The sequence below is a fragment of the Streptococcus caecimuris genome (genome assembly GCF_943193075.1).
Classification (GTDB): Bacteria; Bacillota; Bacilli; order Lactobacillales; family Streptococcaceae; genus Streptococcus; species Streptococcus caecimuris.
On sequence record NZ_CALPCT010000015.1, the window covers coordinates 1 to 57,671 of the forward strand.

50 protein-coding genes, 2 pseudogenes and 1 other annotated feature (1 of these 53 running past the window's edge) are annotated in these 57,671 nt (G+C 39.7%); of the genes and pseudogenes, 46 read left to right on the top strand and 6 right to left on the bottom strand.

The annotated features are described in order from the left end of the window. Positions 1-82: 82 nt before the first annotated feature. Genes pepT through NFR56_RS06935 form a run of 3 tightly spaced genes read right to left on the bottom strand, consistent with a single transcriptional unit; the run spans position 83 to position 2,879 of the window. Positions 83-1,303 (bottom strand): peptidase T, encoded by a 1,221-nt coding sequence (pepT, locus tag NFR56_RS06925; protein ID WP_251458284.1) that lies wholly within the window; start codon positions 1,301-1,303, stop codon positions 83-85. A 2-nt stretch (positions 1,304-1,305) separates the two neighbouring features. Then, positions 1,306-2,127, bottom strand: a complete 822-nt coding sequence (locus tag NFR56_RS06930) for a Cof-type HAD-IIB family hydrolase (protein ID WP_251458287.1) — start codon at positions 2,125-2,127, stop codon at positions 1,306-1,308. Further along, complete coding sequence (locus tag NFR56_RS06935; protein WP_024056088.1) at positions 2,124-2,879, bottom strand: LexA family transcriptional regulator; 756 nt, start codon at positions 2,877-2,879, stop codon at positions 2,124-2,126. The genes NFR56_RS06930 and NFR56_RS06935 overlap by 4 nt, the downstream gene beginning before the upstream one ends. A gap of 195 nt (positions 2,880-3,074) precedes the next feature. Here NFR56_RS06935 and NFR56_RS06940 point away from each other — a divergent pair, with 195 nt between their 5' ends. The 31 genes from NFR56_RS06940 to rplL all read left to right on the top strand — a co-directional run bounded on the left by NFR56_RS06940 (position 3,075) and on the right by rplL (position 40,104). Continuing rightward, positions 3,075-3,512: a GNAT family N-acetyltransferase gene (locus tag NFR56_RS06940; protein ID WP_251458290.1), complete on the top strand. Its 438-nt coding sequence runs from the start codon at positions 3,075-3,077 to the stop codon at positions 3,510-3,512. A 66-nt stretch (positions 3,513-3,578) separates the two neighbouring features. Next, on the top strand, positions 3,579-5,405 hold the full coding sequence (lepA, locus tag NFR56_RS06945; RefSeq protein WP_009731117.1) for a translation elongation factor 4: 1,827 nt from the start codon (positions 3,579-3,581) through the stop codon (positions 5,403-5,405). A gap of 308 nt (positions 5,406-5,713) precedes the next feature. Continuing rightward, positions 5,714-6,358: a hypothetical protein gene (locus tag NFR56_RS06950; RefSeq protein WP_251458292.1), complete on the top strand. Its 645-nt coding sequence runs from the start codon at positions 5,714-5,716 to the stop codon at positions 6,356-6,358. Between the two features lie 113 nt (positions 6,359-6,471). Beyond that, a complete protein-coding gene (locus tag NFR56_RS06955) occupies positions 6,472-7,116 on the top strand; it encodes a hypothetical protein (RefSeq protein ID WP_251458295.1) in 645 nt (214 codons plus the stop codon). 84 nt (positions 7,117-7,200) lie between these two features. Continuing rightward, positions 7,201-7,695 carry a YkgJ family cysteine cluster protein gene (locus NFR56_RS06960; protein ID WP_003001664.1) on the top strand — a complete coding sequence of 165 codons (495 nt, stop codon included), beginning with the start codon at positions 7,201-7,203 and terminating at the stop codon, positions 7,693-7,695. 162 nt (positions 7,696-7,857) lie between these two features. Next, positions 7,858-8,844: a hypothetical protein gene (locus NFR56_RS06965; protein ID WP_251458298.1), complete on the top strand. Its 987-nt coding sequence runs from the start codon at positions 7,858-7,860 to the stop codon at positions 8,842-8,844. A gap of 80 nt (positions 8,845-8,924) precedes the next feature. Further along, positions 8,925-9,614, top strand: coding sequence for a pyrimidine 5'-nucleotidase PynA (pynA, locus tag NFR56_RS06970; protein WP_251458303.1), 690 nt, complete (start codon positions 8,925-8,927; stop codon positions 9,612-9,614). 123 nt (positions 9,615-9,737) lie between these two features. Further along, a complete protein-coding gene (gene rpsP, locus NFR56_RS06975) occupies positions 9,738-10,010 on the top strand; it encodes a 30S ribosomal protein S16 (protein WP_003007475.1) in 273 nt (90 codons plus the stop codon). A gap of 20 nt (positions 10,011-10,030) precedes the next feature. Next, positions 10,031-10,270, top strand: coding sequence for an RNA-binding protein KphA (kphA, locus tag NFR56_RS06980; protein ID WP_003001620.1), 240 nt, complete (start codon positions 10,031-10,033; stop codon positions 10,268-10,270). 107 nt (positions 10,271-10,377) lie between these two features. Further along, positions 10,378-10,896 carry a ribosome maturation factor RimM gene (gene rimM, locus NFR56_RS06985; RefSeq protein WP_251458306.1) on the top strand — a complete coding sequence of 173 codons (519 nt, stop codon included), beginning with the start codon at positions 10,378-10,380 and terminating at the stop codon, positions 10,894-10,896. Further along, a complete protein-coding gene (gene trmD / locus NFR56_RS06990; protein ID WP_003007469.1) occupies positions 10,886-11,602 on the top strand; it encodes a tRNA (guanosine(37)-N1)-methyltransferase TrmD in 717 nt (238 codons plus the stop codon). The genes rimM and trmD overlap by 11 nt, the downstream gene beginning before the upstream one ends. A 138-nt stretch (positions 11,603-11,740) precedes the next feature. Beyond that, positions 11,741-14,062 (top strand): CAP domain-containing protein, encoded by a 2,322-nt coding sequence (locus tag NFR56_RS06995; RefSeq protein ID WP_251458309.1) that lies wholly within the window; start codon positions 11,741-11,743, stop codon positions 14,060-14,062. Positions 14,063-14,291: 229 nt separating this feature from the next. Beyond that, entirely contained in the window at positions 14,292-15,035 is a 744-nt protein-coding gene (locus NFR56_RS07000; RefSeq protein WP_003001800.1) for a DeoR/GlpR family DNA-binding transcription regulator, read from the top strand. Beyond that, on the top strand, positions 15,032-15,943 hold the full coding sequence (gene pfkB / locus NFR56_RS07005; RefSeq protein ID WP_251458312.1) for a 1-phosphofructokinase: 912 nt from the start codon (positions 15,032-15,034) through the stop codon (positions 15,941-15,943). The genes NFR56_RS07000 and pfkB overlap by 4 nt, the downstream gene beginning before the upstream one ends. Then, a complete protein-coding gene (locus NFR56_RS07010; protein WP_251458315.1) occupies positions 15,940-17,907 on the top strand; it encodes a PTS fructose transporter subunit IIABC in 1,968 nt (655 codons plus the stop codon). Before pfkB ends, NFR56_RS07010 begins: the two co-directional genes overlap by 4 nt. Positions 17,908-18,038: 131 nt before the next feature. Beyond that, entirely contained in the window at positions 18,039-18,413 is a 375-nt protein-coding gene (locus NFR56_RS07015) for a DUF1149 family protein (protein WP_003001888.1), read from the top strand. 3 nt (positions 18,414-18,416) lie between these two features. Further along, the gene (locus NFR56_RS07020) at positions 18,417-19,265 is read left to right on the top strand and encodes a DegV family protein (RefSeq protein ID WP_251458318.1); all 849 of its coding nucleotides are present in this window, start codon (positions 18,417-18,419) and stop codon (positions 19,263-19,265) included. A 10-nt stretch (positions 19,266-19,275) separates the two neighbouring features. Next, a complete protein-coding gene (dapB, locus tag NFR56_RS07025; RefSeq protein ID WP_251458321.1) occupies positions 19,276-20,043 on the top strand; it encodes a 4-hydroxy-tetrahydrodipicolinate reductase in 768 nt (255 codons plus the stop codon). Then, positions 20,040-21,251 (top strand): CCA tRNA nucleotidyltransferase, encoded by a 1,212-nt coding sequence (locus NFR56_RS07030; protein ID WP_251458324.1) that lies wholly within the window; start codon positions 20,040-20,042, stop codon positions 21,249-21,251. Before dapB ends, NFR56_RS07030 begins: the two co-directional genes overlap by 4 nt. Then, on the top strand, positions 21,248-23,116 hold the full coding sequence (locus NFR56_RS07035; RefSeq protein WP_251458327.1) for an ABC-F family ATP-binding cassette domain-containing protein: 1,869 nt from the start codon (positions 21,248-21,250) through the stop codon (positions 23,114-23,116). The genes NFR56_RS07030 and NFR56_RS07035 overlap by 4 nt, the downstream gene beginning before the upstream one ends. Before the next feature lie 9 nt (positions 23,117-23,125). After that, positions 23,126-23,644 carry a hypothetical protein gene (locus tag NFR56_RS07040; RefSeq protein ID WP_251458330.1) on the top strand — a complete coding sequence of 173 codons (519 nt, stop codon included), beginning with the start codon at positions 23,126-23,128 and terminating at the stop codon, positions 23,642-23,644. Positions 23,645-23,730: 86 nt separating this feature from the next. Next, complete coding sequence (locus tag NFR56_RS07045) at positions 23,731-24,690, top strand: ROK family glucokinase (RefSeq protein WP_045759490.1); 960 nt, start codon at positions 23,731-23,733, stop codon at positions 24,688-24,690. Between the two features lie 89 nt (positions 24,691-24,779). Further along, positions 24,780-25,619 carry a thymidylate synthase gene (locus NFR56_RS07050; RefSeq protein WP_251458332.1) on the top strand — a complete coding sequence of 280 codons (840 nt, stop codon included), beginning with the start codon at positions 24,780-24,782 and terminating at the stop codon, positions 25,617-25,619. A gap of 203 nt (positions 25,620-25,822) precedes the next feature. Then, the gene (locus NFR56_RS07055; protein WP_251458335.1) at positions 25,823-34,393 is read left to right on the top strand and encodes a CshA/CshB family fibrillar adhesin-related protein; all 8,571 of its coding nucleotides are present in this window, start codon (positions 25,823-25,825) and stop codon (positions 34,391-34,393) included. A gap of 146 nt (positions 34,394-34,539) precedes the next feature. Further along, the gene (locus tag NFR56_RS07060) at positions 34,540-35,049 is read left to right on the top strand and encodes a dihydrofolate reductase (RefSeq protein ID WP_251458338.1); all 510 of its coding nucleotides are present in this window, start codon (positions 34,540-34,542) and stop codon (positions 35,047-35,049) included. Positions 35,050-35,257: 208 nt separating this feature from the next. Then, a complete protein-coding gene (gene clpX, locus NFR56_RS07065; RefSeq protein ID WP_003001797.1) occupies positions 35,258-36,490 on the top strand; it encodes an ATP-dependent Clp protease ATP-binding subunit ClpX in 1,233 nt (410 codons plus the stop codon). Positions 36,491-36,501: 11 nt separating this feature from the next. Continuing rightward, on the top strand, positions 36,502-37,104 hold the full coding sequence (gene yihA / locus NFR56_RS07070; RefSeq protein WP_251458341.1) for a ribosome biogenesis GTP-binding protein YihA/YsxC: 603 nt from the start codon (positions 36,502-36,504) through the stop codon (positions 37,102-37,104). Between the two features lie 148 nt (positions 37,105-37,252). Next, the gene (locus tag NFR56_RS07075) at positions 37,253-37,957 is read left to right on the top strand and encodes a glucosaminidase domain-containing protein (RefSeq protein WP_251458344.1); all 705 of its coding nucleotides are present in this window, start codon (positions 37,253-37,255) and stop codon (positions 37,955-37,957) included. Between the two features lie 171 nt (positions 37,958-38,128). Then, the gene (locus tag NFR56_RS07080) at positions 38,129-38,926 is read left to right on the top strand and encodes a formate/nitrite transporter family protein (RefSeq protein ID WP_251458347.1); all 798 of its coding nucleotides are present in this window, start codon (positions 38,129-38,131) and stop codon (positions 38,924-38,926) included. Positions 38,927-38,987: 61 nt separating this feature from the next. Further along, positions 38,988-39,122, top strand: a sequence feature (ribosomal protein L10 leader region). Between the two features lie 38 nt (positions 39,123-39,160). Beyond that, entirely contained in the window at positions 39,161-39,661 is a 501-nt protein-coding gene (rplJ, locus tag NFR56_RS07085; RefSeq protein ID WP_003001722.1) for a 50S ribosomal protein L10, read from the top strand. A 74-nt stretch (positions 39,662-39,735) separates the two neighbouring features. Beyond that, entirely contained in the window at positions 39,736-40,104 is a 369-nt protein-coding gene (rplL, locus tag NFR56_RS07090; protein WP_003001622.1) for a 50S ribosomal protein L7/L12, read from the top strand. 204 nt (positions 40,105-40,308) lie between these two features. Here rplL and NFR56_RS07095 read toward each other — a convergent pair whose 3' ends face one another. Next, the gene (locus tag NFR56_RS07095; protein WP_003004863.1) at positions 40,309-40,608 is read right to left on the bottom strand and encodes a hypothetical protein; all 300 of its coding nucleotides are present in this window, start codon (positions 40,606-40,608) and stop codon (positions 40,309-40,311) included. A 150-nt stretch (positions 40,609-40,758) separates the two neighbouring features. Continuing rightward, on the bottom strand, positions 40,759-41,724 hold the full coding sequence (locus tag NFR56_RS07100) for a site-specific integrase (RefSeq protein ID WP_003004844.1): 966 nt from the start codon (positions 41,722-41,724) through the stop codon (positions 40,759-40,761). Between the two features lie 782 nt (positions 41,725-42,506). Here NFR56_RS07100 and NFR56_RS07105 point away from each other — a divergent pair. Beyond that, positions 42,507-42,926: a hypothetical protein gene (locus NFR56_RS07105; protein ID WP_049504228.1), complete on the top strand. Its 420-nt coding sequence runs from the start codon at positions 42,507-42,509 to the stop codon at positions 42,924-42,926. Positions 42,927-42,995: 69 nt separating this feature from the next. Here the strand turns inward: NFR56_RS07105 and NFR56_RS07110 are convergent, their stop codons facing one another. Further along, entirely contained in the window at positions 42,996-43,322 is a 327-nt protein-coding gene (locus tag NFR56_RS07110) for a helix-turn-helix domain-containing protein (RefSeq protein WP_013903620.1), read from the bottom strand. A gap of 160 nt (positions 43,323-43,482) precedes the next feature. Here NFR56_RS07110 and NFR56_RS07115 point away from each other — a divergent pair, with 160 nt between their 5' ends. From NFR56_RS07115 to NFR56_RS07170, 14 genes and pseudogenes are all read left to right on the top strand, one after another. Beyond that, complete coding sequence (locus NFR56_RS07115) at positions 43,483-46,332, top strand: SEC10/PgrA surface exclusion domain-containing protein (RefSeq protein WP_251458351.1); 2,850 nt, start codon at positions 43,483-43,485, stop codon at positions 46,330-46,332. A 36-nt stretch (positions 46,333-46,368) separates the two neighbouring features. Beyond that, complete coding sequence (locus tag NFR56_RS07120) at positions 46,369-47,322, top strand: LPXTG cell wall anchor domain-containing protein (RefSeq protein WP_251458365.1); 954 nt, start codon at positions 46,369-46,371, stop codon at positions 47,320-47,322. Positions 47,323-47,463: 141 nt separating this feature from the next. Next, entirely contained in the window at positions 47,464-47,835 is a 372-nt protein-coding gene (locus NFR56_RS07125; protein WP_003004846.1) for a hypothetical protein, read from the top strand. Between the two features lie 207 nt (positions 47,836-48,042). Continuing rightward, positions 48,043-48,979 (top strand): annotated as a pseudogene (locus tag NFR56_RS07130) (IS30 family transposase). Positions 48,980-49,448: 469 nt separating this feature from the next. Continuing rightward, positions 49,449-50,309 (top strand): Rgg/GadR/MutR family transcriptional regulator, encoded by an 861-nt coding sequence (locus NFR56_RS07135; protein ID WP_023919397.1) that lies wholly within the window; start codon positions 49,449-49,451, stop codon positions 50,307-50,309. Between the two features lie 78 nt (positions 50,310-50,387). After that, complete coding sequence (gene gggA, locus NFR56_RS09900; protein WP_023919395.1) at positions 50,388-50,495, top strand: streptosactin; 108 nt, start codon at positions 50,388-50,390, stop codon at positions 50,493-50,495. A gap of 57 nt (positions 50,496-50,552) precedes the next feature. After that, positions 50,553-51,752 (top strand): streptosactin maturase GggB, encoded by a 1,200-nt coding sequence (gggB, locus tag NFR56_RS07140; protein ID WP_023919393.1) that lies wholly within the window; start codon positions 50,553-50,555, stop codon positions 51,750-51,752. Beyond that, positions 51,745-53,286, top strand: a complete 1,542-nt coding sequence (gene gggC / locus NFR56_RS07145) for a streptosactin export ABC transporter GggC (RefSeq protein ID WP_023919391.1) — start codon at positions 51,745-51,747, stop codon at positions 53,284-53,286. Before gggB ends, gggC begins: the two co-directional genes overlap by 8 nt. 176 nt (positions 53,287-53,462) lie before the next feature. Next, positions 53,463-53,614, top strand: a pseudogene (locus tag NFR56_RS09890) (IS630 family transposase); the annotation flags it as partial. Between the two features lie 92 nt (positions 53,615-53,706). Further along, positions 53,707-54,579: a helix-turn-helix domain-containing protein gene (locus NFR56_RS07150; RefSeq protein WP_251458368.1), complete on the top strand. Its 873-nt coding sequence runs from the start codon at positions 53,707-53,709 to the stop codon at positions 54,577-54,579. Positions 54,580-54,782: 203 nt separating this feature from the next. Further along, positions 54,783-54,920, top strand: coding sequence for a hypothetical protein (locus NFR56_RS07155; RefSeq protein ID WP_155167719.1), 138 nt, complete (start codon positions 54,783-54,785; stop codon positions 54,918-54,920). A gap of 145 nt (positions 54,921-55,065) precedes the next feature. After that, positions 55,066-55,359, top strand: a complete 294-nt coding sequence (locus tag NFR56_RS07160) for a hypothetical protein (RefSeq protein ID WP_023919386.1) — start codon at positions 55,066-55,068, stop codon at positions 55,357-55,359. Between the two features lie 6 nt (positions 55,360-55,365). Next, positions 55,366-57,567: a bacteriocin-associated integral membrane family protein gene (locus NFR56_RS07165; protein ID WP_251458371.1), complete on the top strand. Its 2,202-nt coding sequence runs from the start codon at positions 55,366-55,368 to the stop codon at positions 57,565-57,567. Between the two features lie 4 nt (positions 57,568-57,571). Next, a protein-coding gene (locus NFR56_RS07170) for an ABC transporter ATP-binding protein (protein WP_049492958.1) crosses the window boundary here: on the top strand, positions 57,572-57,671 show its 5' end (the start). It continues 557 nt past the right edge of the window; the window shows 100 of its 657 coding nt (coding positions 1-100); the start codon lies at positions 57,572-57,574; the stop codon falls past the right edge of the window.

The window sequence follows — 57,671 nt, forward strand, 5'->3', positions numbered from 1 at the left end:
GCCCACTCAACCACTGCGTCTTGCTCGACAATCCAAAAATAATTGAGAGGCTAGGACTTTTGTCCCAGCCTCTTTTTGTTTCTTATTTTTTGGTCACAATACCGATAATGGTATCAACTGCTCGTTCCATGGTTTGGAGACTTACGTATTCAAAGCGACCATGCATGTTTTCGCCACCGGCAAAGATATTTGGTGTTGGAATCCCCATAAAGGAAATTTTAGATCCATCTGTACCACCACGGATCGGTTCAATGATTGGAGTGATTCCAAGATCTTCCATGACTTCCTTAGCAAAAGTAATCGGCGTCATATCTTTTTCAATCACTTGCTTCATGTTGTAATACTGATCTTTGAGGGTGAGGAGAATGCGTTCGCTACCGAGCTCCGCATTCATCTGATCGGCAATAGATTTCATGAGATCTTTGCGTTTCTCGAAGCTTTCAGTTTCAAAGTCCCGAATGATGTAGCTGGCACTTGCTTCCTCTACAGTTCCATCGATGTTCATCAAGTGGTAGAAGCCTTCATAGCCTTCGGTTAATTCTGGACGTGCTCCTTCAGGGAGTTTGTTATGGAAATCAATGGCCAATTGAAGAGCGTTGATCATTTGACCTTTGGCTGTACCTGGGTGGACATTGCGTCCTTTGAAGGTAATTTCAGCTCCAGCTGCTGAGAAGGTTTCGTATTGAAGCTCTCCGAGAGGACCCCCATCGACAGTATAGGCAAAGTCTACGTCAAAATCTTCTGCATCAAATTGATCGGCCCCAACACCGATTTCTTCATCTGGACCAAAGCCAACACGGATTTCTCCGTGTTTGATTTCAGGATGAGCTGTCAGGTATTCAATAGCTGTCATGATTTCAGCGATACCTGACTTATCGTCTGCACCCAGAAGAGTAGTACCGTCCGTTGTGATCAAGGTTTGTCCCTTGTAGTTATTCAAATGAGCAAAATCGGCTGGATCGAGTGTGAAACCAGAGTCACCAAGGGCAATGACATCCCCATCATAATTCTCAACGATTTGTGGATTGACATTTTCGGCATTGAAGTCAGCGGTATCCATGTGAGAGATAAATCCAATCTTGCGTGTAAAGCTTGGATCATTAGCTGGAAGTGTTCCAATAGCATAGCCGTTTGGTAAATAGTAGACGTTTTGAAGCCCCACGCGTTTCATCTCAGGGATCAAGATGTTTGTTGCAAAATCAACCTGTGATTGGGTACTTGGGGTGGTTGTAGAGTTTTCGTCTGAACGTGTGTTAACCTTTACATAGGTAATAAAACGGTCCAACAAATTTGCGTATTTCATGATCATTCTCCTTTTTCAGTTTCAATTAATTTGTGAATAGCATGTGCCACGCCATCTTCATCATTGGTCAGGGTGATGAAGTCTGCGATTTCCTTGACAGCAGCATTGCCATTTCCCATAGCAACGCTGTAACCAGCAAAACGTAGCATTTCAAGGTCATTATTGGCATCTCCAAGAGCCATGACCTGGTCTCTCCTGTAACCTAATGTTTGACTTAATGCTTGAAGAGCAGAAGCCTTGCTCGCGCCTTTTGGCAGGATTTCAAACAGGATATCCTGTGAACGAACAGTGTTAAAATCGGCCTCTAATGCAGCCTCGTTCTGAGCTTGGAAGTCATCAATAGCAGAAGGATCTCCTACATACATGGCTTGAAAAATAGGAACAAGGTTGGGCAGATCTTCTTCTGAGACAGGTGTCGGTTTAGAATTAACAATGCCCGCATCCATCGTGACAAGTTCACTGGCTTCAGGTGCGACCACTAGGTAGTGATCCATGTCAAATAAGGTTAGCTGGACGTCTGTATCTTCCGTCAAAACATGCAACCGGTGCATGTCCTCAAGGCTCAATTCTTCCTTACCAATGATTTCCCAATTCTGAGTCGACAAGGTTGTACACCCGTTATTGATAATCATATAGTAGTTGCCATCCGGAAGACCAATCTCTTCAAAGATGGGCCGTACACCTGCTAAGGGGCGCCCAGTACAGATCACAATATCATAACCGGCTTCATGGGCCCGGTGGAGAGCTTCAATATTGCCTTTAGAGAGAGTCTTATCCTCATGCAAAAGAGTTCCGTCCAAGTCAATCGCAATTAATTTAATCATTTGATTTCCTCCAAATCAAGAGGAACAAAGCCATCAATCACTTTTCCAATCACCCCAGGTTCCTCATCTAGTGGAATGATTTGATCACTATATTTCTTATTGAGGGAAACCAGTCGAATACCGTTGGCCTCACGAAATACTCGTTTGATCAACGTTTGCCCATCAAAATCAATGGCATAAATAGCCCCTGCCTGATCATAATAGGTTTGCTTGATTAACACAACGGCCCCTTTTACGTATTTAGGCTCGAGGGAATCCGTATGAATCCAAAAAGCCAAATCGTAAGGAATCTTTTGATCAAACCAGACGATATCAGCTTGTTTCTGATTTTGGTAAGCTGCAAAAGAATCATAGACAGAATAAGAGTGGTATTGCTTTTCAATTTTCTGTCTTTCTTTCTGATGGGTCAAGAGACTCTTTCCATAAGAAAGAAGATTTTCTTGATTTCCTTCATCGAGCTTTTTATACAATCGTTCGATCTCTGAATCAATGACCACAAAATCATTGCGCAAACGAGGGTCAATTTCAGCAACTGCTACCTGGAAAAAGGCTGCAATCTTCTCTAAATTTTCAGGAACGGGAAGAGAAGTTCCTTTTACATATCCAGTCAGGGTACTTGCAGGGATTCCAGTAATACGAGATAATTCGATCTGTTTTTTTCCTTGTTCTTTCAGTAATTCTCTGATTTTTTCCGATATAATCCGTAATGCCTCTTTGTCTTGAGGGCTTGCTTTTCCACGACCTCTAGCCAACGTACTCACCTCCTTGTATTTACCCTTACTATTATAATGAATTAAATCGAAAAAGTAAATAGAAATCCCTGAGAAATGCGAAAAAAGATGAATTTGATCTAAATCGGATTTTCATTTTAAATTTTATCAGATATTCCTTTACTTTTTGAGGAAAAAGATCTAAGATAAAACCAAAGAGTTCATGGAGGTGGAGATATGATTCGTACTGTTCAAGTCAAAGATGCAGTTCAAATTAGAGATTTATGTCACCAAGCATTGGGGTATAATTCGACCCTTGAGAAAGTGGCAGCTCAGATTGAAAAATTCAATCTGCCAGATTCGGATCATTTTTGCTTTGTTTATGAAGAGGACCAAACAGGAAATATTCTTGGTTATGTGGAAGCGGAAGTTTATGAAAGCCTCTATAGTGACTCTGGTCTAAATGTTTTGGGACTTGCGGTTTTTCCAACTGCACAAGGACGTGGGATCGGTCGCCAATTGATGGAGCGAGTAGAAGATCTTGCCAAAAGCAAGCATTATGCTTTTATCCGTTTAAATTCTGCCTCTCATCGAAAAGAAGCTCATGTCTTTTACGAACGAATAGGCTATGAGGGTAATAAAACGCAGAAGCGATTTTTGAAAATAATGAATTAAGATAGGCAAAGGCCTATCTTTTTTGTTATAATGAAGAGTACGATTAATTTTACTAGGAAGATGATTATGCCAAATTTTGAAGAATTAAAAAAACGACAAGAGAAGATTCGGAACTTCTCGATCATCGCCCATATTGACCATGGAAAGTCAACCTTGGCCGATCGAATTTTAGAAAAAACCGAAACCGTGTCTAGTCGGGAGATGCAAGCCCAACTCCTAGATAGTATGGACTTGGAACGGGAACGTGGGATTACCATCAAGCTTAATGCCATCGAGTTGAACTACACGGCTAAAGATGGGGAAACCTATATCTTCCACTTGATTGACACACCAGGACACGTGGACTTTACCTATGAGGTTTCGCGGTCGCTCGCTGCCTGTGAGGGTGCCATTCTCGTAGTGGATGCCGCTCAAGGGATTGAAGCCCAGACTCTAGCCAATGTTTACTTAGCGCTGGACAATGATTTGGAAATCCTGCCAGTTATCAATAAAATCGACTTGCCGGCTGCAGATCCAGAACGGGTGCGCACAGAAGTAGAAGATGTCATCGGGTTGGATGCTAGTGAAGCTGTCCTAGCCTCTGCCAAAGCTGGTATTGGGATTGAAGAGATTTTGGAGCAGATCGTTGAGAAAGTTCCAGCTCCGACTGGGGATGTTGAAGCGCCTCTTCAAGCCTTGATCTTTGACTCTGTATATGATGCCTATCGTGGGGTGATTCTTCAGGTCCGAGTGGTCAATGGAATGGTTAAACCAGGCGATAAGATCCAACTCATGAGCAATGGTAAGACCTTTGATGTCACAGAAGTTGGGATCTTTACTCCTAAAGCAGTTGGACGTGATTTCCTTGCGACTGGAGACGTTGGATATATTGCGGCCTCTATCAAGACCGTTGCGGATACCCGTGTCGGGGATACGGTGACCCTAGCGACCAATCCAGCAAGTGAGCCACTACATGGATACAAGCAAATGAATCCAATGGTCTTTGCTGGTCTTTACCCGATTGAATCCAACAAATACAATGATCTTCGTGAAGCTTTAGAAAAATTGCAATTGAATGACGCCAGTCTTCAATTTGAACCGGAAACATCTCAAGCCCTCGGTTTTGGTTTCCGTTGTGGTTTCTTGGGTCTCCTTCATATGGACGTTATCCAAGAGCGTTTGGAACGTGAGTTCAACATTGACTTGATCATGACAGCACCGTCTGTTATCTACAAGGTCAATTTGACAGATGGAGAAGCACTGGATGTCTCCAACCCTTCTGAGTTCCCAGATCCAACTAAGATCGCTTCGATCGAAGAACCGTATGTCAAAGCCCAAATCATGGTGCCACAAGAGTTTGTCGGGGCTGTCATGGAATTAGCCCAACGGAAACGCGGTGATTTTGTGACCATGGATTACATCGATGAAAATCGGGTGAATGTCATCTATCAAATCCCACTAGCGGAAATTGTCTTTGATTTCTTTGATAAATTGAAATCCTCTACTCGTGGCTATGCAAGCTTTGATTACGAGTTGTCTGAATACCGTCCTTCTAAATTGGTTAAAATGGATATCCTTCTCAATGGCGATACCGTCGATGCCCTCAGCTTTATCGTTCACAAGGACTTTGCCTATGAACGTGGTAAGTTGATTGTTGAGAAACTCAAGAAGATTATCCCTCGTCAACAGTTTGAAGTGCCTATCCAAGCAGCGATCGGTCATAAGATCGTAGCCCGTACAGATATCAAGGCCCTTCGGAAGAACGTCTTGGCCAAGTGTTATGGTGGGGATGTCTCACGGAAACGCAAGCTTCTTGAAAAACAAAAAGCCGGTAAGAAACGGATGAAAGCCATCGGTTCGGTAGAAGTGCCACAGGAAGCCTTCTTATCCGTATTGTCAATGGATGAAGAATAACAATTAGAGAGTGGGACAGAAATAGGTAATTCGTTAGAATTCGATTTCGTCGTCCCACCTCCGCACAGTTGAGTAGGGCTGTAAAAGCTGATGAAATCAGCGTAGTAGAGCCCACTCAACCACTGCGTCTTGCTCGACAATCCAAAAACAATTAAAAGGCTAGGACTTTTGTCCCAGCCTTTTGTTTTAGGTTTAAAAGAAATGAACTGAATTTGAAAGGTTCGATCAGATGTGATACGTATCCTATTTTAAAATACCCGCATTCATGATAGACTAGAGGAAAGAAAACGTTCACAAGGAGGTTGAGCATGAAACACAAATTACTAGTCGCATCCCTTACGATTTTTTCTGCCTGCACACTAATGGCCTGTAGTCACACCACTAAAAAAGAAACAGCAGCTTCTTCTACAAAAGAAAGTAGCAGCAAAGTCGATAAGAAAACAAGTAGTTCTTCGTCAAAGGATACTGCTTCTACAAAGAAAAGTACTACCAATCAAGAAACCAAGCGGATTGGAAATGCAGATTATGGATACATCAATATTCCAAGTAAATGGATCAAATTTACGGACCTTAGTGGTGTTGAGGCTGTCCAATATACTGATGGGAGTGGCTATAATATTGTTACCCTGAACAGTTTTACCAAAGAAAAAGCCAAAGTTCCCGCTGATATTGAATTTAATGCTGAATTTCTGGCCAAGAAACTAGCCGTTATGTGGGAAGACAATCAGGATGTTGGGAAGATGACGGGAGCGCGGACTAAAGTCGCAGGTCTGGATGCCTACCAGCTTCAAATTGTCATGAAATCTGGTCAATACCTGATTACTTGGATCTTCCAGAAGGGTGAAAAAGTTTATACCATTTCTTTTGAAGGAGATGCAGAAACCTTGAAAACCTTTATCCCATACATCGAAAACACTTGGAGCCTAGACGGAACAGGCGCTGTGACCGATTAATGAAGAGAGGCTAGAATCATTTCTAGTCTCTTTATGCTATAGAAATCGCACTTTCAAATCCTAGAAAATCATGGTAGACTAGAGGAAAGTAAATACATCATTGAGGAGAGAATATGAAAAATAAGTTCCTACTCGCGTCTGTTACGTTTTTGTCTGTTGTAAGCCTTTCTGCTTGTACTAGTCCAAAGAAAGCGTCTAGTAAATCATCAGCAGCATCTAGTTCCACGAATGTGGTGAAAGAGACAACAAATTCAAGTAGTAATGTAGAGAAAAAAATTCCAGATAGTGATAAGGGGAATGTGAAAACGAAACGAATTGGTTCGGCAGATTATGGCTATGTCAATATCCCGAGTGACTGGAAAAAGAATGACACTATCCAAGTTGGGGATAATATTCAGTACACAGATAAAAACGCCTTCAATATTATTGTTTTAAATGCTGCCACTAGAGAAAAAGCAAATGTCCCTGAAGGAGTGGAATTTAATGCAGAACTAATAGCTCAAAGATTGGAGAGTAAGTGGAATGATTATAAAATTGTTGAGAAAATGACAAAATCTACGACGACTGTTGGGGGAAATGAATCGCTTAAAATACATATATTTCTCAAGTCAGGCCTGCAGGTTGCTGGTTGGGTATTCCAAAAAGATGACAAGGTTTATTTGATTGTTGTTGAAGGATTTGCGAAAACAATAACTCAATTTACTCCTTATGTCGAAAACACTTGGAGCCTAGATGGAACAGGCACTGTGACGGATTAGTCATGTGAGATAGATCGCAAGATCTATCTTTTTTCACGTTCTTTGTGGTATAATGCTTCTATTGTTTAGAAGAGGAAATAGAGGATGACACAGGAAATTGATATTGAAAAATACCATCAGTTAGCTCTCCAAAAGCAAAAGGAGCACCGCAAGGTATTGGCGAATCTCAAGAAGAAACCACCTAAGAATTTAGATAAAATAGCGCAAGAAATTCACGATGAAGTTTTCCAAGAAATCGACTGTACGGCTTGTGCCAATTGCTGTAAAACCTTAGGGCCCGATTTTAAGGAAGCCGATATCACGCGGATTGCCAAGTATTTCAAGATGAAGCTTCCTGCCTTTGAGGCAGAATTTCTTCAAGTTGACGAAGATGGGGACAAGGTTTTTAAATCCATGCCTTGCCCTTTCCTTGGAGGCGACAATCTCTGCTCCATCTATGATGTGCGTCCGAAAGCCTGTCGAGAATTCCCTCATACAGATCGTAAGAAGATTTATCAGATCAACCATCTGACCATCAAGAATACCCTCACTTGCCCAGCGGCTTATTTATTTGTAGAAAAATTGAAGGATCGTTTGTAATTGTATGTTTGTAATTGTTTTTTGAAAAAATTTTTGAGAGATAATTAATTTCTATTTTGTAGAATTAATTTTTATAATTCAATATGATCAATAATATAACTAATTAGAATTTTATTAGATATAGATTTTTAAAAAATGTCCAATAATGGAAAAGGAAGTTAAATGAATCTGAAAGATAAGTATAATAATATATTTAGAATTAATGATGATGATTACAATAAAGCAAAATGTTATTATGATAAATATTTAAAAATTTTTGATGAAATTCTTAAAGATAACAAGTCCTTCAAGGAAAATTTAAGGCTTGAAATCGAATGTTCAAATCCTTGGATGACGGCTGGCTATACAAGGGATGAATATCATTTTAATTCTTTAGCGCAATCTGATAGTAATATCTTAGGTGAATTATTGATAGAGAATATAGAAAAATTATTAGAATATGATTCTAATTCTAAAGAAATAATACAATCTAGATTTAAAGATTATGAACAAGCGTTTGATGGCAATTTTATTAACCCTAAGGTTATAATTCTTGGGATTAATCCTAAAATGTCTGATAAACATTCCCCTTATGGATTAGATATATCAGTGTATAAGAAACCATTTGACAACAGAAGGGGTATTCTAAAAAATGATTACTATTTTGGTAATCAAGGTTTGTTCTATGCAAATATGAAACAAGATAAAGATTTAAGAAATATTCATTATAATATAATATTTAATAAGGGTGAGGTTACACCAGTTGCCCTTTGGGAATTTTTCCCTTATGCCTCTGAAAACGAGACTGAGTGGCAAAAAGGATATAAAATGACAAAAGCTTTGAAGGATTATTTTCAATTAAAAAAGATTTTGCCAAGTCAAATTTGGATGGTTTGTTTGTTAACCTATGTCATAAGGAATTCAACAAAATTAAGAATTTTTTTAAGGAAAAATAATAGACATTTTAGAGAAGAATTTTTGAATAAATACTTTGAATTATTGGGGTTAAAAACCAATGATCACATCGATGTTCTAACTAAAAGAAGTCCTGCTTCAAAATATTTATCTCGTGGAAATGTTAAACCTTATTATGATGAGAAATTGAGAATACAAATTAATTCAGTTGAAGGATTTTTTGAAGATTTATGGGGAATTACAAGAGATAATTAATAATTTTTATTAAATTTTGTAACTAACTTAATTATTTATCTGTATTCCAAATATTTTAAAGAATATAATGGGGAACTATAATGGCATATACATTTTTACTTTTTGATTTGGACCATACCTTGTTGGACTTTGAATCTGCTGAAGAAACAGCCTTGACGCAGATGTTAGAAGACATGAATTTTCCAGATGTACAGGCCTTTAAGGATTACTACAAACCCATGAACCAAGGGCTCTGGAAGGATTTGGAGCAAAAGAAGTTGACCAAGCAAGAGCTAGTGGATAGTCGGTTTGCGATTGGGTTTGCCCACTTTGGGATTACGGTTGATGGGGCTGAGATAGCTCTTCGCTATCAAGATTACATTAGTCTTCAAGGGCAGTCTTTCCCAGGTGCGGAGGACTTACTGGCCCGACTTGAAAAAGCGGGTTACCAGCTCTATGGTGCAACGAATGGAGTGACCGCCATTCAAGAAGGACGCTTGGCTCATTCTACAATTGCTTCTTATTTCAAAGAGGTCTTTATCTCTGAGCAGCTTCATACTCAGAAACCAGAACCTGCATTTTTTGACAAAGTTGGCCAACTGATTCCAGGTTTTAGCAAGGAAGAGACCCTTATGATCGGAGATTCCTTGACGGCGGATATCGCAGGAGGAAATGCTTCGGGGATTGATACCGTCTGGTATAATCCTGATCATAAGGAAAATACCAGCCAGGTAGTGCCGACTTATACCGTTAGCAACTATCAAGAAATCGCCGATTTACTGATAAAATAAAAAATTTTAAATACTGTCAAGTTTTTTTCTTGACAGCTCTATAAAATGTGTTATAATAGATCATGTGCTAAATAGCTTGTCTATTTCACCGAAAATTAAAATATAGAAAAGAGACTTATAAAAATGGCAGTTAAAATTCGTTTGACTCGTATGGGTTCTAAGAAAAAACCTTACTACCGTATCAACGTAGCAGATTCACGTTCACCACGTGATGGACGTTTCATCGAAACAGTTGGAACTTACAATCCACTTGTTGAAGAAAACCAAGTAACTTTGAAAGAAGACCGCGTTCTTGCATGGTTGGCTGATGGAGCTCAACCTTCAGATACAGTTCGCAACATCCTTTCAAAAGCTGGTGTGATGAAGAAATTCCACGATTCTAAATTCTCAAAATAATTTTTTAAGTAGGTTGATGTATGGATACGATTGAAAATCTCATTATTGCAATTGTGAAACCCTTGATTTCACAACCGGATGCTTTAACCATCAAGATCGAAGATACTCCTGAATTCTTGGAGTACCACCTTGACCTTGATCCTAGCGATGTTGGTCGTGTAATCGGTCGAAAAGGTCGCACCATTTCTGCGATAAGAACGATTGTCTACTCTGTCCCAACTGAAGATAAAAAAGTAAGAATCGTTATTGACGAAAAATAAAAAGGCGGGATTTTGTCCCGTTTTTTTGTTGGAGCACTCAGGGAGCAACGTTGAGAATTGTTGCTGAACGTGATAAAATAGAGTGAATAAACTACACTGGAGAAATCATGAATTACTTTAATGTTGGGAAAATTGTCAATACCCAAGGCTTACAAGGAGAAATGCGGGTCTTGTCTGTGACAGACTTTGCGGAAGAACGTTTTAAAAAAGGAGCTGAGTTGGCTCTCTTTGATGAGAAGGATCGTTTTGTCCAAACGGTGACCATTGCCAGTCATCGCAAGCACAAGAACTTCGACATCATCAAGTTTAAGGATATGTACCATATCAATGCTATCGAAAAATTCAAGGGCTTTAGCCTCAAGGTTGCAGAAGATGACTTGACGGATTTGGAGGATGGCGAGTTTTATTACCATGAGATCATCGGCCTTGATGTTTACGAAAATGACCAGCTAATCGGTCAGATCAAGGAAATCCTGCAACCAGGTGCCAATGATGTCTGGGTCGTGAAACGCAAAGGTAAACGAGACCTTCTCTTGCCTTATATCCCACCAGTGGTGCTCAATATCGATATCCCAGGAAACCGGGTGGATGTAGACATCTTAGAAGGGTTAGACGATGAAGATTGATATTTTAACCCTCTTTCCAGAGATGTTTTCTCCCCTTGAGCATTCCATCGTCGGAAAGGCCCGTGAAAAGGGACTTCTCGAGATCAACTACCATAATTTCCGTGAAAACGCGGAAAAGGCGCGCCATGTGGATGATGAACCCTATGGTGGCGGGCAAGGCATGCTTCTACGCGCTCAACCGATTTTTGATGCCTTTGATGCGATTGAGAAAAAGAATCCGCGCGTGATCCTGCTGGATCCTGCTGGTCGGACCTTCGACCAAGCCTACGCAGAAGAGTTGGCTCAGGAAGAAGAATTGATTTTTATCTGTGGTCACTATGAGGGCTACGACGAGCGGATCAAGACCTTGGTGACGGATGAGATTTCTCTTGGCGATTATGTCCTGACGGGTGGCGAACTAGCGGCCATGACCATGATTGATGCGACGGTACGCTTGATTCCAGAAGTGATCGGGAAAGAGTCCAGTCACCAGGATGACAGTTTCTCCTCTGGTCTCTTAGAGTATCCTCAATACACACGGCCTTATGAATACAGAGGAATGACGGTTCCCGATGTTCTCATGAGTGGTCACCATGAAAATATTCGTCAGTGGCGCCTCTATCAGAGTTTGAAAAAGACCTTAGAACGTCGGCCAGACTTGCTAGAAAACTATGAGTTAACAGCAGAAGAAGAGAAGATGTTGGAACAAATTAAACAAGAAGACTAACAGCGTCAGCTGTTTTTCTTTTGCCTCAAAAATTTATGAAAAAAACTTTTTAAACCTACTAGTTATTGGTAACAAAATGTGGTATGCTAAGGGGTAGAGAAACTTCAAGAAAATGATTAAGTTTTGGGGGTGAGTTTAATGGGAAAGAAATTAGGAAAATCGGTTTTCACGACAGGGATTGCTGCAACAACAGTCCTATCTGGTATGTTTCATCACAAAGCAAATGCCGAAGAGGTCAAGCAAAATGAAAATCCAGAAACCAACAGCACGGAAGTAGTCGAGAAACCAATTACAGTTGATGAGTTGAAGCAAATCACAGCTCAAAAAGGCCAAGTGGTGAAAGATGTCCACTACCAAGAGCAAAAAGTGATCGATGCTCAAACGGAAGTCAAGGCTGCTGGACAAGAACTGGAAGAAAAGAAAGCAGAAGTGACGGATGCGGAAAACCTGATCGCAACGACTTCGGATGCCCAAGTTCAGAATGCAGAAAATGACGTCAAGGTGGCTCAAGCCTATGTGACCATCGAAGAAAATAAGGTTCGAGAAGCAGAAGCTGCACATGACCAAGTCGTAGAGGCTGTTCGTCAACAGGAAAATCAAGTTACTGCTCAGGAATCTTTGGTCGATGTAGCTCAAAATGAATTGAACCAAGCCAAAGCACCGATTTCAAATGATGAGAATGTGCTCAACCAGGCTTTGTTGGAGCAAAGCCAAGTCGAGCAAAGTATCCGAGAATCTCAGAATTACCTTGCGACCTTGCAAGCGAGTCAGCAAACCGGTTCAGATACAGTGGCTCAAATTGAGAACGATATTCAACTGGCTCAAACACGTCTGACAGATTTAAAATCGGTCATCGCCACCAAGGAAGCAGAACTGGCAGCCTTAGAACAAGCAGCGGCCAATAGCCCAGTTCAGTTGAGTCAAGCGACTTATGAAGGTTATTTGCAACACTTAGCTGACAATGGCAATGAAGCTGCAGCAAGCGCCTTAGCCCTCTACAAGCGTGGTCGGGAAGAAGACGGCTTAACAGTTGGAGAGTCTGGATCTTTGCAAGCCAACCTCCGAGCACTTGAAATTGCGGATGCTATTAATAGCTATCGTCGCAACGCCGGCTTGCCTGAATTGGAGCTGGATCCTTATTCCCTTCCTGCCAGCCAAGTACAGTTAGAATACTTCAAGAAAGCTAACTGGCATATGTTTAAGTATTTGCCAAACGAGAACATCGCTTATGGCTTCTCACCTGCTGGTGCGGTTGACTTTTGGTACAATGAAAAAGCGGCTTATCAAGAAGTTGCGGCTCAATATGGTCTACCAACTGACGAAACTCAAATCGATGCCAACGATATCTATATGAAGATTGGTGCTGAGGCCTTTGCTAAGGTTGGTCACTATCTCCAAATGGTAGACAACAAAGCGACAGCTTTATCAGTCGCTTATGACCCTAGCAATGCTATGTCAGAAGCAGCTTTCTTACACCGCCCTGTCAATTCAGCAGTGTCAACCAGTGCACTCGCTTACCAATTGCGTCAGGGAGCTGGGGCCACGACGACAAGATCAGATGTGAAAGCCAAATCTGATGAAGTCGCTAATCTCAAGCTGGACAAGGCCAATCAAGAGTCTCAAATCATTATCTTGCAAGGCAAATTAGAAGATGCCCGCCATGCCAATTCAAATGTGACAGTAGAGATGGCCAATGTCCAAAAGACCATCCAAAATTACAAGATTCTTCTTGTCAGTAAGGACCATGCGGTTGAAAAGGCGAAGGCGACTCTTGATGTATCTCGAGGTCGGATTGAAGCAGCTATCCAGCCAAAAGAAGCAGCCCTTCAAAAAGCCAAAGATTTGTTAGCGGCTGCGCGTGAGAAATTAGATCGTTTAAAAGCAGAAGAAGCAGAAAAAGCCCAAGTCGTTCAAGAAGCGCATGAGGGCTTGAAGGCAGCTCAAGAGCGCCTAGTTGCTGCTGAAAAACGTCTTTCTGACTTTAAAAATGCTCCAGAATTATTGGTCAAAGCCCAATCTGTTTTATCAGCTGCGGTGGCTAATTTAGAGAATAAAAAAGAAAAATTGGAAGCAGAATTCACAACCCTGCAATCTTATCAAAGTGTCGTGGAACTGTTGAATTCCCAATATGAAGATCTAGCGTCACGAATGGATCCAGCTATTTTAGAAGCTGCAGATATGCCAATGGATATCCGCTCAAGCAATCCAACAACTTTCCCGGATAGACCAACGGTTCTTCCAACAAATACCAATAGTCCACAAGTGCAAGCACCAACAGCTACTTCAGCTCCAAAACAAGAAGCCAAAGTAGAAGAAATCAAACCCAAAAAAGAAAACAGCCAAGCTGTGGCAAGTACAGATTCTTCCAAATATGCAGTAGCAACAACAGGTGTTGCCGTTGGTCTACTTGCTGGATTGTTTGGTTTTAAGAAAAAGAAACATTCTTCAAAAAATGATTAAGACATACTGAGAATAGAGTGGATGTTTAGACACTTTATTGCTTAAACTCTTCAAAGAAGATTGATGAAGGTGGGAAGAGAACTCGCTAAACAAAATGAGTTCTTTCCTGCTCTTTTTTTGTACACTTTTAGAATGTTTGAAAGAAAATGACAGAAAATGATAAAAAGTGTTGACATTTTCTGGAGATGGAGTATAATAGTCCTTGTAATCGATTGCAAAAGGAGGAGAAATGCTTAAGTCTGAACGAAAACAATTCATCCTCGAGAAGGTATTGAAGGAAAAATTTGTTTCCTTAGAAACCCTTGTACAAGAGCTGGGGACGTCTGAATCAACGGTTCGACGTGACTTGGATGAATTAGAAGCTGAAAGTAAACTTCGCCGGGTTCACGGCGGTGCGGAAAGCCTGCATTTTCTTCAAGAGGAAGAAAGCAATAAAGAAAAATCTATCAAAAACATTCAAGTTAAGTCAAAAATCGCGGTAAAAGCGGCGGAATTGATCAAAGATCATGACGTGATCTTTATCGATGCCGGTACGACCAATGAACTTTTGGTACAAGAAATTGTCAATCCGACGGTAACCGTGGTGACTAACTCGATTCACCATGCGACCAAGTTGGTCGAGCGAAATGTTCCGACGGTCATCATCGGTGGGAAGGTAAAATCTTCTACAGATGCTAGTATCGGAGGGATTGCGCTCAATCAGATCGGTCAGTTGAATTTTGACAAGGCCTTTCTTGGAATGAATGGAATCGATGATGAATTTTACAGCACTCCAGACCTGGAAGAAGGATCTGTCAAGCGTGCGATTATCGAAAATGCAAAAAAAACCTATATCCTAGCGGATGATTCAAAAATTGGAGTGACATCCTTTGTCAAAGTGGCTCCGATCAAGCGAGCCATGATTATCACCAATCAATGTGAACCGCAACGATTAAAGGTTTTAAAAGAAAAAACGGAGGTTATAGAGGTTTGATTTATACAGTAACACTGAATCCAGCCATTGACTACATTGTCCGTCTCGATCATGTAGAGACCGGGGCGGTCAATCGGATGGCTTCGGAAGATAAATTTGCCGGTGGTAAGGGAATCAATGTCAGTCGTGTCTTGAAGCGTCTTGATATTGAGAACACAGCGACTGGATTTATCGGTGGTTTCACAGGACGCTTCATCGAAGACGTACTGACTAGCGAAGCCATTTCAACCAACTTTGTGACAGTGGATCAGGATACCCGGATCAATGTCAAGATCAAAGCTGATCAAGAAACAGAGATCAACGGGAACGGTCCAGAAGTGACAGAAGCGCAGTTGCAAGAATTACTCAGCATCCTATCAAGCTTAACAGCAGATGATGTGGTGGTCTTTGCAGGGTCTGCCCCATCTTCACTTGGAAATGCTGTTTACAAACAATTGATCGCAGCAAGTCGTGCGACAGGTGCACAAGTCGTTTGCGACTTTGAAGGGCAAACTTTGATTGATTCCTTGGAATTCAATCCCCAATTGGTTAAACCAAACAACCATGAGTTGGGAGATATTTTTGGCGTGACCTTGACGGAATTGCCAGAAATCGAACGCTATGCCAAAGAAATCTTGGCCAAAGGAGCACAAAACGTCATTATTTCCATGGCAGGTGATGGTGCTCTCCTTGTCAGTCCAAGCGGTACTTACTTCGCAAAACCAATCAAAGGGCAAGTGAAGAATTCTGTTGGGGCTGGGGATTCCATGGTAGCAGGCTTCACAGGGAAGCTCGCAACGACGGGAGACGTCATCGAAGCCTTCAAATGGGGCGTGGCTTGTGGCACAGCGACCACCTTCTCAGATGATTTGGCGACAGCGGACTATATTAAAGAAACTTATGAAAAAGTAGAGGTAGAAAAACTATGAAAATTCAAGACGTTTTAAATAAAAACGTGATGTTGTTTGATCTTCAAGCAACAGATAAAGAAGGCGTGATCAATGAGATGATCCAATCGCTCGTTGACAATGGTGTGGTGACAGATTTTGAAACTTTCAAAGCTGGGATTATGAACCGTGAAGCACAAACTTCAACTGGTTTGGGTGACGGAATTGCTATGCCGCACAGCAAAAATGAAGCTGTCAAAGAAGCAACGGTCTTGTTTGCAAAATCAAACAAAGGTGTTGACTACGCCTCACTTGATGGCCAACCGACTGATTTGTTCTTCATGATCGCAGCTCCAGAAGGAGCAAACGATACTCACTTGGCAGCCCTTGCTGAATTGTCTAAGTACTTGATGAAACCAGGCTTTGCAGACAAACTTCGCCAAGCAAGCACACCTGAGCAAGTGATCGCAGCCTTTGATGCGGAAGAGCAAGTAGCTGCAGCAGAAGAAGCGAAAAAAGCAGAAGCAGTCAAAGAAGCAGCTTCATCTGACAAACCACTCATCGTTGCTGTTACAGCATGTACAACTGGTATCGCTCACACTTACATGGCAGAAGAAGCCCTCATCAAAAAAGGGGAAGAAATGGGTGTTACGGTTCGCGTTGAAACCAACGGTGCATCCGGTGTCGGCAACCGCTTGACAGCTGAAGAAATCGCCAAAGCTGAGGGAGTCATCATTGCAGCAGATAAAGCGGTTGAAACAGCTCGTTTCGATGGCAAAAAATTGATTTCTAAACCAGTCGCAGCCGGTATCCGTCAAACAGAAGAATTGATCCAAACCATCTTGGATGGCAAAGCAGATGTCTTCCACGCAGAAAATGCGGCAGAAGCAAGCGCTAGTCAAGAAAAATTGAGCTTAGGTGGAGCCTTCTACAAACACCTGATGAGTGGAGTTTCTCAAATGCTTCCATTCGTTATCGGTGGTGGGATCTTGATCGCCCTTGCCTTCTTGATCGACCAAATCCTTGGGGTGCCTCAAGATCAATTGTCTCAACTTGGTTCATACCATGAATTAGCAGCTCAATTTAAAACAATCGGTGGTGCAGCCTTTGGCTTCATGCTTCCAGTACTTGCAGGTTACATCGGATTCTCCATCGCTGAAAAACCTGGTTTTGTAGCAGGGTTTATCGCTGGATCTATTGCTAGCTCAGGGTCAGCATTTGGAAATATCGCCTACGGTGCTGCTAAAGGTGAATTACCAGCAGCCGTATCATCAGGTTTCCTTGGAGCTTTGGTAGGTGGTTTCCTTGCAGGTGGAATTGTTCTCTTACTTCGCAAAGCCCTTGCAGGTCTTCCACGTTCACTCGATGGTATCCGCTCTATCCTTCTCTTACCATTACTTGGTGTTGGTTTGACAGGATTCTTGATGTTCCTCATCAATATTCCAATGGCTGCTATCAATACTGGTCTTAACAACTTCCTTTCAAGCTTGTCAGGTAGCTCAGCTGTCCTTCTTGGACTTCTCGTCGGCGGTATGATGGCTGTCGATATGGGTGGACCAGTTAACAAAGCCGCTTATGTCTTCGCTACAGGTACACTTGCTGAATCTGTTGCTTCAGGTGGTTCTATTGTTATGGCAGCTGTTATGGCAGCTGGTATGGTTCCTCCATTGGCAGTATTCGTAGCAACTGTATTGTTTAAAGATAAATTCACACAAGAAGAACGCGATTCAGGTTTGACAAACATTGTTATGGGTCTTTCCTTCATCACAGAAGGTGCCATTCCTTTCGGTGCAGCTGACCCAGCTCGTGCCATCCCTAGCTTCATTGCAGGTTCAGCATTGACAGGTGCTCTTGTTGGTCTTGCAGGCTTGAAACTCATGGCTCCTCACGGAGGAATCTTCGTTATCGCCCTTACTTCAAATCCACTTCTTTACATCTTGTTTGTATTGATCGGTGCTATCGTAAGTGGTATTTTGTTCGGATTGCTTCGCAAACCTAAAAACTAAACATACCTAAAAGGTTGGGAATGCCCAACCTTTTCTTTTTGTACAAGTGAAAAAATCACCTCATTCGGCGTTGGTAACTTGAGCTGAATTATGATATAATAAGCCTATCGCATATTTTTAGGAGAATAAAAATGGATATTCAACGTGAAAAAGAATTTGTCAGCCAATACCACTATGATGCTCGTAATTTTGAGTGGGAAAAAGAAAATGGCATCCCTGAAACAAAAGTAGATGTAAACTTTCAATTGATCAATCGTGATCAAGAACAAAACACGACTTCCTTGATTGTCATCTTGAGCTACATGATCGTTTTTGACGGTTTTGTGATCAGTGGAACCATCACTCAAATCAACCACTTGTTTGGTCGTTATGTCAATGAACCAAGCGAATTCAGCAAAGACGAAGTGGAAGAATTGGCTCGCCCTTGCTTGAATATGCTCAACCGTTTGACTTATGAAGTCACAGAAATTGCCCTCGATTTACCGGGTATTAATTTGGAGTTTTAATCAATGAAATTAGCAGTGATCACGGATTCGTCTGCCTATTTAACGCAAGACGTGCTCCATCACGACGACTTATTTATTTTAGAGATCCCGATCTATATCGATGGGGAGTCTTATGTTGAAGGGAAGAACCTGACACACGATGAGTTCTACCAAAAGATGGCTGCGTCTAAGGAATTGCCAAAGACTAGCCAGCCGAGTGTGGCAGAGTTAGAAGAAGTCTTATCTGGTTTGACAGCTAAGGGCTATACGCATGCTATCGGTCTTTTCTTGTCATCTGGTATTTCTGGTTTCTACCAAAATATCCAATATTTGAAGGACGAATTCGAAGGCTTGACCGTCGAATTTCCGGATTCAAAAATCACCAGTTTTCCTCTAGGGATGATGACAGAAGACTGCTTGAAATGGGCTGGTGAAGGTCGTTTGTTTGATGAGATTGTGGCCAATGTCCAACACCAGATTGATGGGACCACTGCCTATATTATGGTCGATGATTTGAATCACTTGGTCAAGGGGGGACGCCTGTCAAATGGCGCTGCCATCATTGGCAATCTCTTGAGTATCAAGCCAATCCTTCACTTTAATGACCAAGGTGTCATCGAAGTTTTTGAAAAAGTCCGTACGGAAAAGAAAGCCATGAAACGCTTGGTGGAAATCGTTGATGAAGGACTCACCGGAGGGCATTACCAAGTCTTTATCATCCATGCTAATGTACCTGAAAAAGCCGAAGCGCTTCGTCAGATGTTGGTGGCTGAAGGGGTAGAGGGAGAAATTCCTTTTGCCACCTTTGGAGGCGTGATTGGGACGCACTTAGGTGACCATAGCTTAGCAGTTGGGTATATCCCTATCGTTTAAGGAGAATTCTATGTCCATTAAAGTCATTATTGCAGGTTTCAAGGGGAAAATGGGGCAGGCAGCCTACCAGATGGTTTCTGAAGATCCTGAGCTAGAACTAGCTGGCTTGATCGATCCATTTACTGTTGAGACAGAGGTTGCAGGGGTCCCCGTCTTTAACCGCAAAGAAGATGTCGTAGGTCTTGAAGCAGATGTTTGGGTGGACTTTACTATGCCAAAGGTTGCTTACGAGAATACTCGCTTTGCAATTGAAAATGGCTTTGCGCCTGTTGTAGGGACAACTGGCTTTACGCCTGAGCAGATTCAGGATTTGACAGAGCTTTCGCGTGAAAAGGATTTGGGGGGCTTGATTGCTCCGAACTTTGCTATTGGAGCTGTGCTCTTGATGCAATTTGCAGCGCAAGCTGCCAAGTATTTCCCAAATGTGGAAATCATCGAACTGCACCATGATAAGAAGAAAGATGCACCGAGTGGAACAGCGATTAAGACCGCTGAGTTGATCTCGGAGAAGCGCGAGAAGATTCAGCAAGGTGCAGCAGATGAAGAAGAGTTGATGCCTGGAGCAAGAGGGGCAGATTTTGAAGGGATGCGCATCCATTCGGTTCGATTGCCTGGCCTAGTCGCTCACCAAGAGGTGATTTTTGGTAGCCAAGGCGAAGGGTTGACTCTCCGTCATGATTCCTATGATCGTGTTTCCTTCATGACAGGAGTAAATCTAGGGATTAAAGAAGTTGTCAAGCGTCATGAGCTTGTTTATGGTTTGGAACACTTACTATGAGATTAGAAAAGATGCCTTCTGAGTTTCAGGAGGCTTTACCAATATTAGAGAAGATTAAAGCAGCTGGTTTTGAGGCCTATTTTGTGGGGGGATCTGTCCGTGATGCCCTCTTGGATCGTCCAATTCACGATGTCGATATCGCTTCTTCCTCATACCCAGAAGAGACCAAGGCGATTTTTGATCGCACAGTAGATGTCGGTATCGAACATGGGACCGTCTTGGTCCTTGAAAATGGTCAAGAATATGAAATTACGACCTTCCGGACAGAGGATGTCTATGTAGATTATCGCCGTCCAAGCTCCGTGTCTTTTGTGCGCTCGCTAGAAGAAGACCTCAAGCGTCGTGATTTTACGGTTAATGCCTTTGCCTTAAATGAAAAAGGAGAAATTGTTGACCTCTTTCATGGACTAGAAGATTTAGAAAATAAGGTCCTTCGGGCCGTTGGCCTTCCTCACGAACGGTTTAACGAAGATGCGCTCCGGATCATGCGAGGTTTTCGTTTTCAAGCCAGTCTCGGATTTGAATTAGAAGAGGCAACCTTTGATGCTATGAAGGAGTGTGCTCCATTACTAGAGAAGATTTCCGTAGAGCGCACCTTCATCGAGTTTGATAAGCTCTTGCTTTCCCCATACTGGAGACAGGGCTTGGAAGCTATGCTGGCCAGTGGAGCCTATCACTATCTGCCAGAGATGAAGGATCGCAAAGTAGCGATCGAGCGGTTGTTTGACATAGAGCTGGAATATACCTTTTCAACTTCTGAGCAAGCCTGGGCTGCTTTGGTCTTAGCACTAGAGATTCAAGATATTCCAAAATTCTTTAAGAAATGGAAGACTTCTAGAGACTTTGCCAAGACGGTGGAGCAGATCGTAGAGATTCTAAAGCTCCGAGAAAATGGAAGCCTAGACAAGCGTGCCTGCTACAAGTATGAGAAGCATTTGTTGCTAGTTGCAGAAGAGCTCCGGGAAGCGTATGCCTTGAGTGTGGATTATTTGGCCATCGAGCGTGTTTATGATAGCTTGACCATTCATGATAAGCATGAAGTGGTGGTCAATGGCGGTATGTTGATCAAAGACTACGGCTTTCAACCAGGTCCAGCCTTGGGAGAGATTTTGACAAAGATCGAATATGCCATTGTCGATGGGGAACTGGCCAATGAAAAAGAAGCCATCATTGCCTATATCCAGCAAGCAAAAGAGGAGGAAAAATGAGCGATTTTATTGTCGATAAATTAACCAAATCTGTCGGAGATAAGACCGTCTTTCGTGAGATTTCCTTTATCATTCACGACTTGGATCGGATCGGATTGATCGGGGTCAATGGGACTGGAAAAACCACTCTGTTAGATGTGTTGTCAGGTCGCTCTGGCTTTGATGGAGATGTGAGTCCTTTTTCTGCCAAGAGTGATTATACGATTGGTTATTTGACTCAGGAACCAGACTTTGATGATCAAAAGACGGTTCTGGATACAGTATTATCTAGTGATTTGCGTGAAATGCAGCTGATTCGTGATTATGAATTCTTGATGGCGGATTACCGAGAAGAGAACCAAGCACGTCTTGAAAAGGTCATGGCGGAGATGGATTCACTCAATGCTTGGGAAATCGAGAGTCAGGTTAAGACAGTCCTATCAAAGCTTGGAATTGAAGATTTGAACGCCACAGTTGGAGATCTATCTGGAGGCTTACGTCGTCGGGTGCAACTGGCACAGGTTTTGCTGTCTCACCACGACCTGCTCTTACTAGATGAGCCGACCAACCACCTAGACATTGATACCATCGAATGGTTGACCAATTTCTTGAAGAACTCTAAGAAAACCGTGCTCTTCATTACCCACGATCGCTATTTCTTGGATAATATCTCGACAAGGATCTTTGAGTTGGATCGGGCTGGTTTGATTGAGTATCAAGGTAATTACCAGGATTATGTCCGCTTAAAGGCTGAGCAAGATGAGCGTGATGCGGCCCTTCTTCATAAGAAGCAACAACTCTATAAGCAGGAGTTGACCTGGATGCGACGTCAACCCCAGGCGCGTGCGACCAAGCAACAGGCACGGATCAATCGTTTCCATGATCTCAAACAAGACTTGTCTGGTCAAAGCAATCAGATGGATTTGGAGATGAACTTTGAGACCAGCCGAATCGGAAAGAAAGTCATTGAGTTTAAGGATGTGAGTTTTGCTTTTGAAAACAAGCCGATTTTACAGGACTTTAACCTCTTGGTGCAAAACAAGGATCGTATCGGAATCGTTGGAGATAATGGCGTCGGAAAATCAACCCTGCTCAATTTGATCGCTGAGCGCCTCCAGCCTCAGAGCGGGCAAGTCATCATCGGTGAAACTGTGCGCGTTGCTTATTTCTCTCAACAGATCGATGGGTTGGATGAGAGCAAGCGCGTGATTAATTTCTTGCAAGAAGTTTCCGAGGAAGTGAAGACGACCGTTGGAACGACATCAATTGCTGATCTCTTGGAGCAATTCCTCTTCCCACGTTCTATGCACGGAACCCTGATCGAAAAACTCTCTGGTGGGGAGAAGAAGCGGCTCTTTCTCTTGAAACTCTTGATTGAAAAACCTAATGTGCTTCTCCTCGATGAGCCGACCAATGACTTGGATATCGCTACCTTGACGGTTTTGGAAAACTTCCTTCAAAACTTTGGAGGTCCCGTCATTACCGTTAGCCACGACCGCTATTTCCTAGACAAAGTCGCAAGCAAGATCCTGGCTTTTGAAAACGGGGGAATTCGTGAGTTCTTTGGCAATTATACGGATTATTTAGATGAAAAAGCCTTTGAAGCAGCTCAAACAACGGCCAGTCACAAGGTTGAAAAAGAGAAACCTGTCAAGCCAAAAGAAGAGAAGAAGCGCATGAGCTACATGGAGAAGCAAGAGTGGGCGAGCATTGAAGCAGATATCGAAGCCATTGAAAGTCGAATCGCAGAGATTGAAGTGGAGATGAATGAAAACGGCTCTGACTTTGGCAAATTGTCAGCCCTTCAAAAGGAATTGGATCAGGAAAATGAGCGATTGCTTGAGAAGTACGATCGTTATGAATACCTGAGCGAATTAGATGAATAAGGAGGCCCTATGAATCAATTGAACCGGATATCCCTTGGGATTTCAGCCACTATTTTTACCATTATCGGTATCGTCTTGTTTATCAATCCAATTGAGCACATCGGCTCATTTAGCTGGTTGATTTCCTGTGGCTTCTTTTTAATTTCCTTTTCGCGTTTTTCACGCTATTACCGATTGCGTCAAGCTGGTATCGTTCAGCAGCAACAACTCTTTCACAGTATGGTCGCTTTGGTTTTTGCGGTCTACTTACTGCTCTATGGCTACAAGACCTTGCCGATTGTCTTTCCAGTCACTTTAGGAATTTGGCTGATCTATCGTTCGATTTTAAACTTCCGAAAAGCTAATTTCTACTCGAGAAAGGTTGAGGAACTGTCCAAGCGTTATATTTTCTTTGCCTTGCTACAGCTCTTCATCGGCTTATTCTTAATCGTTAGTCCGCTCTCGATTAGCGTCTTTCTATTAAATATTATTGGTTTGATTTTCCTCATTTTAGGATTTCAATCCTTTAGTCTCTTGTTAAAAAGTTAAGAAAAGTTACGTGCAAACCTTTGCGTTTAATAAAAAGTCTGATATAATAGATCTGTAAGTGTTTACAAGTTTGAAAGGAGTAACAGATGTCTAAAAAAATTATTGGGATTGACCTTGGGGGAACTTCAATTAAGTTTGCCATCCTCACTTTGGATGGGGAAGTTCAAGAAAAATGGTCTATTAAAACAAATATCTTGGATGAAGGTAGCCATATCGTAGATGATATGATCGAATCCATCGCGCATCGTTTGAAGATGCTTGGGCTTGATGCTTCTGAGTTCCAAGGAATTGGAATGGGTTCACCTGGTGTCGTTGACCGTGAAAAAGGTACAGTTATCGGTGCCTACAACTTGAACTGGAAGACTCTTCAACCAGTCAAAGAAAAGATCGAAAGTGCCCTTCATATTCCATTCTTTATCGATAATGATGCCAACGTTGCTGCTTTGGGTGAACGTTGGAAAGGGGCTGGTGAAAACCAACCAGATGTTGTCTTCATGACACTTGGTACAGGTGTCGGCGGTGGGATCGTCGCTGAAGGTCGTCTCTTGCACGGGGTGCGTGGAGCTGCTGGGGAACTTGGTCACATCACGGTTGACTTTGATGATCCAATCCAATGTACCTGTGGTAAAAAAGGCTGTCTTGAAACGGTTGCGTCAGCAACAGGGATCGTCAACTTGACTCGTCGTTATGCAGATGAGTACGAAGGGGACTCTCAATTGAAAGTCTTGATCGACAATGGTGAAGAAGTGACAGCTAAAACGGTCTTTGATCTAGCAAAAGAGGGTGACGCTCTTGCTTTGATCGTTTATAAGAACTTCTCACGTTACCTTGGACTTGCTGCAGCCAATATTGGTTCAACCTTGAACCCGTCTAAGATCGTTATCGGTGGTGGGGTATCTGCTGCTGGAGACTTCCTCTTGGATGGTGTGCGCAAGGTCTTTGAAGAAAACTCATTCCCACAAGTACGTGAATCTACTCAATTGGCGCTTGCTACTTTGGGAAATGACGCAGGTGTGATCGGTGCTGCATCCCTTGTATTACAATAAGATGAAATGGAGATCTGGTTCGTGCTAGGATCTCCTTTTTTCTGTATCCTGTGATATAATGAAGACAAAACTGGATTCAAGGAGGGTATATGACAAAAGCAGATACAATTTTTAAAGAAAACATTCGGAAAATCATGGAAGAAGGCGTTTGGTCAGAACAGGCACGCCCTAAATACAAGGATGGAACAACTGCCAACTCCAAATACATCACGGGAGCCTTTATGGAGTTTGATCTTGCAAAAGGCGAGTTTCCAATTACGACCCTTCGTCCTATCGCTATTAAATCCGCTATCAAAGAGATGCTCTGGATTTACCAAGATCAGTCCAATAGTTTAGAAGTTTTAGAAGAAAAGTACAATGTCCATTATTGGAAGGACTGGGAAGTGGGGGAGAGTCGGACCATCGGTCAGCGCTATGGTGCAGTGGTCAAAAAGCATGACATCACCAATAAAATTCTCAAGCAATTAGAAGCCAATCCCTGGAATCGCCGCAATATTATCTCGCTCTGGGACTATGATGCCTTTGAAGAGACAGAAGGTCTTTTGCCATGTGCGTTTCAAACCATGTTTGACGTGCGGCGCGTGGATGGAGAAATCTATCTAGATGCGACCTTGACCCAGCGTTCCAATGATATGTTGGTGGCCCACCATATCAATGCCATGCAGTATGTAGCGCTACAGATGATGATTGCCAAGCACTTTGGCTGGAAGGTTGGAAAGTTCTTTTACTTCATTAATAACCTTCATATTTATGATAATCAATTTGAACAGGCAGAAGAGTTACTCCGGCGAGAGCCAGCAGATTGCCAGCCACACTTGGTTTTAAATGTGCCAGATGGAACCAATTTCTTTGACATCAAAGCAGAAGATTTTGAACTGGTCGATTATGATCCAGTGAAGCCACAATTGAAGTTTGATCTTGCGATTTAGTGATAAAATCAAGTTTTTGATGCCTTGATCTATTGCTAAAATCCTTTCAGAATTAAAACAATTTTAGCTAAAAATTTTTACTCATTTTTGAGTCAAAATGTTTTGAAAATCGTTCGGATTTTGTTAAAATAGATAAGGTTTGGAAAAAACTAAACAATTTTAAAAAGAATGTTAATTTATAGATAAATATGGAGGTCCATTAGATGGGGAAAGACTTATTTAATGATCGTATTAGCAGATTCTCAATTCGTAAATTGAATGTGGGTGTTTGCTCAGTACTTTTGGGGACACTTGTCATGGTTGGGACAGCCGCAAGTGCAGCCGCAGAAGAAAAGACAGATACGACAAGTGAAAATGTAGCAGCAGTTGCAACAGCGTCGGAAGCGCCCGCAACTTCAACAGCTACTTCAGCAGCATCAACTGCCGCAACAACTAGTACAGCAGCTACAACTTATGATGCAAACGCAGCAATCACTGCACCAGAGACTTCAACTGCTGCAGCAACATCAACAGCACCTGCTTCAACTAGTGAAGCAAGTAGCACAAGCACAGCAGCATCCGCTGCCTCAACTGCACCGGAAACATCAACAGCTGCAACTCCAAAATTAGAAGCAGCTACGCCAGTAAACAAGGCGCCAGAAGCAGCTGCAACAGATAAGAAAGAAGAAGTGGCTGCTGGTGTCGTAGCACCAGCCTCAGAAAACAATGCTGTGACAGCAGAGACTTCTGGTCCTAAGCGTCGTAATCGTCGTGCTCTTGGTGACCCAAATGATCCAAGCTTGATCGGGGATGACGTTGAAGACGCAACTTCAACTCCGAAAGTTGAAAAACCTGGCTTTACAACAAATGTAAATGCTGCAGACCTTGCTAGTCAAATCTCCTGGTTGGACTTTGGCGATACAGCCAACTGGACAGGGACTACTACAACATCAAAAGGGGAACTTGCTCTCCAAGTCGGCGCGACCTACACCAAGGAAATCATGCCTGGCTATGTTGTAACCATCAAGGTAAAATCTTTGAAGCCTTTCCAAGCGACAGAAATATACAAAAAACGCCTTGAAGAACGAGGAGCAACAGAAGCTGAAAAAGCGACCTATGACCCCAATGCTAGAAATGGTTATGTGAATGGAAATGCAAATCCGTTTACCTTGGCGGAATTTAATGCCGGTGAAGAAGCTAAGGTTATTGCCGAGCCTCAAAACCGTTGGACTGAAATTAAAAGCGAGGGGATTGATACTGGTACAACTAAGAAAACTACTATTAGTTCAGAATTAACCGGCGGGAACATTGGGATCCAGTTTGAAGTTTCTGCGACCTTCCGTGGCAAAGCCGTCAAACCTGCCATTGTCATGGCAGATGGTGAGTCAGCTAACCCTGGTGAATTGGTTCTGTTTACCACCAATGGAGAAGGATGGAAACATATAGGGGAATGGAAAAAATCGACTAGAAGATATAATGTAAACTACATTCCACAAGATACAGACAATTTATTTGGTTCAAATCCTACCACCAAAATAAACGGTATGAATTTCGGTAGAACTAATCTTGACCAACTTCGTAGAACAACTCAAGTTGGACCAGACAAAAAAGAGGTCGCTTGGAAGTATTTTGGAAGTGCCGATTTAACAACTGGAGGTCTCGGTACAGGTGTCTTCGGTCCAAATATTTCTGCAAGTGATGTTGCTGTTCCTCTTGTTATGACAAAGGGAGCTTCTGAAATCGGTCTTTACATTGCTTCAGGTGGTAAACAATCTGCTATGGTTGGATTTTTCCCGCTTGATGAAGGAGATGCGCCTGAATCATACGGTAAGGCGATTCATTCGATTGCAACTGTAGATGGAATTACAGGTAAAAAAGTATCTCAACCTTATCTAGGTCACTTAAGCCCTGATATGGATGAAAACAATACGCTTGATTGGACTGGTGATGACAAGGCGACCACTGCGGATGAAGGCATCGACCAATTGCTTCCAAATGATCTCAAAGGAAAAACCAATGAGCTGATCAAGATGGACCGGACACGTCCAGGTAATTACACGATTTCAGTGGAAGCTCATACGGATGGAGCAGCAGAAGCTAACATCTATGGTTGGATAGATTTCAACCAAAACGGAACCTTCGATGAAGATGAACGTTCTGATTTAACAACTATTACCCAAGATGGAACGGCTACGTTAAGCTTTACAAAGAGTAAAACCTATATTGATCCTAGTGTCAATGAATTGGGTGTTCGGATTCGTATCGCTAAGAATGCTAAAGAAATTGAAAGTCCAACAGGTATGGCCTTGTCAGGGGAAGTTGAGGACTTCAAGACTCAAATCACCCACCCACCAAAAGGAGAATTCAAAGAAACAAGTGGTCTTCAAGGGGCGAAGCAAACTGCAACTGTAGCCTTTACTGCTCGAGGTTTGCAAGGGTATAGCCTGACAGAAGCAGCGAAAATTGATGAAACAGTAGCTCCACAAATGATAGATAACCGTACAGGGCAAGTCGTAACACCTGGTGCAGATGGCTACTATGCTGTAGCTGGTCAAGGGAAGTACAAGATCACTTCAAACGGAACATCTGTGGATGTTGAGTTCATTCCCGAAGATCACTTCCTTGGAACAGCTGACGGTATCTCTATCCGTCGTACAGACAGCAATGGCTACGATACGGGTTGGTCAACAAAATTCCCAGCCGATGAAGCCAATGTCGATACTGCCATCAATACTATGGACGGTCTATACATCCCAACAGTTACACCAACGGAAATTGAAGGGGTAGATAAGACTTCATCAGATGTCCAAGGTGCGACTCAAACTGGTACACCTACCTTTAACACAACTACAACGAATGCTAATGGCGAAAAGATCTCTGTCACTCCAAGCTTGGAATACCCTGCTAAATTGGTGGACCCAGCGACTGGTCAAGTAACCAATGCAACCTCTGTAACAGTAGCGGGCGAAGGAACTTACAGCATTGATGATGCTACTGGTAAAGTAACCTTTGTTCCAGAACCAGGATTCACAGGTACAGCTCAAGGTGTTACCGTATCTGTAACAGCTCCTGTCGGAAATGATAAAGACGGTACCGTCCGTGATGAATACCTTAAGACAGCAAGCGCTAAATACACACCAACGGTTACTCCAATCACAGTGACTCCTACAGACAAGGTTTCTGCGGATGTTCAAAACGTTCCTCAAACCCAAACACCAACCTTTGATTTGAGTAATGATAAGACTGCTGAAATCACAAGCAAGAAATTGGTGGATCCCGCAACTGGTCAACCAACTGATGAAACAACTGTGACAGTAGCAGGTGAAGGTAGCTATACTATCGACCCAACGACTGGAGCAGTAACATTTACGCCAGAAAAAGACTTTGTTGGTACTGCAAAAGGAGTAACTGTTCAGGCAACTGCTACCATTACAAATGCCAATGGTAAGACTGCAACCATTACTTCAGATGCGACCTACACACCAACTGTTGTGCCAGCAGTTCCAACTGCAAACCCAGCAACTTCTAAAGATATCCAAGGTGCAACACAAACAGGGACACCAACCTTTGCAGGAAAAACTGTTCAAGTAAATGGTGAAGATAAAGCTATCACCATTAAAGAGAATAGCTACACGCTTTTGGATAATGATGGCAATGAAGTGACAAGTACACCAGCTTATGCTGCTGATGGTACGACTGAAATCGGTACATACACAATTGATCCTACAACTGGTCAAGTAACCTTCACACCGACTGACAAGTCATACACTGGCGCAGTCACACCAGCCAAGGTTCAAGCTGAAAGCTCAAACGGTATCAAGGTGGACACAACTTACACGCCTGAAATCGTTCCAGTAACACCAACAGCAACACCAGCTGAAACAGAAGATATCCAAGGTGCCACTCAAACAGGTAAACCTGAATTCAAAGGTGGAACTGTAACGGTTGATGGCGTTGAAAAGACTGTTGAAATCAATGAAGACGTTCCAGCAAAATTCGACGACGGCTCAACAACTAAGACAGTTGAAGGTGTTGGTACTTACACAGTAGCAGCAGATGGAACTGTGACATTTGTTCCTGAGAAATCATTTGTCGGAACTGCACCAGCAGTAACCGTTGTTCGTGAAGATAAGAACGGAACGAAAGCTTCTGCGACCTACACACCAACAGTATTACCTGTAACCCCAACTGCAACTCCAGCAGAAACAACAGACATTCAAGGTGCAACTCAAAAAGGTAAACCTGAATTCAAGGGTGGAACTGTGACTGTTGATGGCGTTGAGAAGACTGTTGAAATCAACGAAGATGTTCCAGCAACATTTGACGATGGCTCAACAACTAAGACAGTAGAAGGCGTTGGTACTTACACAGTAGCAGCAGACGGTACAGTTACATTTGTTCCTGAGAAATCATTCACAGGTAAAGCACCAGCCGTAACGGTTGTTCGTGAAGATAAGAACGGAACTAAGGCGTCTGCAACGTACACACCAACTGTAACTCCAGTAACACCGACTGCGAAACCAGTTGAAACAACTGATATTCAAGGTGCTACACAAACAGGTAAGCCTGTATTTACTGAAGGCGATAGCCGCGTGCCAATGAACGATGATGTTCCAGCCACATTTGACGATGGCTCAACTACGAAGACTGTTGACGGCGTTGGTACTTACACAGTAGCAGCAGACGGAACAGTGACATTCGTACCTGAGAAATCATTTACTGGTACTGCTCCAGCAGTGACGGTTGTTCGCGAAGATAAGAACGGAACAAAAGCTTCTGCAACTTATACACCAACTGTAACTCCTGTCACACCGACAGCGACACCAGTTGAAACAACAGGTAAGCAAGGTCAAACTCAAACAGGTAAGCCTGAATTTACTGAAGGCGACAGCCGAGTACCAATGAACGATGACGTTCCAGCTACTTTCGACGATGGCTCAACTACCAAGACAGTAGATGGTGTTGGTACTTACACAGTAGCAGCCGACGGAACTGTAACCTTTGTTCCTGAAAAATCATTCACAGGTAAAGCACCAGCCGTAACAGTTGTTCGTGAAGATAAGAACGGAACAAAAGCTTCTGCAACTTACACACCAACTGTAACTCCAGTAACTCCAACTGCAACACCAGCTGAATCTACTGGACCTCAAGGTCTTGTTCAAACTGGAACTGTAACCTTCACTGAAGGTGATGAAGTAGCTCCAATTAACAAGGATTCGATTACTCTTCTTGATGAAAATGGTCAACCAGCAGCATCTGTAGTTGCTAAGTCATCAGAAGGTAAAGAAATTGGTACTTTCACAGTTGATAAAGATACAGGTGTAGTTACTTTCACACCGACAGATAAATCTTATTCAGGTGATGTTGTCCCAGTTAAGGTTCAGGCAGCTGATACAAATGGAACTACAGTTGAAACAACTTATACACCGAAGATTACTCCAGTTGTTCCAACTTCTGAAGATGCTACATCGACAGATATTCAAGGTCAAACACAATCTGGTAAACCAACCTTCACCGAAGGAAATCCAAATGTTCCAATCGATGAAGATACTCCAGCTACCTTCGAAGATGGTTCAACCACTAAGACAGTAGATGGCGAAGGAACTTACACTGTTTCTCCAGATGGAACTGTAACCTTCGTACCAGAAAAATCATTCACTGGAACTGCTTCAGGCGTAACAGTAAAACGCGTGGATAAGAACGGTACTGAAATCACAGCTAAGTACACACCAACTGTGACACCAGTAACACCAACTGCAACACCAGCTGAATCAACAGATATCCAAGGTGCGACTCAAACTGGTAAACCTAAATTCACCGAAGGCGACAGCCGTGTGCCTATGAACGATGATGTTCCAGCAACCTTCGATGATGGCTCAACTACGAAGACTGTAGATGGTGTTGGTACTTACACAGTAGCAGCAGACGGTACAGTAACCTTCGTACCAGAAAAATCATTCGTTGGAACTGCTCCAGCTGTAACAGTGGTTCGTGAAGATAAGAACGGAACAAAAGCTTCTGCGACTTATACACCAACCGTAACACCAGTTACACCAACTGCAGAAGATACAACATCTACTGACAAACAAGGTCAAACGCAAACAGGTACACCAACCTTCACACCAGGTAATCCAAATGTTCCAATGGATGATGATACACCTGCAACATTTGAAGATGGCTCAACAACCAAGACTATTCCTGGTGAAGGAACTTACACTGTTGCTCCAGACGGAACAGTAACATTTGTTCCAGAAAAATCATTCACAGGAGAAGGTACAGGCGTAACGGTTAAACGTGTCGATAAGAACGGTACTCCAGTTACTGCTAAGTACACACCAACTGTGACACCAGTAACTCCAACAGCAAGTCCAGCTGAATCAGAAGCACCTCAAGGTGTGGTTCAAACTGGAACTGTAACCTTCACAGAAGGTGACCCAGTAGCACCAATTGACAAGGATACCATTACTCTTCTTGATGAAAATGGTCTGCCAGCAGCATCAGTAGAAGCGAAATCACCAGCAGGTGATGTGATCGGTACCTTCACCGTTGATAAAGAAACAGGTGTTGTGACCTTCACACCAACGGATAAATCTTACTCAGGTGATGTTGTTCCAGTTAAGGTTCAAGGTAAAGATACAAACGGAACTGTTGCTGAGACAACTTACACACCGAAGATCACTCCAGTTGTACCAACTGCTGATCCTGCAACATCTACAGACATCCAAGGTCAAACTCAAACAGGTACACCAAGCTTCACACCTGGTAACCCTGCTATCCCAATGGATGATGATGTACCAGCTACCTTTGAAGATGGTTCAACAACAAAAGTTATTCCAGGTGAAGGAACTTACACAGTTGCTCCAGACGGAACCGTAACCTTTGTACCAGAAAAATCATTCACAGGAACAGGTACAGGCGTAACAGTGAAACGTGTTGATAAGAACGGTACTCCAGTTACTGCAACCTACACACCAACAGTTACACCAGTAACTCCAACAGCTAAGCCAGCAACATCTACAGACATCCAAGGTGCGACACAAACTGGTAAGCCTGTATTTACTGAAGGCGACAGCCGTGTGCCAATGAACGATGATGTTCCAGCAACATTTGACGATGGTTCAACTACGAAGACAGTTGAAGGTGTTGGTACTTATACTGTAGCCCCAGACGGAACAGTGACATTTGTACCTGAAAAATCATTCGTCGGAACTGCACCAGCTGTAACTGTGGTTCGTGAAGATAAGAACGGAACCAAAGCTTCCGCAACTTACACACCAACCGTAACGCCTGTTACACCAACTGCAACTCCAGCAGTATCTACTGATGTGCAAGGTGCAACTCAAACAGGTAAACCTGTATTTACTGAAGGCGACAGCCGTGTACCAATGAACGACGATGTTCCAGCAACATTTGACGATGGTTCAACTACGAAGACAGTTGAAGGTGTTGGTACTTACACAGTAGCCCCAGACGGAACAGTGACATTTGTACCAGAGAAATCATTTGTTGGAACTGCACCAGCAGTGACAGTGGTTCGTGAAGATAAAAACGGAACAAAAGCTTCCGCAACTTACACACCAACCGTAACGCCTGTTACACCAACAGCTGATCCTGCAACATCTACAGATATCCAAGGTCAAACCCAAACAGGTAAACCAAGCTTCACGCCTGGTAACCCAAGTGTACCAATGGATGATGATGTGCCTGCAACCTTTGAAGATGGATCAACTACTAAAGTTATTCCTGGAGAAGGAACTTACACCGTTTCTCCAGACGGAACCGTAACCTTTGTACCAGAAAAATCATTCACAGGAACAGGTACAGGCGTAACCGTGAAACGTGTTGATAAGAACGGTACACCAATAACCGCTACTTACACACCAACAGTAACACCAGTTACACCAACTGCAGAATCAGTTACTTCAATTGGTAAGAAGGGTCAAACCCAAACAGGCAAACCAACCTTCACAGAAGGTGATAGCCGTGTACCAATGAATGACAAAGTTCCAGCAACATTTGAAGATGGTTCAACTACGAAGACAATTCCAGGTGTTGGTACATACACTGTAGCAGCAGACGGAACCGTAACCTTCACACCAGAACCTGAATTCACTGGAACTGCACCAGCTGTAACAGTGGTTCGCGAAGATGTGAACGGAACCAAAGCTTCCGCAACTTACACACCAACTGTCCTTCCAATCACTAAGTTTGTTGATAAAGAAGGTAAGGAAATCCCAGGATATCCTACAGTTGATGGAGAAGAACCAAAAGCTGAAATTCCAGGTTACCGCTTTGTGGAAACGAAGAAATTGCCTAATGGTGATACAGAACACGTCTATGAAAAAGTTACGACTTCATATGTAGACGAAAATGGGGACCCAATCCCAGGTAACCCAACAGAAGATGGGGAACAACCGAAGAAGGATATCCCAGGTTATGACTTCGTGAAGACTGTTGTAGATAAAGATGGAAACACTCAACATATCTACAAGAAGACTGTGACACCAACTCCAATGCCGGATCCAACTCCGACACCAGAGCCACAGCCACAGCCTACTCCACAACCGCAACCAACACCAGAACCACAACCTACTCCACAACCAAAACCAGAAGAACCAACGATTCCTGTCGTTCCAGAAGCGAAAGAAGAAGTGAAGTATATTGATCCACAAAATCCTACTGCACAACTTCCAAACACAGGAACAAAAGAATCTTCAACTGCTGGTCTTGCAATCTTTAGTGCTTTAGCAGGTCTCTCATTATTCGGATTTGCAAAACGCAAAAAAGAAGACTAAGCTAACTTGTGGCTAAGAAAAACCGCGAAAATCTCGCGGTTTTTTCTGTTTGTATTTGAAAAAATATCCTCCAAACAAGATAGTTGAAATCTGTCTTTTATAAGAAAATTTGATAAAATAGAAGTATCAGTGTAAAGGATGAGAGAATGAAAAAGATAATTGGTATCTGGGCTCAAACTGAAAATGGCATTATTGGAAAGGACCAAGTCATGCCTTGGTATCTGCCAGCTGAGCTTCAGCATTTCAAAGAAACAACCATGGGACAAGCCATTCTCATGGGAAGAGTGACTTTTGATGGTATGAAAAAACGGGTTCTACCAGGTCGGACCAGCATTATCTTAACGCAAGATCAAGCCTATGATCCTGAAAACGATGCTGTACTCGTCATGCACAGCAAAGAAGAAGTCTTGGACTGGTACCAGAACCAAGAGAAGAATCTTTATATTATCGGTGGCAGTCAGATTTTAAAGCTCTTTTCTGACCAGTTAGAAGAATTGATCCAGACCATGATTCATGCAACGATTGATGGAGATACATTGGCACCAAAATTTGAAGAGAGCCACTATGAAAGAGTCCGTCAAGTCCATCATCCGAAAGATGAGAAGAATCCATATGATTTTACGGTCAACTATTATAAGAGAAAGGATTTAGACTAATGGAGCGAAGTGTCTTTGGTTTTTTTACAGCTGTCCTATGTGTCATCTGTTTGATTTGCGCCTTACAAACCTTTCGTAAAAAACGGTTTGGCCTCGCTATTTTATTCTTACTAAATGCTTTTACCAATCTTGTGAATTCCATTCACGCCTTTTACATGACCTTATTTTAAACTAAATAGAAACAGAAAATGACAGAAAGAGGAAATACATGCCAACGAATCAAAATAATGATATGATGGTTTATTGTTCATTTTGCGGAAAGAGTCAAGATGAAGTCCAAAAAATTATTGCAGGAAACAACGCGTTTATCTGTAATGAATGTGTAGAGTTAGCACAAGAAATTATCCGTGAAGAGCTAGCAGAAGAAGTTCTTGCAGACCTTAGCGAAGTTCCAAAACCAATCGAATTGCTCAATATCTTGAACCACTATGTGATCGGTCAAGATCGTGCCAAACGTGCCCTTGCTGTAGCGGTATACAACCACTACAAACGCATCAACTTCCACGATACGCGCGAAGACGAGACAGATGTTGAATTGCAAAAATCAAACATCCTCATGATTGGTCCTACTGGTTCAGGTAAGACTTTCTTGGCCCAAACCTTAGCACGTAGCTTGAATGTCCCATTTGCCATTGCAGATGCAACAGCCTTGACAGAAGCTGGTTATGTAGGAGAAGACGTTGAAAACATTCTCTTGAAACTTCTTCAAGCAGCTGATTTCAACATCGAGCGTGCAGAACGAGGCATCATCTACGTCGATGAAATCGATAAGATCGCTAAGAAAAGTGAAAATGTCTCTATCACGCGTGACGTTTCTGGTGAAGGTGTACAACAAGCCCTCTTGAAGATCATCGAAGGAACCGTCGCTAGTGTCCCACCTCAAGGGGGACGCAAACACCCTCAACAAGAGATGATCCAAGTGGATACCAAGAATATTCTCTTCATCGTAGGTGGAGCTTTTGACGGGATCGAAGAAATTGTTAAGCAACGTCTTGGTGAAAAAGTCATCGGTTTCGGTAAGAACAATAAAGCTATTGATGAATCAAGCTCTTACATGCAAGAAATCGTGGCAGAAGATATTCAAAAATTCGGGATTATCCCAGAATTGATCGGACGTCTTCCAGTCTTTGCTGCTCTTGAGCAATTGACAGTTGACGACCTTGTCCGTATCTTGAAAGAGCCACGCAATGCCTTGGTAAAACAATACCAAACCTTGCTCTCTTATGATAATGTTGAATTGGAATTTGATGATGAAGCTCTTCAAGAGATTGCTAATAAAGCCATCGAAAGAAAAACAGGAGCTCGTGGACTTCGTTCGATTATCGAAGAAACCATGATGGATGTCATGTTTGAAATTCCAAGTCAAGAAGATGTCAAACTTGTTCGAATTACAAAAGAAGCTGTAGACGGAACTGAAAAACCAATTCTCGAAACAGCCTAGAAAGATAAAATATGGAAATTAATACACATAATGCGGATATCCTCTTAAGCGCTGCAAATAAGAGCCATTATCCTCAAGATGAGATTCCAGAAGTTGCACTTGCCGGTCGATCCAATGTCGGCAAGTCTTCTTTTATTAATACTCTCTTAAATCGAAAAAACCTGGCCAGAACATCTGGAAAACCAGGAAAAACTCAATTGCTCAATTTCTTCAATATCGATGATAAACTCCGTTTGGTAGACGTACCTGGTTATGGCTATGCACGTGTTTCAAAAAAAGAGCGCGAGAAGTGGGGGCGGATGATTGAAGAATACCTCACTAGTCGCGAAAACTTAAAAGCAGTCGTTAGCCTAGTCGATTTTCGCCACGAACCTTCAGCAGATGATGTTCAGATGTATGAGTTCTTAAAATATTATGAGATTCCTGTGATCTTAGTTGCTACCAAGGCAGATAAGATTCCACGTGGAAAATGGAACAAACATGAATCAATCATCAAGAAAAAACTAAATTTCGATCCTGCGGACACCTTTATTGTCTTTTCTTCTGTAACCAGGGAGGGACTAGAGAAGTCATGGGATGCTATTTTAGAAAATGCGTTTTACGAAATAAATTGAAATGACATGAAAATGTCATTTTTGTTTTGGATTTATCTCGCAATTGTAATACAAGTGTAATATAAGTGCCTTTGTTTTCTTCTATTTATATGGTATAATCTCTATAAAGATAAAAGATGATAAAAATTAATTGGAGATAAATTGTATTATGAAAAAGAAAATACGGAATAAATCGAAATTGTTTGGTTTGTTCGTTTCTGTATTAGCAGTGGGGACATTTGCTGCTGCTATGAGCGAGCACGTCACATCAGTTGGTGCTAATGATGGAACTTACCAAGCTTATTCAGACCCAACTGAAGCTTTCATCTCACAAATTGGTGAGTCAGCTCGTCAGCTCGGTCAAGAGAATGACCTTTATGCTTCCGTTATGATCGCACAAGCCATCCTTGAAAGTGGATCAGGTCAGTCTGGCTTGTCTTCTTATCCGCATTACAATCTTTTCGGGATTAAAGGAAGTTATGCTGGTCAATCTGCAGTAATGCAAACTTGGGAAGATGATGGTGCTGGAAATGCTTATACGATTAATGACGCATTTCGTTCTTACCCATCTTACTATGAATCATTGCAAGACTATGTAGCTGTTTTGAAACAAGGACATTTTGCAGGTGCTTGGAAGAGCAACACCTCTAGTTATCAAGATGCAACAGCAGCTTTGACAGGGGTTTATGCGACAGACACAAGCTACTATGCAAAACTTAATAACATCATTGAAACTTATAATTTAACTCAATACGATTCACCAAATGTTCAAGGTGGTATTACAGGTTCGGTATACAATCCATATCGTCAACAGTTCACTTCACAAGAAATCTTGAATTTGGATATCGCTTGGGCAAACCGTTTAAACTATTAAAAAAGAAAAGCAGGCAAATGCCTGTTTTTTCTATTTGTTTTTTAGTACATAGTTTTATTCGATATAAAACGTATATTGTGAAAAGTTAAGAATTCTCTCTGAAAACCTTTTCAAACTTTTCTCCCTATGATATAATGATTTTATTCACAAACATTTTATAAGGAGAATTTTATGTCTGAATCTAATTTCATTCAAAAAGTTGGAGCGGCGTGTAATAAGAAGGAAGATCTCTATCAGAAATCTAAAACGCGCTATGCAGTCCGTTCTATTTTTGCTGGAGGATTTCTTACTTTAAGTACGGCGGTCGGAGCAGTTGCAGCTGACTTATTAAATACCTTTGTACCTGGATCTGGTCGTTTTCTATTTCCGTTTATCTTTGCCTGGGGATTGGTTTACCTCTTATTCTTAAATGCGGAATTGACCACCTCAAATATGATGTATTTGACGGCGGGTACCTATCTAAAGAAGATTCATTGGAAGAAAGCTTTGGAAATTCTTCTTTATTGTACCTTCTTTAATTTAATTGGTGCTTTAATCGTCGCTTTTCTTTTCAATCAAACAACAGCCTTTGCTCATGTCGATCCAAAAGGTTTCCTAGCCACTGTAGCAGAAAATAAACTTCAACGTAGCAATCAAGTGGTTTTCTTTGAAGGGGTTATTGCCAATATCTTCGTCAATATTGCTATTCTTTCTTATCTATATTTCAAAGATGAAACAGCTAAGGTGCTCTTAGCCCTCTCAGCTATTTATATGTTTGTCTTTATGACCAATGAACACTTGGCTGCAAACTTTGCTTCCTTCTCATTATTGAGCTTTAATCCAGTATCTAGCCAATTGCCACATTTTGAGTTTTTAAATATTTTACGTCACTATAGCGTAACCTTCTTTGCCAACTGGGTAGGAGGAGGAGTCCTAATGGGACTAGCCTATGCTTGGTTGAATAATATCAAGAGCCTCTACAACGATTAAAAAATATAAAAAAAGTTTGCAAAAGTACTTGCATTCTTTTTTTATATGTGATAAACTAGTTTACGGTTTGAAAAAACTGCCTAAGACAGTAGGGGAGCTCGACTCATAAAGATCCTACCGAGGACAAAACGTATCAATTAAAAGAAGCGTATTGTACTTTCGTGTCTAGGTTTGGGCGCGTTTTTCTTTTGGAAAAATTCCCCAAGCAAAATAATTACGGAGGTGAACACACTAATGAGTGAAGCAATTATTGCTAAAAAAGCGGAACTTGTTGACGTAGTAGCTGAGAAAATGAAAGCTGCTGCATCAATCGTCGTTGTAGATTCTCGCGGTTTGACAGTTGAGCAAGATACAGTTCTCCGTCGCAACCTTCGCGGAAGCGAAGTTGAGTTTAAAGTTATCAAAAACTCAATCTTGCGTCGTGCAGCTGAAAAAGCTGGTCTTGAAGATCTTGCATCTGTTTTCGTTGGACCTTCTGCAGTAGCATTTTCTAACGAAGATGTTATCGCACCTGCGAAAATCTTGAACGATTTTGCAAAAGACGCTGAAGCACTTGAAATCAAAGGTGGTGCAATCGAAGGCGCTGTCGCATCTAAAGAAGAGATTCTTGCACTTGCAACTCTTCCAAACCGCGAAGGACTTCTTTCTATGCTCCTTTCTGTACTTCAAGCGCCAGTGCGCAACGTTGCTCTTGCAGTCAAAGCGGTTGCAGACAACAAAGAAGACGCAGCTTAATCTTAAGCTACGCAGCGTAGCCTAGCTACAAAAAATAAAGATATAAAATTAAAACTTATTTGGAGGAAATAACAATGGCATTGAACATTGAAAACATTATTGCTGAAATTAAAGAAGCTTCAATCCTTGAATTGAACGACCTTGTAAAAGCTATCGAAGAAGAATTTGGTGTAACTGCAGCTGCTCCTGTAGCTGTTGCTGCAGCTGGTGCTGCTGACGCAGGTGCTGCTAAAGATTCATTCGATATCGAATTGACATCTGCAGGCGACAAGAAAGTCGGCGTTATCAAAGTTGTACGTGAAATCACTGGTCTTGGTCTTAAAGAAGCTAAAGAACTTGTTGATGGTGCACCTGGTGTCATCAAAGAAGGTGTTGCTGCAGCTGAAGCTGAAGAAATCAAAGGTAAATTGGAAGAAGCTGGAGCTTCAGTTACTCTTAAATAATAGAGTAACGCAAATTGAATGCGAAAGCCTAGTATATTAAGGTTAAGAATTGCTTAAGGTGATTTAAATCTTAAAGAGGGGAGTTATTCCCCACCAAATCCCCGCCAAGTTAGATCTTGGCGGGGATTTTTTTCTACAACAAAATAGACTATATAATTCCTTTGTTAGTTTTACCTTATGCAGAAAGCATGGTGATGTTTTAACCTAAATCCAATCATCGCCTTCAACTGGTGCATATGCCCACCACACCCAAGCTAAACCAAGATCAGTAGCTTGAATAATACTATTTCGCATAGTAATTAAATTATGATAAAGTGCAAAATCAATGTATTCATCTAACTGATTTCTTTTATCAGCATAGCCTTCTTCAATTAATTTTGAGATTGATTCAGGTGAACTAACGTATTCTAAAAAGCTAGTGAAGTAGGTATCTGTTATTAATTTTTCACGAATTTCAAAATTTGAACCTTTGAATTCTCTTTGTAACTGATTTTTAATTGACATCTTTTTCTCCTTTAAATTTATACCATGTCTGTAAAATGTGTTAAAACTATTAGCCATACAACAACCCATAATTTAAGTATGCCATAAAAACGATGAAAAACTGTTTTTTTCCGTTTTTTTTCTTCATTTTTTAGTAGAAAATGAGAAACATTAAAGAATATAGTTGGTCACTGTAACGGATAGACGCCAGTGGGAAAGATGGAAGACCGAGACCGCCATCAAAGCTAAACGATTATATTTTGTAGGCAGGGCTGAATTTAAGGCTTTTTTATAGTTTGATCCACGAATTTTATAAGGTTCATCTCTTAGTTCATTAATGAAGTTTTTCTTTTGTTTTTCAAATTTCTTTAATGATTTATCCCTTAAATTTTGGTGACCAACCTCCCAACGTTCTATTAAAAAATTTTTTAAATTCACCTTGAAATTTGGATTATCTTGGAGTTTCTTCAAGTAGAAGTAATAACACTCTCTTGCATGTTGAGCTCGCATCCCATGTAGATTGATTAGATTATTCATTTCCACATCTGTAAAGATATAATCATCCTCTTGTTTATTTTTAAAAGTATCAAGGACTACTGGAACATCTTGAGGAAGAATAAGTTGAGGTTGAAATTTTCCTCCCTTCCCACGCTGAACTAAAACATAGTAATTTCCATTATTATCTTTTCGAATATCTTTTCCTTTTAATTTTTTTAATTCGGATCTACGAATCCCAACTGCCCTCTGAAAATTAACCAGCCGAGAGAAGCGAGAGTCTGTTTCTTGATGTTTACCTTGTGAGTTTTTTGATTTTACACGTCCTCTGATAATTTTGTCACTTGAACGCTTGTCTTTTCTAATTCTATTCATATTGATATCAACTGCTTTGCAGATAGGTGCTAAATAAGTATGAATTGTAGCAACAGAGTATTGTTTTGGATCATCATTTAGATCTAGTTGATATAGTTGAATCGCTTCTTCAGTAATATCTGATTTTTTTCTAATGTTGTGTTCTTTAGCCCACTTTGTGAAGCGAGTAATTGCTCTTTTATAGCTTGTCCTCGTTCGATTGTTTGTGATATTTTTTGAAGCTGCAATAAATAAATCGTGCTTGAGGGAATTTCTTTTTCTTGGCATTATACATTCCTTTCTATCTAAAATAGTACATATTATTGTTAAACTGCCTCCCACCCTTTTTTTAAAAGCTGGGTATGCTTTTGATTCTTCCCATCGAGGCTAACTCTTGAAGTTTAATGTTTGCGATAGATTTTCAGTACTCACCGTGATCTATGTTTGGAAGGATCATAAAGATGTCATTGCTTGTTCGAGCTTATAAAACTTTTCTATTTTACTTTTTTTTTACATTTTTCTTTTGCTTTGCTAAACTAGTTATTTTTTTAGTATTTACTTTTATTTTTACCTTTTTTATTTTACCTTAAACACGTTTTTCTTTACTTTTTTATCTACTAAATGGTTATTCTTTACTTCATGTTATTCAGTAGAGAATAACCATTTAGATTTTCTTTCTTTTTTTCTTAGTTTTTTCCTTTGCAATGACTAGCATATGAGAAATAAGTACGTTAACCGTGCCCAGTAACAAACTTTCTCACCATATGAATAATGGCTCTACTTGCTCAATTTAATTTACAATAATAGTATGCCATATTTTGATAAAAATAAAGATAGAAGAAAAACATCGTTATTTTAGGAACGGAAATGTTGTTTTTATTTTTACAAAAAAATGGCATAATAATAGTGAAGAAAAAAAGGCGGTGGTGAACTGTCTTTTTTTTATTCCTCAAAAAAGGAGGTAGCAGATGCTCAAGAACAATCGTTTAATAATATTAGAGAGAGTGAGACCACCGTGAAAATTCACAGATGAAAAAAACTTTTTTAAATAATAATTTGAGGTAAAATTAATGAAAAATTACAAAAATTATGTGATTAATTTAACTCAACAATATATTTCAGAGTTAATTAATCGAAATGAAGAAATTAATATTAGAATGTTTTATTCAACATTTGAAGAGGATCAGTATATTTCAATCTTGAATGATCAAGATCAAGAAGTGTCATTCAATTTTGTAAATGATAGCATTGAGATTGAATTAATTGATCCGTTGTGTGAGAAAATTTTGATTACATTTGATACTGTAGAACAAACAGCTAAAATCCATCTTGTAATTAATTTTCTCTTAGATTTGTTTTTTAGATTCAATTGGCATGAATCAGTTGCAGCGTTATCAGTTGCAGATTTCTGGGAATTGATCAAGAATTACGAGAAAGATAACCTCGATATGACATTTGGTTACCCAAGAATCGCAGGCTCTAATAGCTAATGGCCATATTTTTAGGCACAAAAAAAGTGGGAAAGGAATCGTTTTTATACTTATCCTTTTCCACTCTTTTTATTTTGTCTCGTTAATAATTGTGTTAATAGCTGAAATGACTTTATTTTGTTTGTACTCTGGTAAAGATTTGATAGTGTCGATAAGCTGTGCTAAGTCAGTACTTTCTTCTTTAAGTGTTAAATCAAAAAAAGTTTGTAGATCAACATTCAACGCATCTATAATTTTCTCCAGAGTACTAATTTTTATATTGGGCTCTAAATTTTCTAACTTATACGCGTAATTGGTACCAAGATCTGCTTTTTCTTCTAATTGTTCCTGAGTCATTCCTGACTGGGTCCGCAGAATCCGTATTCGTTTGCTTATATACTTTTGTAATTCTGACATTGCTCACCTCTTAAGACTATTTTACAGCCTTATAAGGTTAGGTTCTAGTTCTTAAAAGGTTGGTTACAACTTTACAAAGTTGCTAAAATATAGTATAATTCGGTTGTTTATAATTATATAGTGATAATTTGCTCAATACTCTATCATAAAGGTGGGAATTATGAAAAAGAAAACGATCAAAGCAACTGTATCTGCTGTATCAATAGCTACAGCTTTTGCGGGAATTTCCGTTGTACAAGCGGATGAAGTAACTGCAACTCAGCCAAATGAGTCAACATTAAGTACTGGATCGACAACTCCTTCGTCTACAAATATAAAACAAGTAGACGGAGTATTTGTACATAATGGAGTTGCAACTGTAACGAAAACGCCAACTTCTGAAGTTGTAGAAGAAGCAAGAACGATCAAGGAAGAAACGGATCAATCGGTTTCAAATCAAGAAAGTGCATTAGAAAACGCTAAGGCTTCGGAAGCAACTGCTGCAACAAAAGTTTCCGAGGCAAATGTTGACTTAAAAAATGCTGAGGAAAATAAATTATCAGCTACGCCTGAAAAAATTGAAAAAACGAAGAATGAAATATCAGAAGTAAAAGCTGATATTGATAAAAAGGAAACATCACTAAAAGATGCATCTGATAAAGTTCTAGAAGCTGAGAAAGAACGTAATCAGCAATCAGAAGTTATTCAAAAAGATCAAGATAAAATTTCAGAGCAAGAAAAGAAAGTTTCGACAGCTGAGGAAGCAGTAGCAACTGCACAAAAAAATCTTGATGGTACTGGAGCATCGGAAATCATTGCTAAAAGAGACAAAGCAAAAAGTGATGTAGCTGAAAAAGAATCAGCAGAATCAGATGCGAAAAAGGCTTTGGAAAATGCTATTAGCGAAGACAAAAATAAAGCTGAAGAACTCAGTAAAGCTTCAGCTGATGAAAAAACGCAACTTAGTGCTAGTCAGGTTTCTGCTAAACAATTAGCAGATGCTAAAAAGGTTGCAGAAGAAGCAGCGAGTGCATTAGTGAAGGCTCAAAAAGAGAAAGAAACTGCTCAGAAAGTTTTAGACGGTACTGGCGTTGAAGAAATTGTAGCAGAACGTGATGCTGCTAAAAAAAATTTAGATGCTAAAACAGCAACTGAAAATACAGCAAAACAGGAACTCGATCGTGCCAAAGAAGCGGATGATAAAAAAGCTACTGCACTAAAAAATGCAAAGTCTGTCGAAACAGATCAAATAAAGAAAAGCCAAGAAACGGCGAAAAACTTGTCGTCTGCTGAGGAAAAACTAAAACAAGCACAAGAGAATCTAAAGAAAGCTCAAGAAAATAAGGTTTCAGCTCAAAGTAATCTTGATGCTTCTGAGTCACAACTTGCCCAAACAATCGCAAATCGTGATAGCAAAGCAAATGATTTAGCAAATAAACAAAATAGTAAGATTGGTGCAGAAGAAGAGCTCAAAACAGCTAAAGAAAATGATGCTAAGAAAGCTTCAGAAATTTCAGCTTTAACTACTAAGAAAAGCCAAGAAGAGGCAAAAGTAAATGAAACTTCAAATGAGTTAGCGAGTGCTACATCAGCAGCTCAGGAAGCAAAAGAAAATAAAGAGAAGGCTGATCAGGCAGTTGAAACCCTCAATAAACAAATTGCAGCAATTAAAAATCTCACTATTCCTCAATTGCCTCAGGATGTCATTGATGCCTACAAGGCTTATCTTGCTGATGACTCAGACGCAAATAAAAATGCCTTAAACGACGTTATTCAAAAATGGTTCAAAGATAGTAAATATGATTTTGGAACTGCATTAACAGAATATTCCCCTGAACACCAAAATATATTCATAAAGGAATGGTCAAACAAGGATATTGTTTTGCCGATCGATGATTCAGTCGTAGATTTAGACAATTTAACTGACAAGCAAATTGAAGCTTTGAGCCAATATTATGCACTTCTCGCCAACAATCTGCAAGACCAAGTTTGGGGTAGTCATCATTATATTGTCACTGAAGAATCTGTTCAGGGTGTCAAAAACATTGCAAAAGCCTATGCTGAAGAAAATAAACCATATAGCACAAGTCACAGCGATACTGCTTTAGCGAAAGATGGATTAGATTCCATCGTATGGACTGGAGAAAACATGAGCTATGATAATACTTTGCTTGGTTATGGTGCGTATTATTCAGAAGCTAAAGAAACTCGTAAAGCAACAATGTCTCAATTGTATCGTGAGGTATATGATGCTGTAATTAGCTTTATGGCAAATGATGTTCATGCTTATTTTGGACATATGAAACTTATGATTGGGCAGAAAGCTCCTACAAATATTCGGGCAATTGGAGCTGCAAATAGTTTCACACCAAGTGGTGTTGGACGCATGCACTTTATTGAATTCAAAGGTCAAGATGCACATCTTGAATATGTTAAAGATGAACAAACTGGTGAATACCATTTTGTAACTGTTGACGATTATTATGATAAAGGGATTGCTAAACCTTTAGCTACTCCATTTGATACTTCAAAAATGGAAGATGAATTAACAGCTGCTAAAGCTAAGCAGACTACAGCAAATACGGCAAATGATTCTGCACAGAATCGTTTGAAAAAAGCTAAATCAGAAAACGATAAAAGTACAAAAGCTCTCAAAGAAACGACAGCAAAATTAGATGCTCTGAAAGCTACTCCTGATCAAACACCTGCAGCTACTACTAAATTGGAAATCGCTACACAAAATTATAATGAAGCACAAACCCAATTTAATAAGGCTCAAGATGCACTCGATCAATTAAATGCTGATATTCAAAGCAAGCGTCAATCTTTAGCAAGTGCAAAAGATAATTTAGACCAAGCTACAAAAGCAGAAGTAAAAGCTAAATCTGATCTTGAAAAAACAAAACTAGAAAATCAAAATGCGAATCAAAATCTGAAACAAACTCAAAAACTTGTAGCAGAATTATTGTCAGTTCCTGATCAAACTCCAAGTGCACAAAAGAAATACGACACTGCGAAACAACTAAAATAAGAAGCTGAAACAAGATATACCAAAGCTCAAACTGCTTTGGATAACTTAAATGCAGACCTTAAAGTTAAGCAAAAAGCATTAGAAACTGCAAAAGAGGAGCTTGAAAAAGCAAAAATAGCAGATAAGACTGCAAGAAACAATTTAGATGAAGTAACTAAAATTCATGAAAAACATTTGGCAGCCTTAACAACTACACGTCAAACGATTGCAAGATTAAATTCAATCTCAGATAAGACACCTCTTGCACAAAAGAATTTAGATGAAGCTTCTCAAAAATTGATTGCTGCCAAAACTCGTTATGTCAAAGCACAAACAGCAGTTGATAATCTTAATGCAGATATTCAAACAAAACAAAAAGTTTTAGCAGATGCGCGTGCAGAATTGGATAAAGAACTTAAAGTTCTTTCAGATCTTAAAGCTAAAAAAGCTACGGATGAAGCAGAACTCAGAAACCGTCAGAATAAAGTTGAAGAGTTAAAAGCTAAAGAAAGTCAAATTAAGAATGAAATTTCTAAATTAAAGACTAACTTAGTTGCTTTAGAAACACTTTTGGATCATCTTGAAAATGCAGATGCATATTTGATGAAAGCAAAAGGAGCATATGACAATGCAGTTGAAGAGCACCGTTTAGCACTTGAGAATGTAGCAAGAGAGGAAGCTAAACTTAAAACACTTCTACAAGATCAATTGGATGCAACTGCCCAATATGAAGCTGTTAGGGAAGCCTATTTAAATACTCGTACAAGACAAAGCGAAGTCTTTAACGATAAAGTAGATCACAAGATGATTTCTCTTAATCCTGCGTTAGAAAAGAGTATATCAGAAAATACTTCTAACGAACAAGTATATAGCTATGCTGGAAATCAAGCTAAATATGCTGCAAATAGAGCCTTGCCTAATACAGGTTCAATTGAGAATTGGTTAGTGTTTGCAATGGGAATTGTTCTTTGTAGTTTTGGTATTTCAGTATCACGGAAACAGCGTGATTAATAAAAGCTGGTAAGTATTTCTTATTGTAGTAATGAATAAAAGTTTATCATTCAAAATTTGATTTTTTACTAATGATTTTAGTGAAACTAGGTATATGAAAAAAATAATTAATATCTTTAGATATTTATAGGAGGAAAAATAATGAAAAAAATTATTGCTTTAGTTGTTTTAGTACTTGCGGTTGCCGGTGGGGTATTCTTTTTCTTGAATCAAAATTCAGGACCAGAGAAGCAAATTATTGGTACTTGGTATGATAGTAAACACGATTCAACTATCGTTTTCAATAGCGATAAAACACTAGAAGTAACAAATAATAAAGACGAATCTAGAGATGGAACTTGGAAAATCGCTGGAAAATATGTCAAATTAAAGGTTTCTAGTGCAGCGAGTGCTAAAGCTGAATTACCTGGAAAAGATGAAAAAGAAGTAAAATATTTAAAGATTCAATTTAATTCAATTGAAACTGTTAACAGTGATTTTCGTGTAGCAGACGGAACTTTTGAAAAACAGTAATATAATTTAAGTATCTATCTTAAATATAGTTAGAAGATAAATAATAAAAGGATTTGGAATTAATGTTATTGTTAACATGATTCTAAGTCTTTTTTATTGAGATTTTATCAAATGATAAATTGTAAAATATAGTGCAACAAAAAAACTCATAGCGTTTCATTGGTGTAAACTGTAAGTAACCGCACAAACAGAACCCGAGGAAAAACTATGAGCTACTCCCATCTTACCATAACCGACCGAATAAAGATAGAAACTTACTTGGATTTAGGTTTAAAATCTTGCCAAATTGCAAGTAAACTTGACTTTCATAAGTCTACCATTTCAAGAGAGTTAAGACGATGCCAAAATGGTTACTACGCCGTCTTAGCACAGGAACAGTACGACCACAGGGCTAAGCAAAAGGGTCGGAAGTCTTGTTTGACACCAAAGTTGAAAAAGGAAATTGAGAAGGGGTTAAAAGCCTCTTGGTCACCTGAACAGATTTGTGGTCGCTATCAGCTTGAACAAAAGCCAATGGTAGCTTTTAAAACCATCTATAACTGGCTCTATGCTGGTTTGATTGATCTGGATTTAAGCGTCCTGCGCCGAAAGGGAAAAAGTCGACAGCCCAAAGAAACACGTGGGGCATTTAGGATTGGCACGTCGATTGCCAAACGTCCTAAAGAGGTCAGGAATCGTGAGACTTTTGGCCACTGGGAGCTCGATACTGTGGTGTCTTCCAGAGGCAAAAGTAAGGGCTGTTTAGCGACCTTTCTAGAGCGAAAAACTCGTTTTTACTTAGCTTTCAAGATACCAGATAGAACAGCCCAAGCCATGTTTTCAGCTATCGAACAACTTTGTAGGCTATTTCCAAAAGAGGCTCTTAAAACCTTCACTTCAGACAGGGGGAAAAGAGTTTGCCTGCTATCCTCTGGTGGAGAACTTAGGAATTCCCTTTTTCTTTGCGGACGCCTATTCTTCCTGGCAGAGAGGAAGCAATGAAAACGCAAATGGCTTACTAAGAGAATATTTCCCAAAGAAAACAGATTTAGCCGTTATCTCTGATGAGGATTTGAACAAGGCTTTATTTGATATCAATCACCGACCACGAAAATGTTTAGCTTACAGAACTGCTTGTGAAGCTCTAGAGGATGAGTTCAAGTAAATGTTGCACTTATTCTTGCAATTTATCATATAAAAAAGACCCTTAAAATAATTGATTTTAAAAAGATAGTTTTCGTTAGGTTAATTTATTTGCACGTCAAACACTATAAAAAGAGAGTGGGACAGAAATCGGTAATTCGTTAGAATTCGATTTCATCGTCCCACCTCCGCACAGTTGAGTAGGGCTGTAAAAGCTGATGAAATCAGCGTAGTAGAGCCCACTCAACCACTACGTATTGCTGACAATCCAAAGACAATTGAGAGGCTAGGACTTTTGTCCCAGCCTCTTTTTATAAGAGAGTGAAATTATCCAACTCCTATAACTATGATTCCTCCAAGTATTACTAAAGATAAGTAAAAAAATAATTTTTTATTCATAATAGCAACCTCTTTTCTTTTTCTCCTATGATATAATGTTATTCAAGATATTGTAATAAATTCCCTTATACACAATTTAAGAGGTACTTTAAATGAAATACGGAAAAATTTTTAAAAAATTTAGAGAATCAAGAGGACTGTCACTAAAAGATGTTTCTAAATGTGGAGTATCAAGTTCTCACCTGTCAAGGTTTGAGCATGAAGAAGCTGACTTAACTATTACAAAATTCATTTTAGCACTTGAAGCAATTAATATGCCAATTGAAGAATTTATATACGCAGCGCGCGATTTTCATAGAGATGACTTTAATGAATTGTTAGAGAAAATTCGTTTATTAGTAGCAAAGCGAGATATCGTTGGTATGGAAAATTTACTGATTAGTTTGTTGGAAAATAAAAAGAAGAAAGGCCCTTTTTATGAGCTAAATACGATTTTGGTTAAGATTCGTTTACAGGACTTATCAGGAAAGATCTATGTGACAGATCAAGATATTAGTTTTATCAGTGAGTACTTATTTTCTGTAGAATACTGGGGGTGTTATGAATTGTTGTTGTTTATGAATACATTAGATGTTTTAAATCATGAAACTATGATGGTTTTATCAAAAGAAATGTGCCATCGCTCTGAATTTTATAGAGATATTCCAAATAATCGTCGTTTACTATCGACCATGTTGTTAAATGCCTATATAACATGTATTGAACGAAACGAGCTAATAGATGCTCTTTATTTTGAAAAACAACTAAAATTTTGTAACTTCTCAGAAACTGAAATTTATGAAAAACTAGTGTTTCATTATGCGAAAAATTTGTACGATTTAAAGAAAACTCATAATCAATATGCTTTAATTGAGATGAGAAAATGTATCGCAACAATGAAATTAGTAAATAGTCAACAGTTAGCATGTACGTTTGAACATCATTTAGAACAAGTGTTGAACGATTTAGAATAAATTGTGTATAAGGGAATTTTTTATAGCGCTCCTAAAATGGTAATATGATATATATATAAAACATAGGAGGTGAAAATAATGGAAGAACTACAAGTTATTAACCTTGAAGATCTTTTAGAGTTTGATCAAGGTTATGTTGTTAATAATAACTGTGGACCAAGTCATTCTTGTGGTGGCGGTCGATAGTTTCTTCCGAGGTGGGGAAAAATTTCCCCATCTCTGTTTTCATTAATGAGGATTGCTATGATTAAAAAAATTGATACTGATTTTGGTACATATTATTTTGATTCCATTTCTTTTACTTTGTCTTCTTCACCTGAATATAAAAATACGTCTAATACTTTGGATAATCTTGATGATGGAATCTTGAAGAAAGTTGTAATAAATATTTCAAATAGCTGTAATCTATCGTGTTCGTACTGTTATGCTGATGGTGGAAACTATGGCATGGACAATCGAGTAATGGATTTTGATACTGCTGATAAGATAATTCAGGAAATTGTAAGTAAGGGAATAAAACAAATTAATCGATTAATACTTTTTGGAGGAGAGCCTTTTTTAAATATTGAGTTGTTTGTATATTTTATTGAGAAATTATCTAAATTTTTAAATATATTAAAAGTTGAGACTGTTACTAATGGTACTGTTTTGAATCATCGAGTAAAGCATATGTTAAATAAATTTCATCCATTTTTAACAATTAGTTTAGATGGACCAGAGGTTGTTCATGATAGGTTAAGGGGAAAAGGAAGTCACAGAAAGACTCTGAGATTCATTAAGTATTTAAAAAGTATTGATTATGATAATTTCGAAATTGCATCAACGTATACTCGTATTCATCAAAAAAATGGTATTAGTAGAGAAGCTATTTTCAAATATTTTACTGAGATGGATGTTCATTTTAATGTTAATGATGTCTTCAGTAAAAATAAAGTACTTATTGTTAAAGAAATGGAAAAAAGTTTATCGGAAAGAAAAACTTTTATAGATACATCTATTCAGAATGTAATTGATTGTAATGAGAAAGCATTTATTAGCCCAATCTTATACGATGTTTTAATATCTATGATTTACAAGAGTACAAACCATACTTTCTGCGATGATATTGATCCTTCCAATACAATTACTTTTGACGTAGATGGAAGTAAGAAGTTGTGCTTTAGATTCTGGGGGAGTCATAATAGTCCAAATGTTGAAACATTTAATAATAAGGATAATTTTTCTAAGTGTAAAGATTGCTGGTGTAGAGGTATGTGTATAGAATGTGTTGCCAATGTAATTGATGGTTATTCCACTGTCATTAACGAGAATGGAGAATTCATAGAATGCCACAAGCCAGAACTTATGGAATACTGCATACAACAAATTATATACCTTTCTAGAGATAAAGAGCGACTATCTAAGTTGGTAAATAATTTCAGGAGGTTTATACGTTATGCTTAGATCTTATGTAACCAAGAAGCACTTATTCTTCTATTTTGTGGCGATTATGATTACTTGGCTGGAGGCTATCATTACACCAGCTTTGATTCAGTATATTGTCTCTAGTTTTACCAATCACCAGTTGCATTTGCTATGGCAAGTCTTGGTTTGGGGGATTATTGGAAATTTGATTCTCTTGCTGGGTTTGGCGGGAAAACGTTATTACTATGCACGAGTACTGACAGACTTCAAGTTGGGTATTAAGAAGGATATCTTTCAGACTTTCTTATATAGTCGTCGGATTGCGGATGAGGAAGTTTTGTCAGACTTGGAAAATGATGTAAAACAGCTAGAAGATAATTATATTGAGTCGACTGTTATTATCATTTCTTCTTTGGGATTTACAACCGTCTCTATCTGTTATGCTCTTTGGACTAATTTTTATCTTGGCTTGCTCTTTATCGTTTTTTATTCGATACCTACTCTTTGTAGTGGAATTGGCTCTAAACGTTTGGATGAAATTACGAAGGAGAAGTCCCTAGCGAACCAAGTCTATGTCTCTCAAGCAACCAATATGATCGCAGGTGCTCGTTCCATACGGTATTATCGGGGACAAAGTTTGTTTTTCAAATTGTTTTCTAAAGATTTGCATAAGACTCTAAAGGAAGAAATCGCCTATGAGAAGCAACGGACAATAAATAGTCTCTTTATCAATGGAATTGATGCTTTTTGCTCGGTCGCGCCTATTGTCATTGGTGGTTTCATGACCTATTATAACTACCTATCTGCAGCCAGCTTTGTAGGGATTTACCTAGTATCGTATAATATTGGCTATCAATTTCAGGAGTTGTCTTATTTTATCAATACTAGAAAATCAGCTAAGTCTCTCTGTGATAAATATCAAAAATTGCTGGGAGTGGGCTTTGAAATGCCTTCTGTTCTCGAAGGTTCTGTCTTTCCTATCCAGTTAAAGCAAGTAAGTGTAGTGCGTGATGGTCAAGAAATTCTAGCCCCTTGTGACCTAACTATTGAGGAAGGCGAAAAGATTGCTATTATCGGAGAAAGTGGGTCTGGGAAAACCACCTTACTGAACCTAATTTATGGTGAAATTAAGCCCAGTCATGGTCGGATTCGCTACCATGGGCAAGAGCTAACCTCGGATGAACTTTATCAGGCAGGAGCCTACATTCTCCAGTCTAGTCATATCTTTGATGGTTTGAGCCTAGAGGAAAATATTGCTTTGGGACAAGAACTGGATTCCGTAAAGATGGATGAAATCCTGCGACAAACTGGTTTGAAAGCTCTTCAAAGCAAAACCCCTAGTAACCAGACTCTGTCGGGCGGTGAGAAGCAGCGGTTAGAAATTGCACGTGCTCTCTATCACAATCGCCAATTTATCCTAGCTGATGAAGTCAAAGCCAATCTGGACCTTAAAAATCAAGAGAAAATCAGTCAACTTCTCTTCTCGCTCCCTCAAACACTCGTAGAAGTGATTCATCACTATAGTGAAGAGGACTTGAAGCGCTATGATAAGGTGATAAAACTGGAGAAATAGGTGGAGGTATAGGTTTCAGAAAGGAGTGGCAAGTTCTCTCTTTTTTGTAGGTTGGATAATAAAAACTCTGTCTAAAAATATCAGTACAATAACATCAAACTAGGGATGTAGCTAGTGAAAGTCCTACAGTAATGAGTTGAAATATGAAATTCCATGAATTTGGGGATAAGAATTTACCTCTTGAGCAAGTCTGGGCAGAGATTCGGAAGCGAGGGTTCAAGAACAAGATGTTTAAAACTCTCAATGAAGTCATTGATAAGTTGCAAGAAGTGATTAGGAGCTTGCATTGGACAGTACTATTGTTCATAGAAGTTGGATTAGTTTTTGATTTTAGGTGAGTATGAATAATTGAAAAATAAAAGTCATAATGTTATAATTTGTGATATAAAGATAAATATTACATAGAATAGAGGTGGCCATATGGGGAAACTATTGGCGAGCCGAATGCGTAGTCGGAGAAAAGAACTGAATTTGTCTCAGGTTGAATTGGCTGCTGGTATCTGTGAACAGGCCCAAATCAGTAAAATTGAGCGAGATGCAGACTATAGTCCTGGCTCAGACTTAATATATGCCCTTGCAAAAAAGCTAAATGTATCAATGGACTACTTTTTTGACGAGGATATCCATGTCGAATCGGAGTTTTTGACTCAATTTCGTGCTGTATCTAAGAAATTCTTAGACTTACGAGATTATGATTCACTAAAATATATCTATGAGTTAGAAGCTGCGAAGACAGTAAAACTCCCTCTCTCCGATCAGTTATACCTTCAGTGGATAGAGGCTATTGTGTTGTTTAACCATGACCTTAAACAGAATGAAGCGATCAAAAAATTAGAAGCTATTTTGTCAAAATATAGCGAATATGATTGGGAATATTTGAATATCTCAAATAGTTTATTACACTTTTACTTTCAGACGGATGAACTCTCAAAATTTGAAGAAGTCTATAATCGCATGACCAATCTTTTTAAGAGTGTTAAGGTTCGGACAATTGATGAACTTGAAATTCTGATTAAATGTCGGTATAACTTTTGTCGGTATCTATGGTTAAACCAGCAAACAGAGAGAGCGATAAGTGAGACTTTTGAAACGATTGGTATTTGTCTCAAAAATAATAGTTTCTACTGTTTAGCTAATCTTTACTGTTTACTTGGGAATGTTAGTGAAGGTTTTGCCCATAAAGATGCCGTTAAACAGTACTTTGTAACAGCGCAGCGTGCATACCTGCTAGAGGGAAATGATAAGATGGCTTTAGACCTTGAGCGTTTTATCAATGAAACATTACCAGCATAATTGTTATAGACAACTCAGTCTTTACTGTGTTGTTTTTTATATGCATTTATTATAACATCTCTCATGAAACGAGTTATTTCTACGGTTAAAATAAACATATTCATAATAAAAAAATAAAATAAAAAAATCTTTATAAATACAATTGACAAATAATTTTCTGCGTGATAGAATACAATCAAGGAATATGAAAGGGGTTGCAAGATATGAAGAAAGCAACTAAAAAGTTTGTTGTCGCAGTTTTATTAGCGGGTTTATTAGTTATTGTTGGTAAACCATCGATAAATCCCGCTCCCGCCCCTTTAGGCTTTGATCCTGGAGAATTATATTCTGTAAAATTTTAAAATATGAATTGTAAAATTTTATGAATAAGCTGGTAGTATTACCAGTTCAAAGAAAGGATAGTTGCCAATGTACTAAGTTGTCATAAGTTACTAAAAAAGAGTTGTAATTGTTAGTTTTAGTCAAAAATGAAATGGAGACTATGTTATGAAGAAAAGAATTAAGAAGATTATTTCAACATCGTTACTTGCTCTTACCCTAGCTGGTGCAGGTGGTTCAATCGCTTCTGCCGCAACAGTTTATTATAAAGGTTCTGCCGTTTATTGGAACTATGGTCGTACAGTAGGACTTTGGAGTTACTCACACGTTCAATCTGGTGTGTATGAACACGCAGCAAGTGCTAACGGAGGTTTCTCAGGTTGGAAACGGCCAGGAATTGAAGCACGTGCATCTAGATATATTGGAAGTGGTACAGCACAATGTTACTGGAATTGTAGGTAAGCGCCTATGACATACAAAAACATGTTATTAGGTAAAATGAAGTACTTAATCCTGTTTTTGATTGCCATTCAGAGCGTACTACTTGCTCTGATGGCAATTTTTTTTACAGGTGTTCAGTATGAGGAGGCATGGCAAAGTTATAACCGTAATTCTAGGACAGTTACAGTTTATCTTCAAAGATTATCTGAAGAACAGTCGCAAAGTGTATACCAATACTTTTTGGAACAAAGTGACTTGTCTATTTGGACGAAACGTACTACAAATAGTAGTAGGGATGGTTCAATAAATAGAATATATTTAGATGTTCTTGGCAATCCTGAAGGTTTTTCAGATTTTACAAACGGTGGTAAAATAATTTTATCACGCCAACAAATTTCAGATTTATTATCCCATAGTGACAATAACTTGACTATTGGACTTGATAAGGGAACTGATAATATGCTCTATGAATTACCGAGCTTGTTATTTACAACCCCTGTTGTTATTAATCGGTTAGACCATATTTTTCAAGAAACAAATACAATAAACGGGATATATCATATCAATGGTCTTCAGGACAACCTCTCAAGAGAAACGTTTTTATCAAATCTCTCATCCATTACTGGGATTTCTGTTGAAGACTTGATTAGAGAGAGTTTTGGCAGTAATACTGTTGAGGGAATTGTGCCAATCGTTTTAGCTGCTAGTATTGCAGTAAATGCTATGGTTCTTCTTGTTCTTTTCCTAATATGTGTTTTACAATCCTTTAAACATTTTGGGACATTGATACTACTTGGATGGGATAGGAAGGAGTTGTGGTCTGCCCTCTTCAAGGATTCTCTTCTGTTTTCTATTTATATTGCACCTGTTTCCGCACTAGCAACTTGGTTTTTGTCAGGTTGGGCTAGTTTTGGATTATCATCATTTGTGTTAGTCTTTGCGGGTACAAGTCTTTCAATCTTGTTACTATTGCTAACATTAATTATTCCAAGTATTGTTGTTTATTTGGTTTCTCCATTAGCTGCAATTCATAAACGGTTACCAATGAAACCATTAATGGCAACCAGTTTGTTATTCTATACTTTAGTAGCTGGTTTATTAATAGCAGTTAGTCATTCCTTAGATGCGCCAATGAATCAGTTCATTGATAATGTCAAAGTAGCTAGGGAGTGGAAAAGTGTCGAAAATATGTATGTTATTTCGGATTTTGTAGAAGGGGATGATATAGGAACCTACTCTGGTAATACAAATTCATTAGAAAGCAGCATGTATCACTTTTACCAACGAATTTCAGAGATTCCAGGTGTTTATATTGCTCAGGGAGAATATCTCGGGCAAGAATACCTTGATACAATCTATGGTACGTATCAAAATGTTCCTAAAAAACCATTTTGGTATTTAACCTATTCTTATAATTACTTATCTGAACTAGGAGTTGAGTTAAGTAATGAAGAATTATCCGAAATACGTAATGGTGCCAGATTGTACCTTATTCCTGATACTCTAGGTTCAGCGGATGTTGAAACCATGAAGGCTTATTTACAAGAAGTTGTTCGAGTAAAACCAGGGGATATAGGGACTAAGTTTACAGAAAATCCAAGATTTTTATTTAGAACCTATCAGCCATCTAAGTCCATTTTTACTTGGTCAAGATCAATCGATCGAGGTGTAACTAGTGAAGAACCTGTTATTTTTGTAGCAGCTCCTGAAAACTTGTACTTCATGGAATCAGCAAACCTATCTGTGAGTGGATATGACGGAATTTTGAAAGTTCGTGATAAGGAAACAACGAATCAGGTAAAATCAATTTTAGAAAATGAGTTCCCTGATTTATCAGACAATGCACTGAAATTTACAACGGTTAAGAATTATATCAATGGACTTCAGAAAGATCTCGGCTATACTTTCTACCTATTTGGAAGTATCATTGCTATTATTGTCTTTACTATGATGGCTATCTTTTGGAGTTTTGTCTTGATTTATCGCTTGCTTTTCGAAGAAAAACTGTATGTACAATACTTCATGGGCTTTTCTCCTTGGAAGAGGTATAGCGGTGTTCTTTCTCTTGTCGTTGGTGTTTCTGCGATAGAACTACTAGTTTCTATCTTACTAGGCTCTAAGTTGGGAATAGTTTTAGCACTAGTTACATTTGCTTTCCAATTATTACTTCTTTACTTCAATCTATTCCGTAAAGAAGTAGAAAGTCTCATACAATCGTTTAAGGGGTGATTTAATGTCTATGATTTCCGTACAAAATGTGTCAAAAAAATTTGGGTCACGTGAGATTTTAAAAGACTTAAGTTTTGATGTTGAGGAAAATGAATTTGTAGCTT

Bases quoted from the DNA above. Each gene is read 5' to 3' on its own strand.
- pepT (WP_251458284.1), bottom strand. From the start codon at position 1,303: ATGAAATACGCAAATTTGTTGGACCGTTTTATTACCTATGTAAAGGTT.
- NFR56_RS07030 (WP_251458324.1), top strand. From the start codon at position 20,040: ATGAGATTAGAAAAGATGCCTTCTGAGTTTCAGGAGGCTTTACCAATA.
- NFR56_RS07000 (WP_003001800.1), top strand. From the start codon at position 14,292: ATGCTTAAGTCTGAACGAAAACAATTCATCCTCGAGAAGGTATTGAAG.
- NFR56_RS07080 (WP_251458347.1), top strand. From the start codon at position 38,129: ATGTCTGAATCTAATTTCATTCAAAAAGTTGGAGCGGCGTGTAATAAG.
- kphA (WP_003001620.1), top strand. From the start codon at position 10,031: ATGGATACGATTGAAAATCTCATTATTGCAATTGTGAAACCCTTGATT.
- NFR56_RS07075 (WP_251458344.1), top strand. From the start codon at position 37,253: ATGAAAAAGAAAATACGGAATAAATCGAAATTGTTTGGTTTGTTCGTT.
- NFR56_RS07050 (WP_251458332.1), top strand. From the start codon at position 24,780: ATGACAAAAGCAGATACAATTTTTAAAGAAAACATTCGGAAAATCATG.
- NFR56_RS07115 (WP_251458351.1), top strand. From the start codon at position 43,483: ATGAAAAAGAAAACGATCAAAGCAACTGTATCTGCTGTATCAATAGCT.
- NFR56_RS07160 (WP_023919386.1), top strand. From the start codon at position 55,066: ATGAAGAAAAGAATTAAGAAGATTATTTCAACATCGTTACTTGCTCTT.
- NFR56_RS07155 (WP_155167719.1), top strand. From the start codon at position 54,783: ATGAAGAAAGCAACTAAAAAGTTTGTTGTCGCAGTTTTATTAGCGGGT.
- gggA (WP_023919395.1), top strand. From the start codon at position 50,388: ATGGAAGAACTACAAGTTATTAACCTTGAAGATCTTTTAGAGTTTGAT.
- rplL (WP_003001622.1), top strand. From the start codon at position 39,736: ATGGCATTGAACATTGAAAACATTATTGCTGAAATTAAAGAAGCTTCA.
- NFR56_RS06995 (WP_251458309.1), top strand. From the start codon at position 11,741: ATGGGAAAGAAATTAGGAAAATCGGTTTTCACGACAGGGATTGCTGCA.
- dapB (WP_251458321.1), top strand. From the start codon at position 19,276: ATGTCCATTAAAGTCATTATTGCAGGTTTCAAGGGGAAAATGGGGCAG.
- pynA (WP_251458303.1), top strand. From the start codon at position 8,925: ATGGCATATACATTTTTACTTTTTGATTTGGACCATACCTTGTTGGAC.
- NFR56_RS06960 (WP_003001664.1), top strand. From the start codon at position 7,201: ATGACACAGGAAATTGATATTGAAAAATACCATCAGTTAGCTCTCCAA.
- NFR56_RS07100 (WP_003004844.1), bottom strand. From the start codon at position 41,724: ATGCCAAGAAAAAGAAATTCCCTCAAGCACGATTTATTTATTGCAGCT.
- NFR56_RS07010 (WP_251458315.1), top strand. From the start codon at position 15,940: ATGAAAATTCAAGACGTTTTAAATAAAAACGTGATGTTGTTTGATCTT.
- NFR56_RS07110 (WP_013903620.1), bottom strand. From the start codon at position 43,322: ATGTCAGAATTACAAAAGTATATAAGCAAACGAATACGGATTCTGCGG.
- gggC (WP_023919391.1), top strand. From the start codon at position 51,745: ATGCTTAGATCTTATGTAACCAAGAAGCACTTATTCTTCTATTTTGTG.
- NFR56_RS07125 (WP_003004846.1), top strand. From the start codon at position 47,464: ATGAAAAAAATTATTGCTTTAGTTGTTTTAGTACTTGCGGTTGCCGGT.
- NFR56_RS07165 (WP_251458371.1), top strand. From the start codon at position 55,366: ATGACATACAAAAACATGTTATTAGGTAAAATGAAGTACTTAATCCTG.
- NFR56_RS07015 (WP_003001888.1), top strand. From the start codon at position 18,039: ATGGATATTCAACGTGAAAAAGAATTTGTCAGCCAATACCACTATGAT.
- NFR56_RS07045 (WP_045759490.1), top strand. From the start codon at position 23,731: ATGTCTAAAAAAATTATTGGGATTGACCTTGGGGGAACTTCAATTAAG.
- gggB (WP_023919393.1), top strand. From the start codon at position 50,553: ATGATTAAAAAAATTGATACTGATTTTGGTACATATTATTTTGATTCC.
- yihA (WP_251458341.1), top strand. From the start codon at position 36,502: ATGGAAATTAATACACATAATGCGGATATCCTCTTAAGCGCTGCAAAT.
- rimM (WP_251458306.1), top strand. From the start codon at position 10,378: ATGAATTACTTTAATGTTGGGAAAATTGTCAATACCCAAGGCTTACAA.
- NFR56_RS07020 (WP_251458318.1), top strand. From the start codon at position 18,417: ATGAAATTAGCAGTGATCACGGATTCGTCTGCCTATTTAACGCAAGAC.
- NFR56_RS06955 (WP_251458295.1), top strand. From the start codon at position 6,472: ATGAAAAATAAGTTCCTACTCGCGTCTGTTACGTTTTTGTCTGTTGTA.
- NFR56_RS07150 (WP_251458368.1), top strand. From the start codon at position 53,707: ATGGGGAAACTATTGGCGAGCCGAATGCGTAGTCGGAGAAAAGAACTG.
- clpX (WP_003001797.1), top strand. From the start codon at position 35,258: ATGCCAACGAATCAAAATAATGATATGATGGTTTATTGTTCATTTTGC.
- NFR56_RS07060 (WP_251458338.1), top strand. From the start codon at position 34,540: ATGAAAAAGATAATTGGTATCTGGGCTCAAACTGAAAATGGCATTATT.
- NFR56_RS06950 (WP_251458292.1), top strand. From the start codon at position 5,714: ATGAAACACAAATTACTAGTCGCATCCCTTACGATTTTTTCTGCCTGC.
- trmD (WP_003007469.1), top strand. From the start codon at position 10,886: ATGAAGATTGATATTTTAACCCTCTTTCCAGAGATGTTTTCTCCCCTT.
- NFR56_RS07135 (WP_023919397.1), top strand. From the start codon at position 49,449: ATGAAATACGGAAAAATTTTTAAAAAATTTAGAGAATCAAGAGGACTG.
- NFR56_RS06965 (WP_251458298.1), top strand. From the start codon at position 7,858: ATGAATCTGAAAGATAAGTATAATAATATATTTAGAATTAATGATGAT.
- rplJ (WP_003001722.1), top strand. From the start codon at position 39,161: ATGAGTGAAGCAATTATTGCTAAAAAAGCGGAACTTGTTGACGTAGTA.
- NFR56_RS07105 (WP_049504228.1), top strand. From the start codon at position 42,507: ATGAAAAATTACAAAAATTATGTGATTAATTTAACTCAACAATATATT.
- NFR56_RS07035 (WP_251458327.1), top strand. From the start codon at position 21,248: ATGAGCGATTTTATTGTCGATAAATTAACCAAATCTGTCGGAGATAAG.
- rpsP (WP_003007475.1), top strand. From the start codon at position 9,738: ATGGCAGTTAAAATTCGTTTGACTCGTATGGGTTCTAAGAAAAAACCT.
- NFR56_RS06940 (WP_251458290.1), top strand. From the start codon at position 3,075: ATGATTCGTACTGTTCAAGTCAAAGATGCAGTTCAAATTAGAGATTTA.
- NFR56_RS07095 (WP_003004863.1), bottom strand. From the start codon at position 40,608: ATGTCAATTAAAAATCAGTTACAAAGAGAATTCAAAGGTTCAAATTTT.
- NFR56_RS06930 (WP_251458287.1), bottom strand. From the start codon at position 2,127: ATGATTAAATTAATTGCGATTGACTTGGACGGAACTCTTTTGCATGAG.
- NFR56_RS07055 (WP_251458335.1), top strand. From the start codon at position 25,823: ATGGGGAAAGACTTATTTAATGATCGTATTAGCAGATTCTCAATTCGT.
- lepA (WP_009731117.1), top strand. From the start codon at position 3,579: ATGCCAAATTTTGAAGAATTAAAAAAACGACAAGAGAAGATTCGGAAC.
- NFR56_RS07040 (WP_251458330.1), top strand. From the start codon at position 23,126: ATGAATCAATTGAACCGGATATCCCTTGGGATTTCAGCCACTATTTTT.